45 protein-coding genes and 3 pseudogenes (1 of these 48 running past the window's edge) are annotated in these 57,671 nt (G+C 63.2%); 24 read left to right on the forward strand and 24 right to left on the reverse strand.

The window, feature by feature from the left end; genetic code table 11:
* Nucleotides 1-61 precede the first annotated feature (61 nt).
* Nucleotides 62-286: a helix-turn-helix transcriptional regulator gene (locus RT582_RS18000; protein WP_125859692.1), complete on the forward strand. Its 225-nt coding sequence runs from the start codon at nucleotides 62-64 to the stop codon at nucleotides 284-286.
* A 36-nt stretch (nucleotides 287-322) separates the two neighbouring features.
* A complete protein-coding gene (locus tag RT582_RS18005) occupies nucleotides 323-1,138 on the forward strand; it encodes a hypothetical protein (protein ID WP_313478979.1) in 816 nt (271 codons plus the stop codon).
* Between the two features lie 1,025 nt (nucleotides 1,139-2,163).
* Here the strand turns inward: RT582_RS18005 and RT582_RS18010 are convergent.
* The 6 genes from RT582_RS18010 to RT582_RS18035 form a co-directional block, all read right to left on the reverse strand.
* Nucleotides 2,164-5,265 carry a type I restriction endonuclease subunit R gene (locus tag RT582_RS18010; RefSeq protein ID WP_313478982.1) on the reverse strand — a complete coding sequence of 1,034 codons (3,102 nt, stop codon included), beginning with the start codon at nucleotides 5,263-5,265 and terminating at the stop codon, nucleotides 2,164-2,166.
* A gap of 71 nt (nucleotides 5,266-5,336) precedes the next feature.
* On the reverse strand, nucleotides 5,337-6,338 hold the full coding sequence (locus tag RT582_RS18015; protein ID WP_104099111.1) for a Fic family protein: 1,002 nt from the start codon (nucleotides 6,336-6,338) through the stop codon (nucleotides 5,337-5,339).
* Complete coding sequence (locus RT582_RS18020; protein WP_313285471.1) at nucleotides 6,335-7,651, reverse strand: McrC family protein; 1,317 nt, start codon at nucleotides 7,649-7,651, stop codon at nucleotides 6,335-6,337. The genes RT582_RS18015 and RT582_RS18020 overlap by 4 nt, the downstream gene beginning before the upstream one ends.
* Nucleotides 7,648-10,617 (reverse strand): AAA family ATPase, encoded by a 2,970-nt coding sequence (locus RT582_RS18025; RefSeq protein WP_313478987.1) that lies wholly within the window; start codon nucleotides 10,615-10,617, stop codon nucleotides 7,648-7,650. The genes RT582_RS18020 and RT582_RS18025 overlap by 4 nt, the downstream gene beginning before the upstream one ends.
* Complete coding sequence (locus tag RT582_RS18030; RefSeq protein ID WP_313478988.1) at nucleotides 10,614-11,957, reverse strand: restriction endonuclease subunit S; 1,344 nt, start codon at nucleotides 11,955-11,957, stop codon at nucleotides 10,614-10,616. The genes RT582_RS18025 and RT582_RS18030 overlap by 4 nt, the downstream gene beginning before the upstream one ends.
* Nucleotides 11,947-13,875 carry a class I SAM-dependent DNA methyltransferase gene (locus RT582_RS18035; RefSeq protein ID WP_313478991.1) on the reverse strand — a complete coding sequence of 643 codons (1,929 nt, stop codon included), beginning with the start codon at nucleotides 13,873-13,875 and terminating at the stop codon, nucleotides 11,947-11,949. The genes RT582_RS18030 and RT582_RS18035 overlap by 11 nt, the downstream gene beginning before the upstream one ends.
* A 667-nt stretch (nucleotides 13,876-14,542) precedes the next feature.
* On the opposite strand from RT582_RS18035, the gene RT582_RS18040 reads away from it, so the two are divergent.
* Nucleotides 14,543-14,890, forward strand: a complete 348-nt coding sequence (locus RT582_RS18040; RefSeq protein WP_313478994.1) for a hypothetical protein — start codon at nucleotides 14,543-14,545, stop codon at nucleotides 14,888-14,890.
* 550 nt (nucleotides 14,891-15,440) lie between these two features.
* Here RT582_RS18040 and RT582_RS18045 read toward each other — a convergent pair.
* Entirely contained in the window at nucleotides 15,441-15,896 is a 456-nt protein-coding gene (locus RT582_RS18045; RefSeq protein WP_313478997.1) for a sensor histidine kinase, read from the reverse strand.
* Nucleotides 15,897-16,052: 156 nt separating this feature from the next.
* On the opposite strand from RT582_RS18045, the pseudogene mta (RT582_RS18050) reads away from it, so the two are divergent.
* Nucleotides 16,053-17,009: pseudogene (gene mta, locus RT582_RS18050) on the forward strand (glucan 1,4-alpha-maltotetraohydrolase); the annotation flags it as partial.
* Nucleotides 17,010-17,308: 299 nt separating this feature from the next.
* On the opposite strand, the gene RT582_RS18055 reads toward mta (RT582_RS18050), so the two are convergent.
* Together RT582_RS18055 and RT582_RS18060 are read right to left on the reverse strand one after the other, a co-directional pair.
* Entirely contained in the window at nucleotides 17,309-18,415 is a 1,107-nt protein-coding gene (locus RT582_RS18055) for a hypothetical protein (RefSeq protein ID WP_313479002.1), read from the reverse strand.
* Nucleotides 18,412-20,481: an alpha-amylase gene (locus RT582_RS18060; RefSeq protein ID WP_313479054.1), complete on the reverse strand. Its 2,070-nt coding sequence runs from the start codon at nucleotides 20,479-20,481 to the stop codon at nucleotides 18,412-18,414. The genes RT582_RS18055 and RT582_RS18060 overlap by 4 nt, the downstream gene beginning before the upstream one ends.
* A gap of 252 nt (nucleotides 20,482-20,733) precedes the next feature.
* Here RT582_RS18060 and malE (RT582_RS18065) point away from each other — a divergent pair, with 252 nt between their 5' ends.
* From malE (RT582_RS18065) to RT582_RS18085, 5 genes are all read left to right on the forward strand, one after another.
* Nucleotides 20,734-21,921, forward strand: coding sequence for a maltose/maltodextrin ABC transporter substrate-binding protein MalE (gene malE / locus RT582_RS18065; RefSeq protein WP_313479005.1), 1,188 nt, complete (start codon nucleotides 20,734-20,736; stop codon nucleotides 21,919-21,921).
* 67 nt (nucleotides 21,922-21,988) lie between these two features.
* A complete protein-coding gene (malF, locus tag RT582_RS18070; RefSeq protein ID WP_172602745.1) occupies nucleotides 21,989-23,554 on the forward strand; it encodes a maltose ABC transporter permease MalF in 1,566 nt (521 codons plus the stop codon).
* Between the two features lie 10 nt (nucleotides 23,555-23,564).
* The gene (gene malG / locus RT582_RS18075; RefSeq protein WP_313479009.1) at nucleotides 23,565-24,455 is read left to right on the forward strand and encodes a maltose ABC transporter permease MalG; all 891 of its coding nucleotides are present in this window, start codon (nucleotides 23,565-23,567) and stop codon (nucleotides 24,453-24,455) included.
* A gap of 98 nt (nucleotides 24,456-24,553) precedes the next feature.
* Nucleotides 24,554-27,301 (forward strand): HTH-type transcriptional regulator MalT, encoded by a 2,748-nt coding sequence (gene malT / locus RT582_RS18080; RefSeq protein ID WP_313479011.1) that lies wholly within the window; start codon nucleotides 24,554-24,556, stop codon nucleotides 27,299-27,301.
* 136 nt (nucleotides 27,302-27,437) lie between these two features.
* On the forward strand, nucleotides 27,438-27,866 hold the full coding sequence (locus RT582_RS18085; protein ID WP_278348822.1) for a hypothetical protein: 429 nt from the start codon (nucleotides 27,438-27,440) through the stop codon (nucleotides 27,864-27,866).
* A 38-nt stretch (nucleotides 27,867-27,904) separates the two neighbouring features.
* On the opposite strand, the gene RT582_RS18090 is transcribed toward RT582_RS18085, so the two are convergent.
* Nucleotides 27,905-28,528 carry a glutathione S-transferase family protein gene (locus tag RT582_RS18090; protein WP_313479014.1) on the reverse strand — a complete coding sequence of 208 codons (624 nt, stop codon included), beginning with the start codon at nucleotides 28,526-28,528 and terminating at the stop codon, nucleotides 27,905-27,907.
* Between the two features lie 175 nt (nucleotides 28,529-28,703).
* Here RT582_RS18090 and RT582_RS18095 point away from each other — a divergent pair, with 175 nt between their 5' ends.
* The 5 genes and pseudogenes from RT582_RS18095 to RT582_RS18115 all read left to right on the forward strand — a co-directional run bounded on the left by RT582_RS18095 (nucleotide 28,704) and on the right by RT582_RS18115 (nucleotide 34,429).
* Nucleotides 28,704-29,252 (forward strand): sugar O-acetyltransferase, encoded by a 549-nt coding sequence (locus RT582_RS18095; protein WP_313479017.1) that lies wholly within the window; start codon nucleotides 28,704-28,706, stop codon nucleotides 29,250-29,252.
* Between the two features lie 150 nt (nucleotides 29,253-29,402).
* Nucleotides 29,403-31,031 (forward strand): alpha-glucosidase, encoded by a 1,629-nt coding sequence (locus tag RT582_RS18100; RefSeq protein ID WP_313479020.1) that lies wholly within the window; start codon nucleotides 29,403-29,405, stop codon nucleotides 31,029-31,031.
* Nucleotides 31,032-31,113: 82 nt separating this feature from the next.
* Nucleotides 31,114-32,229, forward strand: a complete 1,116-nt coding sequence (malK, locus tag RT582_RS18105; RefSeq protein ID WP_313479022.1) for a maltose/maltodextrin ABC transporter ATP-binding protein MalK — start codon at nucleotides 31,114-31,116, stop codon at nucleotides 32,227-32,229.
* Between the two features lie 290 nt (nucleotides 32,230-32,519).
* Nucleotides 32,520-32,954: a hypothetical protein gene (locus tag RT582_RS18110; protein ID WP_036991643.1), complete on the forward strand. Its 435-nt coding sequence runs from the start codon at nucleotides 32,520-32,522 to the stop codon at nucleotides 32,952-32,954.
* Nucleotides 32,951-34,429, forward strand: a pseudogene (locus RT582_RS18115) (RAD55 family ATPase). Before RT582_RS18110 ends, RT582_RS18115 begins: the two are co-directional and overlap by 4 nt.
* 420 nt (nucleotides 34,430-34,849) lie before the next feature.
* Here RT582_RS18115 and mta (RT582_RS18120) read toward each other — a convergent pair.
* A pseudogene (gene mta / locus RT582_RS18120) lies at nucleotides 34,850-35,557 on the reverse strand (glucan 1,4-alpha-maltotetraohydrolase); the annotation flags it as partial.
* A gap of 387 nt (nucleotides 35,558-35,944) precedes the next feature.
* On the opposite strand from mta (RT582_RS18120), the gene RT582_RS18125 reads away from it, so the two are divergent.
* The 3 genes from RT582_RS18125 to malE (RT582_RS18135) all read left to right on the forward strand — a co-directional run bounded on the left by RT582_RS18125 (nucleotide 35,945) and on the right by malE (RT582_RS18135) (nucleotide 39,573).
* Nucleotides 35,945-37,237, forward strand: coding sequence for a maltoporin (locus RT582_RS18125; protein ID WP_179485738.1), 1,293 nt, complete (start codon nucleotides 35,945-35,947; stop codon nucleotides 37,235-37,237).
* A 122-nt stretch (nucleotides 37,238-37,359) separates the two neighbouring features.
* Nucleotides 37,360-38,283, forward strand: coding sequence for a MalM family protein (locus RT582_RS18130; RefSeq protein ID WP_313479028.1), 924 nt, complete (start codon nucleotides 37,360-37,362; stop codon nucleotides 38,281-38,283).
* Nucleotides 38,284-38,331: 48 nt separating this feature from the next.
* Nucleotides 38,332-39,573, forward strand: a complete 1,242-nt coding sequence (gene malE, locus RT582_RS18135) for a maltose/maltodextrin ABC transporter substrate-binding protein MalE (RefSeq protein WP_031298088.1) — start codon at nucleotides 38,332-38,334, stop codon at nucleotides 39,571-39,573.
* Between the two features lie 186 nt (nucleotides 39,574-39,759).
* On the opposite strand, the gene RT582_RS18140 is transcribed toward malE (RT582_RS18135), so the two are convergent.
* The 11 genes from RT582_RS18140 to RT582_RS18190 all read right to left on the reverse strand — a co-directional run bounded on the left by RT582_RS18140 (nucleotide 39,760) and on the right by RT582_RS18190 (nucleotide 49,364).
* Entirely contained in the window at nucleotides 39,760-41,601 is a 1,842-nt protein-coding gene (locus RT582_RS18140; protein WP_014819182.1) for a nitric oxide reductase activation protein NorD, read from the reverse strand.
* Between the two features lie 82 nt (nucleotides 41,602-41,683).
* The gene (locus tag RT582_RS18145) at nucleotides 41,684-43,108 is read right to left on the reverse strand and encodes a cbb3-type cytochrome c oxidase subunit I (protein ID WP_015275765.1); all 1,425 of its coding nucleotides are present in this window, start codon (nucleotides 43,106-43,108) and stop codon (nucleotides 41,684-41,686) included.
* 44 nt (nucleotides 43,109-43,152) lie between these two features.
* A complete protein-coding gene (locus tag RT582_RS18150) occupies nucleotides 43,153-43,593 on the reverse strand; it encodes a c-type cytochrome (RefSeq protein ID WP_014819180.1) in 441 nt (146 codons plus the stop codon).
* A 268-nt stretch (nucleotides 43,594-43,861) separates the two neighbouring features.
* A complete protein-coding gene (gene ahbB / locus RT582_RS18155) occupies nucleotides 43,862-44,368 on the reverse strand; it encodes a siroheme decarboxylase subunit beta (protein ID WP_014819179.1) in 507 nt (168 codons plus the stop codon).
* The gene (locus RT582_RS18160) at nucleotides 44,343-44,786 is read right to left on the reverse strand and encodes an Lrp/AsnC family transcriptional regulator (RefSeq protein WP_041016046.1); all 444 of its coding nucleotides are present in this window, start codon (nucleotides 44,784-44,786) and stop codon (nucleotides 44,343-44,345) included. The genes ahbB (RT582_RS18155) and RT582_RS18160 overlap by 26 nt, the downstream gene beginning before the upstream one ends.
* Entirely contained in the window at nucleotides 44,779-45,291 is a 513-nt protein-coding gene (gene ahbB / locus RT582_RS18165; protein WP_014819177.1) for a siroheme decarboxylase subunit beta, read from the reverse strand. Before ahbB (RT582_RS18165) ends, RT582_RS18160 begins: the two co-directional genes overlap by 8 nt.
* A complete protein-coding gene (locus tag RT582_RS18170) occupies nucleotides 45,288-45,746 on the reverse strand; it encodes an Lrp/AsnC family transcriptional regulator (RefSeq protein WP_023446219.1) in 459 nt (152 codons plus the stop codon). The genes ahbB (RT582_RS18165) and RT582_RS18170 overlap by 4 nt, the downstream gene beginning before the upstream one ends.
* 1 nt (nucleotide 45,747) lies before the next feature.
* Nucleotides 45,748-46,923 (reverse strand): cytochrome D1 domain-containing protein, encoded by a 1,176-nt coding sequence (locus tag RT582_RS18175; RefSeq protein WP_014819175.1) that lies wholly within the window; start codon nucleotides 46,921-46,923, stop codon nucleotides 45,748-45,750.
* Nucleotides 46,920-47,261 (reverse strand): c-type cytochrome, encoded by a 342-nt coding sequence (locus RT582_RS18180; protein ID WP_042923947.1) that lies wholly within the window; start codon nucleotides 47,259-47,261, stop codon nucleotides 46,920-46,922. Before RT582_RS18180 ends, RT582_RS18175 begins: the two co-directional genes overlap by 4 nt.
* 16 nt (nucleotides 47,262-47,277) lie before the next feature.
* Entirely contained in the window at nucleotides 47,278-47,592 is a 315-nt protein-coding gene (locus RT582_RS18185) for a c-type cytochrome (RefSeq protein ID WP_041016043.1), read from the reverse strand.
* Between the two features lie 56 nt (nucleotides 47,593-47,648).
* Nucleotides 47,649-49,364, reverse strand: a complete 1,716-nt coding sequence (locus RT582_RS18190; protein ID WP_096780428.1) for a nitrite reductase — start codon at nucleotides 49,362-49,364, stop codon at nucleotides 47,649-47,651.
* 324 nt (nucleotides 49,365-49,688) lie between these two features.
* Between RT582_RS18190 and RT582_RS18195 the strand changes: the two genes are divergently transcribed.
* From RT582_RS18195 to RT582_RS18225, 7 genes are all read left to right on the forward strand, one after another.
* Entirely contained in the window at nucleotides 49,689-50,501 is an 813-nt protein-coding gene (locus RT582_RS18195) for a CbbQ/NirQ/NorQ/GpvN family protein (protein ID WP_014819171.1), read from the forward strand.
* Nucleotides 50,485-51,072, forward strand: a complete 588-nt coding sequence (locus RT582_RS18200) for a cytochrome c oxidase subunit 3 (RefSeq protein WP_101275078.1) — start codon at nucleotides 50,485-50,487, stop codon at nucleotides 51,070-51,072. The genes RT582_RS18195 and RT582_RS18200 overlap by 17 nt, the downstream gene beginning before the upstream one ends.
* Before the next feature lie 3 nt (nucleotides 51,073-51,075).
* Nucleotides 51,076-51,324, forward strand: coding sequence for a cytochrome C oxidase subunit IV family protein (locus RT582_RS18205; RefSeq protein WP_014819169.1), 249 nt, complete (start codon nucleotides 51,076-51,078; stop codon nucleotides 51,322-51,324).
* A 169-nt stretch (nucleotides 51,325-51,493) separates the two neighbouring features.
* Nucleotides 51,494-52,675: a heme d1 biosynthesis radical SAM protein NirJ gene (gene nirJ, locus RT582_RS18210; RefSeq protein WP_313479037.1), complete on the forward strand. Its 1,182-nt coding sequence runs from the start codon at nucleotides 51,494-51,496 to the stop codon at nucleotides 52,673-52,675.
* A 70-nt stretch (nucleotides 52,676-52,745) separates the two neighbouring features.
* Complete coding sequence (cobA, locus tag RT582_RS18215; RefSeq protein ID WP_313479040.1) at nucleotides 52,746-53,582, forward strand: uroporphyrinogen-III C-methyltransferase; 837 nt, start codon at nucleotides 52,746-52,748, stop codon at nucleotides 53,580-53,582.
* A complete protein-coding gene (locus tag RT582_RS18220; RefSeq protein WP_313479043.1) occupies nucleotides 53,573-55,096 on the forward strand; it encodes a nitrite reductase in 1,524 nt (507 codons plus the stop codon). The genes cobA and RT582_RS18220 overlap by 10 nt, the downstream gene beginning before the upstream one ends.
* 102 nt (nucleotides 55,097-55,198) lie before the next feature.
* Entirely contained in the window at nucleotides 55,199-56,059 is an 861-nt protein-coding gene (locus RT582_RS18225) for a LysR family transcriptional regulator (protein ID WP_014819165.1), read from the forward strand.
* Between the two features lie 14 nt (nucleotides 56,060-56,073).
* On the opposite strand, the gene RT582_RS18230 is transcribed toward RT582_RS18225, so the two are convergent.
* Nucleotides 56,074-57,213: an HPP family protein gene (locus tag RT582_RS18230; RefSeq protein ID WP_014819164.1), complete on the reverse strand. Its 1,140-nt coding sequence runs from the start codon at nucleotides 57,211-57,213 to the stop codon at nucleotides 56,074-56,076.
* A gap of 95 nt (nucleotides 57,214-57,308) precedes the next feature.
* Nucleotides 57,309-57,671 carry part of the coding region annotated (locus tag RT582_RS18235) for a cbb3-type cytochrome c oxidase subunit I (RefSeq protein WP_313479048.1) on the reverse strand (this coding region is incomplete at its 5' end). The annotated region continues 124 nt past the right edge of the window, so 363 of the 487 annotated nt are shown.

Below are 57,671 nucleotides of genomic sequence, written 5' to 3' on the forward strand. Positions count from 1 at the left end.
GTTTTCAGTCGGCAGAACAGCCTCTACTGGGTCAGTTTTCGGTCAGCGGCAACACGCTCAGATGCACCCTACCCACCCCACGATTGACCAAGCTCTCATTCCCCAGCCCGAAGTCTGCAAGGTCATCGGCCAGACCCGCTCCGGGCTGGACAAGCTGCGCAAAAAAGACCCGACGTTCCCGAAACCCATCAAATTCAGCGATACCCGTCAGGCTGCCGCCTACTATGTGATCGCCGAGCTGAACGCCTGGCTCGCTGGCAAGATCAAGGAACGTGATGCGGAGTAATCCGCGTTGCGTCTACAGATCAGAGCCTGAATAACTATGACCTCTCGTGTTAGCCGGCTGCTTAGCCGCAAAGCCGAAGTCAGTATCGAGCTCGGCCGGCTCGTTGTGCGCCAGCCCAACGGGGAAGAAGTGAGCCAGGACTTTCTAAAAAAATACTCGCTGATTCTCCGGCGCGAGATTCTGACCGCGCTAGAGATAGATGCATACGAATACCGCAGCTACAAAACAGGTTATTACGGTAGGTTAAAGCATGCAGGGATATCCCTACAATTCACCTCGGTCATAGCGGACGAAAGCACTTACGCTATTTTCAACGTTGGTCTTACTCGCATTCGCACTACCAACAGCGGAAAGGCAGGCGCACCACTACCGAAGGGGCACTTCATTGTTACCGAACGTGGTGAGTTCTATAAGTTTTGGAAATCTACAGCACTCGCCATCCCCAAAAGCCTCACATCGTTTCACGACTACATGGGCAAACTCAAAGGCATGCTGTACACAGCAATTCTGACTGAAGACCGTGATGATGGCCGAATGGTTAAAGGTTCAATAAGACCGTTGTTCGTTTCTGCTGACCTGGTTAGGAAAGCATTTTTGCCGGAAAACTCTCGGATAACAGCCGGATATGAACCGGATAACCGCCGGATAAAAAAACCGGATAGGGATTTGGCTACAGGCCATGCGCTACGCGGCTTTCAGCCGAAATCAACTACGGGCGATCAATACTACGGTAAAGCGGTAATCAGGAAGAGCGATGACACGGGGCCTAGCTCAGCCACCCCATTACCCAAACGACCGCAAGACCAAACTGTTGACGAGTGGACTGACGATTTCTGTAGCAAGGAGATGTAGCAACAAAAGTCACCGTCACTCCTCCGCAAAGTAATCGTTGTCGAGCTGTTTCGCCTCATATAAGTCATCCGTGCCGACGCAGCACCGCTAACTCCCGCCCGCGCCGTTACGATCTCCGCAGCTGTCTACGGGGGCAAAGAAACGACAGGCCCATGCCGACCAAATACTTTCCTTAATGCAAGCCGACCAGTTTCTGTATCGATCCAATGTCAGAGCCGACGTGCCAGCTCACCTGGGACGACGACGCTTGCCAATCGAGCAGCAGGGCATCAGCGAGACGGGGTATCGCTACACCAAAAAAGAGAATGAGGCACGGTACCGGTAGTCAACAATAAACTCCCCGTCCCTCGAGCATGCTTTCAGCCACTACCGCCAGACTGGCGTCCATATGCTCGCACTACAGCGCATTCTTCTGGGGTAAAGCATCCCCCAACTGCAGCGATTAACTTTTGAGGCCTACCAGCAGATTGATGGATTGCCGTGGCCTACAAGACGGTGCGCAACAGAGTGGTGCGCACGGAAACGGACAGTTAATACATCACTCATTTGGTCTTCATTTATTAAGCCACCCTAAACCCAGCAGACCATTGGCCGGCCTCGAGAAGTATCAACCGAAGAGGGGGCGGCACTTGAGCCGTAGCGACTCAACGGTGCTGCGCATCGGCTACCAGGTACGCAAAAGAGTGGTACGCAGCGTGGTACGCACGGAAATGTACCTTTGCGTACTATGCCGCGCGCGCATTGCGTCAGAATAGATTCACCGTCCCGGCAGGCGGGGCATCAGCCAGCACGAGGCGACAGTCGGAGCCAGTGTGCTTCCGGTATCCACGGGCTGGTATCCATGAAAATGAGCGCAGGCGGTACCGATTTGGAGACCAACAACCTGCGCCAACCAGTACGGAGCCACCTAAAAAGCTCACTGGTGTCAGCCAAAGCGGATTATCTGCCCTGACCTTGCTCCGAGAGCAGTCTGCCGCATCCCGGCTTGAAGGGATCTTCGATAGCGAGCTTGTAACCGACCCAACCTACGCCCAACCTGCACATAGGATCTCAGCCTGCTCCAAAATCAGCTGTGCAGCGCCTTCCTGCTGGTCAGGCGGATATTTGTATTTCCGTAGGATGCGCTTGACCATTAGCCGCAGCTTCGCACGTACGCTGTCGCGGTTACTCCAATCCACAGTCACGTTCTGCCGTAAGCCTGCGGTCAGCTCATGTGCGATCTTGGCAAGGATCTCATCGCCCAGTTCACGCACCGAGGCTTCGTTATTGGCTAGGGCATCGTAGAAGGCCAGCTCGTCATCATTGAGCCCAAGCTGCTCGCCACGCTTGCTGGCGGCGGCGAACTTCTTGGCCATCTCGATCAGCTCTTCGATGACCTGAGCGGTTTCGATGGAGCGGTTCTGGTAGCGCTTGATGACGTTGTCGAGCAGCTCGGAGAACTTCTTTTCCTGTGCCAGGTTGCTGGCGAACTTGCTCTTGATCTCGCCTTCCAGCAGCCGTTCCAGCAGCTCCACCGCCAGATTTCTCTCCGGCAGGTTGCGCACCTCGGCGAGGAATTCATCGTCCAGCAGGCCAATGTTCGGCTTGTCCAGCCCCACCGCCTCGAACACATCCACCACCTCGCCGGAAACCACGGCATTGCCGATGATCTGGCGGATAGCCAGTTCGCGTTCCTCGTCGGTCTTCTTCCTGGCGCTGATCTCGCGCTTGGTCAGCAGCACCTTGATGGCCTGCAGAAAGGCCACCTCCTCGCGCACCGCCTTGGCTTCATCCAGCGTGCAGCACAGGGTGAAGGCCTTGCTCATGGCCAGCGCGTTGTCAGCGAAGCGCTTCTTGCCATCCTCAAGCCCCAGCACATGGTTCGCCGCACCGGCCAGCAGCTTGTGGCCACCGGTTAGATAATCGCTGTAATCGAAGCCATGCAGCAGGCCACGCAGCACGTCGAGTTTTTCCTCAAGCACCGCATAGGCTTCGTGGGCATCGACGGTTGGTCGCCCACGCCCCTTGCTGGCGGTGTACTCCTTGAGCGCTGCCTTCAGTTCGTTGGCGATGCCGATGTAGTCGACCACCAGGCCGCCCTGCTTGTCCTTGAACACCCGGTTCACCCGGGCGATGGCCTGCATCAGGTTGTGGCCCTTCATGGGCTTGTCCACATAGAGAGTGTGCACGCAGGGTGCGTCGAAGCCGGTCAGCCACATGTCGCGCACGATGACCAGCTGCAGCGGGTCCTTCGGGTCCTTGAAGCGTTTCTCCAGGCGCTTCTTCACCTGACTTGGATAGATATGCGGGCGCAGCAACGCCTTGTCCGAAGCGCTGCCAGTCATCACCACTTTGATCGCGCCCTGCTCCGGGTCCTCTTCATGCCAGTCGGGACGCAGCGCAACGATCTCGTTGTATAGGTGCACGCAGATCTCGCGACTCATGGCCACGATCATGGCCTTGCCGGTCTGCGCCTGGTTGCGCTCCTCGAAGTGCGCCACTAGATCCGCCGCCACGCTTTTGATGCGCGGCTCCGCCCCCACCACCTTTTCCAGCGCCGCCCAGCGCGACTTCAGACGCGATTGCTGATCCTCTTCCTCATCCTCCGCCAGCTCATCGACTTCATCATCGATATGTGCCAGCTCACTGTCTTTCAGCGACAGCTTGGCCAGCCGCGACTCGTAGTAGATCGCGACCGTGGCGCCGTCATCCTTCGCCTGCTGCATGTCATACACATGGATGTAGTCACCGAACACAGCCCGGGTGTCACGGTCCTCACTGGACACTGGCGTGCCGGTAAAGGCCACGAAGGTGGCGTTCGGCAAGGCATCGCGCAGGTGCTGGGCATAGCCCACCTGATAGCGGGCGCTGGCCTCGGCCACCTTCAGGTCGGGCGCCTTCAGCGAGGCATGGAAACCATATTGGGTGCGATGCGCCTCGTCGGCGATCACCACGATGTTCGAGCGAGTCGAAAGCACCGGGAAGCTGTCTTCATCCTCACCCGGAATAAACTTCTGAATGGTGGCAAACACGATGCCGCCACTCGGACGGTTGCCTAGTTTCTCGCGCAGATCGCCGCGCGTCTCGGCCTGCACCGGCTGTTCGCGCAGCAGATCCTGGGACAGCGAGAACACCCCGAACAACTGGCCGTCCAGGTCGTTGCGGTCGGTGATCACCACGATGGTCGGGTTCTCCATCGCCGCCTCCTGCATCACCCGCGCGGCGAAACAGGTCATGGTGATGCTCTTACCCGAGCCCTGGGTATGCCAGACCACCCCGCCCTTATGCGTGCCGCCCGGGCGCGAAGCGCTGACCACCTGGCGGATCGCCGCCCGCACGGCGTGGAACTGGTGGTAGCCGGCGATCTTTTTCACCAGGCGTCCGTCGTCCTCGAACAGCACGAAGTAACGTAGGTAATCCAGCAGCATCTCCGGCGCCATCACCCCGCGCAGCAGGGTTTCCAGTTCGTTGAATTGACCCAGCGGGTCGAGCTGTTCACCGTCAATGGTGCGCCAGTTCATGAAGCGCTCGGCATCGGCCGACAGCGAACCCATGCGCGCCTCGCTGCCATCGGAAATCACCAGGCTTTCGTTGTAGTGGAACAGATCGGGAATCTGCTCCTTATAGGTCTGCAACTGGTCGAAGGCCTTCCACAGGTCGGCGTTCACATCGGCGGGGTTCTTCAGCTCCAGCAGCACCAGCGGCAGGCCGTTGACGAACAGGATGATGTCGGGGCGCCGGGTGTGCTTCGGCCCCTGAATGCTGAACTGGTTGATCGCCAGCCACTCGTTGCCGCGCACGTTTACCCAGTCGATCAGCCGCACGAAATCACCCCGGGTTTCGCCATCGAGCTGGTACTGCACCGGCACGCCGCCGACCAGCAGCCGATGGAACAGGCGGTTGGCCGACAACTGCGCCGGCACACCCAGATCCACTACCTGCTTGAGCGCATCCTCGCGAGCGGCCAGCGGCACCTGGGGATTGAGCTTTGCGATGGCGGCGCGCAGGCGTTCCGTCAGCACGACCTGGCGATAACTGTCGCGCTGCGGGTCGCCGCCGTCATGGGCGATATCCGGCCCGTAAAGGTGCGTGTAACCCAGTTCGCCCAGCCAGCCGAGGCATTCCTGTTCCAGTTGGTCTTCGGTCATTACTGCTCAATCCTTGATCCGTCGAACGCATCGACATGACGAAAAAACATGACAACCCGGTAATCGACGGGTCACTCGGTCTGACCGGCCGGAATCACCTGCCAGTACCCTCCATTGGCCGGCCCCACGCGGCGCAGGCGGTTTTCAGACTGCAACTTGCGCAGACTTCGCTCAACCGAGCGCTCGGTGACGCCGGTCAGTGCGGCCAGTTCGGGAATGGTGATGTCGGGCCGTGCAGCAATGGCCTGCAGGATTTTCCCCGACGTTTTTACCGACTTTTTCCCCGACGTTATTTCTGTTTCTCGCGCCTGCGCCTCCAATGCTTCGCCGAGCGCCTGCTGCAGCGCCTCCAGCATGAACTCCACGAAAGGCGTCGCCTCGGCGACCTGGTCGGCGGCGGACAGGGCTGCGTAATAAGCATCCTGACGGTCGCGGATTACGCTTTCCACCGGAAGCCAGGCCAGCACCGGTCGCCAGCGGCTGAGAATCAGCGTCTGCCACAACCGGCCCATGCGACCGTTGCCATCGGCGAACGGGTGGATGAATTCAAATTCGTAGTGGAACACGCAACTGGCCAGCAACGGGTGTAAGTCGGTGGCTTCCAGCCAGCCGAGCAGATCGTCGACCAGTTGCGCCACGCGGCTGGCCGGTGGCGCCATGTGCATGAGTTGTTCACCCCGATAAATGCCAACCCCGCCGCGACGAAAGTGGCCGGCATCATCAATCAGGCCATGCAGCAAGCGGCCATGGGCGGCCAGCAAATCGGCCCGGCTGGCAGCATTCCAGCCGGGCATGGCTTCGTAGGCGGCGAAGGCGTTGCGCACTTCCTGGATCTCACGGGGCAGCCCGAGCACACGCTTGCCGTCGAGCACGGCGGTGACCTGCTCGACGCTCAGGGTGTTGTTCTCGATGGCCAGCGAGGCCTGGATGCTGCGGATGCGATTGCCCCGGCGCAATTGCGGGGTCATTGCCGCCTCCTCGCGTGCCGTCAGCCGGCCGACCTGTTCGGCGATCTCGGCGACCAGGGCGAGCATGTGCGGGGTGAGGGTCAGCGGTGGCTGGTAGGTGCTCATGCGGTCAATTCCATCCGGGTGGGGGAAGACGCTGTCTGCCGCAATGGAATACCGGCGCAATCAGCGTTCAGCAAACGCTCATTATCCAAATCGAACGGCAGCACCCATAGCTTCATGCCTTCTCCGTAATCGAATACCGGCAGCGCTTTTTGCAGCCCCGACCAGAACGGATAGATCAGCACCAGGGTAGGTATGCCTGCTCCAACGCGATACTTATGGCCATAGGCAAACAACTGGTAAAAATCACCCTGGTTCAAGTTGTAGTTTTTCTCAGGTTCTCCTGAATCCACACGTTTCCATTTAGTGTCCAGAATCCAGCGTTGCTCAGCGGTATCGATCAGCAGGTCCGGCTTCAAGCGAAACATCTTCCCATGATCATGCCCGCACAAGTGCTCGCGGCTGGCCTGGCTCGTCAAGCGTGCTGTGGAGGGCAACTGCTTACGCAACCAGGCCTCGACATAACACTCGAATAGCTTTTCCATCGGAAACAGCAGGCTCATGCCGCGCCAGTCACCGGCCACGGCAATCGGCATCTGCTGATTGAGGATCAACTCACACCAGGGCTTCACCGCCTGGTAATGCGCCATCAACCGGTCGCGGCTCCATGCCCGAAAGTCCTGACTTACCTGTCGGCTGGCTGGCAACTCCGCGAGCATCGCCCGCAACTCGTTGGCCAGTCGCCAATTGGCTGCATCCTGGGTGGCTTTGGCCACCTGCTCCAGCGCCAGCTTGAGCAAGCGATTCTCGGCCCGATCAGGCAGAAATACATCGTGGCGAATCTGAAAGTGATGCTGGCGGCCCGGCGGCTGGCGCATCTGCGCCACCACATTGAGCTGGCCACGGAGAAAACGCTGTTCCTCCTCGATGCGTTGGTAGTCGAAGCGCACACCACGCTTGACCAACAAATCCAGCTCCGCCAGAAACTGCCCCATCACCCACTCACTGAGCGGCGCATCAAACAATTCGAGGCTCGTCACCGATGCCTCGCGCGGCTTGAGATGCAAGGCGTGCTGAATCAGCTTGCGCAGCAAACGCCGGCTTTTCAGCATGCAATCATCCTGCTCGTGATGCTTGGGCAGAATCTCCAGCCGCGTACCGCAGGGTGTTTCCAGAACGCCCACGTAGGAATCCCACTTCAGCGAGCACCGCCCTTCAACCTGCAGTAACGGCGCGCCGTTACGGTTGAATCCGGCACTCAGCTCACACAGCCACTCGAAGGCACTTTCGGTAATTTGCGCGCAGTCAAGGTTGCCGGGCGCGACAGCGGCCGTTGTCAGGCGAGCATATTCACGAACGGTAACGAACGCGCTCACGCACCCGTCTCCTCGATCTCAGCAGGAATCTCGGCTGGGGACTGCACGCCGATAATTCCCCTGTACGCAGAAATCCGTTTGAACGCCGCATCATTGATCCGCCATACCCCGCCTTGCGCTGGCACGCTGATATTGCCGAACAGCCCTGCCAGATCCTGGTTATCCTGTTGCACGAAGCAATCAATCGCGGGCTTACGGTGATCATTGAGAACCCACTGAATGCGCTGCCAGTCGTCAAAGAAATATTCCTGCAACAGCGGCAGAATCTCATTGCGCAGGATTCTCTCCAGGCGTGCCAGCGAGGCGTCCTTCTCCAGCGGCATGAAGTAGGCGTGACCCAGACAATGTTCTCGATCAAATAGCACCTCAATGCGCTGATTCATCACCCGCAACAGCTGGCCGATGTTAAGCCCCTGCACCTCCACGCTGTCCAGCAATTCTGGCTTTGGCGGCATCTCACGGAATACGAAGCGCCTGCGCAGGGCTATATCCAGCCCTGCCAGCGAACGGTCGGCGGTGTTCATGGTGCCAATGAGATAAACATTATCTGGCACACTGAACCGCTCCTTGGAATACGGCAGCACCACCGACAACGCCTCTTCAGCGCCAGCACGCTTGGACTTCTCGATTAGGGTGATGAGTTCGCCAAAAATGCGCGAGATATTGCCGCGGTTGATCTCATCGATGATGAGCACTCGAGCATCGACAGTTGTGCTCTTAGGCTGTGGCTTCAGCAGTTGTTCGACCATTGCCGCAAACAGGCTTTGGTAGCCATTGACGATGAATTTCTCGAGCTCGGCCTCTGCCACCTTTTGGAAGATGCGGCCCTGGCGGATATCCTCGACGTCCAGCTTGCCGTTCTGCACATAGGTCAATAGCTGCCGCACCAAACTCAGCGGCAATGGCAGGACACCGCCTTTAGGTTTATCTAGCTCAACCACTTCGGGGCTGATCGCACGCACCACATAGCCCTGGCCAAAACGCTGGCCGACGTGAAACAACGCCCCATCTTCAGTCGTTTGCGCCCCCAGCAGCGCCTGTAATTTCTCGCGGTTTAGGGTTGGGCTACGCAACTCATAGAGCGTCATCTGGCTGAACTGGCCGTTCAGTAACTCACTATGGGGCAAAGACGGGCTGTATTGGCGCAGCCATTTCACCGGCCGCATTTGTGAATAATGCGGGTCGTACTCGGGATGGATTTTGAAGGCATAGCCGCCAGCGACTTCGCCAATCGCGCGGAACTTAAAATTGCCATCGCTTACCACCACCAGATCGCCCGGCTTCATCTTGGTGACGAACGCGGTAACGCTGGTCACGCTGTAATCGTTAGGGCCATCGAGGGTTACGCCAGCATCCACGAAACGTTGCTGTACATCGCCACGGTTGCTACAGCCGCTGAAGTCGATACCGCCACCGTAGCCCAGCAGCACATAGCCACCCTGAACGCACTCTTCGTAAACCCCGGCGTCGCTACCAAGGGTATTACCCAGGGACATTTTCCAAATTCTGCGCTTACCGAGTTCTAACGGCGCTTCCGCCTGCTGAGTGACTTTGGCGGCGGCTGCTTCGCAAAGGCTTTTGAAAACACCATCGACCACTTCGTAACGCAACTGCCCGCTATCAGCGTCGCTCTCGGCACGCAGCCCCTCGACGAAATCCTCGTAGCTGAAGCTCTGGTGGAAGGTGACGAAACGGATGCGCTCTTGCTGCACTAGCTCGTCGAAGCGGCTCTTCAGCCTTTTACGACTGTTTTCAACGTCGTCTTTACAAGCGCTCAGCAACTGCGGATCAAGAATGGCTAACGCATGCTCGACCGTGGCGTGCGTTTTACCGGTGCCGGGTGGACCGAAGAGGATTTGATTTAACGGCACCCGCACCTGAGTCATTGCACGTCCCTCACCATCAACGGTACTTGTCATATAGCCAAGCTCCAACAAGCCCTTGTCCTGCGGGTTATCTCCGCTGTCCCGACTATTTGCGAAATGGCGCAGGTCAAAGCGCATGGCGCCCTGCTGACCTTTCTGCCCCCATGTTCTACCAGGGAAGTCCGCTTCTAGGTCAGCGATAGCCGCGACATCGGCGCTATCGACGTGAGACGCAATAAAATCCAGAGATTGTTGGGCCTTTGGCGTATCTGCCTTGCGTCCCGTCAGGCGCACGTGAGTAATCCGGTTCCAGTCCACCCGATCGCCGTGGCTCAATTGAATTGGAACGAATAGGCTGGCCGGCTCTCCATCGTCGCTGGCGGAGAGCTCCTTAACCGGTGCAAGCCCCAATTCACCGCTGTAAAGGCCTCGCATAAATCCGAACGGGCTAAGGCCTGGGACCGATTCTCTGGCCAGCTCGTAGTATTCACGTAGCTTGAGCATACGAGCCACGGGCTTCTTCAAAGGCGGGACATTCTCGTCGGGGCAACCAAGGGCTTTAAGGTAATGACCCAAATGTTCCGACGACGAGATGGGCAAAGTCTGCGCAGGGAGATAGCAGGCTAATAAACGCAGCTTGCGCCCATCACCAACAGTGACTCGCGGCTCCACACCGGCACGGACGTAGATCGCTTTGTCGTCATCAATCCAGAGCAAATCGTCGGGGCTTGCGCCCGCGATAGCACAGTGGATTTTGAGTGTGTAGCGCAGCGCTTCTTCATCGCTCAAACCTTGCAGGCGACGGTTCTTATAAAGCGTGCCGTCACTTAGAAAATAGAGAATGTGGCCTCTGGATGTTCCTGGCATATAACGCCCGAGCGCAGGTATCACGCCCTGTTCGATCCACCAACAGAACGACGCGCCCCCGCCTTTACCCACGCAGTACTGATCTAAAGTCAGGTGCGGTAATCGCGTTAACGGAAAGACCTGGATAAAACTCTGATATTCGGCTGTGTTTTCGCTGCGAGCACAAGCTGCCTCGCCCTGGGCTTTTAAATGGGCGATTAGCCGTTGGAAGTTATCGTTGGTAGCCGGTGTCATACAGCCTCCGCTACGAGAGCTTCAGCTTCTGGCAGGCGCAGCTGACCGGAGATCAGGCGGGGCAAGAGGGTGTCGCGGAGTTGGGTGAGGGTTTGGGCTTGACGTTCATTTTCGATCAAACGCTCGAAAAGTTGCTCAGCGATATCTGCGAAGGCATTCAGTACGTCAACCGCTGGCACCAACGCAGGGATTGGGCGGAAAGCCTTTTTACTGATCTCCATAAAGGTCGAACCATTAGCGCGGCCTTTGATCCCTTCCATATTTTGACGGCACCAGAACAACATGTAGAGCGGCGATAACTCTCCACCGCGCGGGATGGCGATGTAGCCCTGGTTTACTGCGACAGGCATCTGGGCAATAGCTAGATAGCCAATTGGCGCACGGGAAGAAAGCAGCAAAGTACCTGTCGGCAATAATCCCGAGCTGACCTTGGCCAATCCTAACGACGACAGCTGGCGCTCAGTTCGGAGCAACACCGGGGATTGCAGACCCGACAGATCTTTAGGTGTCGTCCAGCAATGCTCGGCTGGCTCCCAATAGCTGGCTTCCTTGGTATCGGGCGTACCGCCTCCCAAACAATCCACAGCATCGCCAACTGGCTTAACCGCCCACCCCTTCGGCACCAAGCCCAGTTCGGACTCTTCGAAGCTATCGGGGAACAGGGCGGCGGTGGTGGCGTCCATGCCTTCCGGCTGGCGGCCTTCGGCCTTGGCGTGCACGGGGTCGAAATCGACGAACCAGGATTTGAACAACGCCTGGGCGATGGCTTCCAGGGTGGCGTTGGTTTCGCGTAGCAGGGTGATGCGGTCATCGAGGCCCCCCAGCAACTCCGAAATGCGAGCTTGCTCTTCAATCGGGGGCAAATGTAGCTGCTCACCGCGAATTTGAGCAGGAGAAAGGTTTGCCTGCCCGCCGGAGCTGGTAGCAATCGATATAAAAAGCTTTTGATAGTCATCTGAGCTCAAGAAATAAGCTGCACACTTCCGATCAATAACAACACCTTCCCGAGGGCGCAGGACGCCAACACGCTGATTTAACATGTAGTGCCCAGAAATATCGAAATACGCGACCTTACCAACCCAAGTGTCTTTCGAACCATCAAATCGATTCCCAGACATTGTGATGAGAATATCGCCACGGCGGATTGCCTTGTCATTTCGTCGCGAAGCGACCTCTACAGACACATACGAAAGATCGTCAAGAACGACATTATTGGGCTTTACATTTTTTATCTTTAGAACCGGAATACCGCTTGAAATGAAATCGCCACTTTTGAATGCGTAGCCATTCACCAGCTCGAAAATCTCGCCAATTTTGTAGCTGGTCCATTCAGACCTCATACCCCAGCCCCCCCAGCTTCTGCCGGATCAACTGATCGAGTTCCGCGCCCTTCTGCATCTGCTCGCCAAGCTGTTGGGTCAGCCGCTGCATCTTCTCGGCAAAGGCTTCGTCATCATCCTCAACTTCTTCAGCACCGACATAGCGCCCAGGCGTCAGCACATGGCCGTGCTCGGCGATTTCCGCCAGTTTGACGCTGCGGCAGAAGCCGGCGATGTCCTGGTATTCAGCAATCTCACCACCCACATCCAGCGGTTCGCCGCGCCAGTCGGCGACGGTTTGCGCGATGCGTTCGATATCGGCGTCGGTCAGCTCGATCTGCACGCGGCTAACGCTGGTGCCGAGTTTGCGCGCGTCGATAAAGAGTACTTCGCCGGGGCGGGCGGTTTTCTGTTTGGTGAGGAACCACAGGCAGGCGGGAATCTGGGTGTTGAAGAACAGCTGGCCGGGCAGCGCCACCATCACTTCCACCACATCGGCCTCGACCATGGCCTTGCGAATCTCGCCTTCGCTGTTCTGGCTGGAGCTCATGGAGCCGTTGGCCAGCACGATGCCGGCGCGGCCGCTGGGTTTGAGGTGATAGAGCATGTGTTGCAGCCAGGCGTAGTTGGCGTTGCCTTGCGGCGGTGTGCCGTAGACCCAGCGCGGGTCGCCGTCCAGGCTGCCGTGCCACCAGTCGCTGATGTTGAACGGCGGGTTGGCCAGTACAAAGTCGGCGCGCAGGTCAGAGTGCTGGTTGCGGATAAAGGTATCCGCCGGCTCCTTGCCCAGGTTGAAGTCGATGCCGCGAATGGCCAGGTTCATCGCCGCCAGGCGCCAGGTGGTGGGGTTGGATTCCTGGCCGTAGATGGACACGTCGCCCAGCTTGCCGCCGTGGGCTTCGATGAATTTCTCCGACTGCACGAACATGCCGCCACTGCCGCAGCAGGGGTCGTAGACCTTCCCAAAGTGCGGGTTGAGCACTGCCACCAGGGTTTTGACGATGCTGGCCGGGGTGTAGAACTGCCCACCCTTCTTGCCCTCGGCGCTGGCGAACTGGCCGAGGAAGTATTCGTAGACCTGACCGAGCAGGTCGCGGGCCTGGTTGGTGTCGTCACCAAAGCCGATGGTCGAGACCAGATCCACCAGCTCACCGAGCTTGCCGTCCGGCAACTGAGCGCGGGCGTAGCGCTTGTCGAGGATGTTCTTGAGCTTGGGGTTTTCCGCCTCGATGGCGGCCAGGGCATCGTCGATGCGCTTGCCGATGTCCACTTGCTTGGCGCTCGCGCGGATCGCTTCCCAGCGCGCCACTTCCGGCACCCAGAAGACGTTGACTTCGCGGTAGTAGTCGCGGTCTTCCAGCTCGGCGTTGAGCGCCTCGCCATCATTTTCAAGAGCATCGTCGCCCAGGTAGTAGTCGTCGTTTCCATCCAGCAGCTTGCGTTCCAGCTCGGCGCGGCGACCAGCGAAGCTGTCGGAGATGTACTTGAGGAAGATCAGCCCGAGCACGATGTGCTTGTACTCGGCGGCGTCCATATTGGCGCGCAGCTTGTCGGCGGTGGCCCAGAGGGTTTTCTCCATTGCTGCCAGGCTGGTGGCGGGTTGTAACTTGGCCGGCTTGGCCTTAGTTGCCGCTTGCACCAGATAGCTGGCCGGCACTTCCGCGACACCAGGCTCGCGACGTTCACGCGCGTTGTTTAAAGCCTGGTCCGCCAGGCTGATACCAGTGACCGAGGCCCGGCATACGGAACCGCCGCGCCCACGACCTTTGAGCAGCGCACCCTGCGCTATCAGCTCATCACGAGCAGCGCGGAACTGTTCGTCAGTCAACTCGGCGAGATGGCTTTGCAGGCGCGAGAGCAGAGTTTGGTTGCCAATGCTGCTGCCATCAGCGGGAACAGCCGCGAGCAGTGCCTGCGACAACGTGGCCAAATCTGTCATGCGTAACTCCTCGTGCGCTTCCATCCGATAGAAGCGCCGGTAAATAAATGGTGATGCGGCTTTAAGCGGAACGACGCGCGGAGACCGAAGAGATGGTGTAAGGCTGTACTGGCTGACGAGTACGAGCGGAGGGCCATCCCTGGAACTACAGGCCTGCCATGCTTTGATGCCGCCACCTTATCCATTGCCTTTGCATGGGTAAAGCTGGCAATCAATCTTTGCCGAGCTTACCTGCTAGGCAAGCTGCACAGGGACCAGAAAATCCACGGCCAGCGCTTCAGGTCCCGATCTAGGCTAGCGACTGTATGGGCTGCGCAAAGCGGTTTCTACGCTGTGTATATGAACAGGTAAACTTTCAGGGCTTAGCTTGAAATGTCGACCAGGCCCTTCCGCAACGCCTTGTTCATGCTCCCAGCAGCGGCTATAGGCTGAGATATGAAACGGCGGTTAACAAGCGCCGGTTAAACAGCCCGGTTAACACGGAATCGCACTCCTGGAGTGAAAAAGGAGACGTTCCTACTGCGCAAACATTCGACGCCGGTTCAGATGCCTCGATGGCAGTCAAACCCGACCTGTTGGTAGAGGTATTTAAGGCCAGCAGGGCTACTATGGCTTGGGGCACACAGTTGCGCTCCTTACCCATCGCATGGAATCGTCGGAAAACATCATGGACACTCTCACGCTCGCAAGCATCATCCTGACTCTCGGCTTCATTTCACTCGGCCTGCTGCTGTATTTCCGGCAGCGCACTAGACAGCGCCGCGCCGCCGCGATAGATCAAGAGCAGCCTCGTAGTGACAAAACAGTTGATGCGGAGGATCGTGCGTATGCTGAGAATTTTTACTGCATCATGCTGACTGACGGAACCTGTCGCCCGGGCTTCATGATGGACCCGCCGAAACAGGCACCCGACGTACGAGCACCGGATGAAATTTTGCCATCCGAATCAAGACTGAACGATGGCTTGCCTCAGCTTGAAGAACGAGTGCATCCAGGCGAGCATCCAAGGTCATAAACGGATGGCCTCTGCAGCCGTCCGGAAACATCGAAACAGCCACAGCGGCCATGGAAATGTATCCCTACATGTATCCCTTAAATTTTATCAACCCGTAAAACCTATAAATATCAGTAGGTTACGCTGCCAGTTAAGGTGACCCCGGCCCAAACACAAAGCCCCGAGAATCTTGAGATTCTCGGGGCTTTTTCTTTGTGCTGGCGAAAAGGTATGAAGCTCTCAGATAACGGGGTGGAGTAGCTGCCAACAAATGCTTGAGGTTCAAGCGCCCATTTTGCGCAAGATGCCTGGCTCGTCCTCCCGACGCCTCTCATTCCATCACCGCAAAGCCAACCCGCACTATGCTGATTCTGCTACGCCTACCGCACGGCGCGGCGTGGAAAATAAAGCTGTCCCCCTTTAGCCCTTTATCTTCGCAGCGTCGAAAAAGTTTCGACTTACGTACGCTCAACGGCAGCTCCAATCTCGGCAACGTAGATTTTCACCGAGCTATTTGGAAACCGGGCGATGGTATTTACTGCCCAGTGGTACTCGATAAACGGCGCCCGGCTTATCCAGCACTCACCAACGGCAACGTCACCACGAATTCGCTGCCCTTTCCACTGCCCTCGCTCATGCCGACGGCCTTGCCGCCGTGCGCTTCGACCAGCTCCCGTACGACAGTCAGGCCGATGCCCAGGCCGGACCCGTTGAAGCCGATGGCGTGTTCGTCTTGCACGTAGGGGTCGAAGATGAAAGGCAGCACTTTGGCGGAAATGCCGATGCCGCTGTCGCTGATGCTGATTCTCATAACGTCAGCCTCGACCGTTGCAGCGAGGGCGATTTTGCCGCCGGCTGGTGTGTACTTGGCGGCATTGGCCAGCAAGTTGCCGAGAATCTGTGTGAGGCGAGCCGGGTCTCCGTTTACGAATAGAACGCCGCTGGGAACGTGGGTTTCGAAGTGCTGCCGTTTCGCCGTCATCACCGGGCTGCACGCACCGATGGCATTGTTCAGAATCTCGATCATATCGACGTGCTGGCGTTCGACTCGCAACTTGCCGGTGCTCACGCGGGAGACATCGAGCAGGTCGTCGACCAGTTTTGAAATATGCCGTACCTGCCCCTCGAGCAACTCGCGCATCCGCGGTAGCTGGTCGCTCGGCAGCCGAACCATACGCTCGGCAACAGCTTCTGCGTCGGCGAACTGTGGAAAGGCCCGTCTGAATACCCGAGCTGGGACTGGCGCAACACCGCCAGCTGGCAGCAGATCATCAAGGACTGGTCCGATCGCGCCAAGTGCCCGGTGTTCGACTTCGCTCTCAAGGAGCGCATGCAGAACGGCTCGATCGCCGACTGGAAGAACGGTCTGAACGGCAACCCAGACCCGCGCTGGCGCGAGGTGGCGGTGACCTTCGTCGACAACCATGACACCGGCTACTCGCCCGGGCAAAACGGTGGCCAGCACCACTGGGCGCTGCAGGACGGGCTGATCCGCCAGGCCTACGCCTACATCCTCACCAGTCCGGGCACTCCGGTGGTCTACTGGTCGCACATGTACGACTGGGGCTACGGCGACTTCATCCGCCAGCTGATTCAGGTACGTCGCGCCGCCGGCGTGCGTGCTGATTCGGCGATCAGCTTCCACAGCGGCTACAGCGGCCTGGTCGCCACCGTCAGCGGCAGCCAGCAGACCCTGGTGGTGGCGCTCAACTCCGATCTGGCCAGTCCCGGTCAGGTCGCCAGCGGCAGCTTCAGCGAAGCAGTCAATACCAGCAATGGCCAGGTGCGGGTCTGGCGCAACGGCACGGGCGATGGCGGCGGGGATGACGGTAGCGAGGGCGGACTGGTCAGTGTGAATTTCCGCTGCGACAACGGCGTGACGCAGATGGGCGACAGCGTCTACGCGGTGGGCAACGTCAGCCAGCTCGGCAACTGGAGCCCGGCCTCCGCGGTGCGCCTGACCGACACCAGTGCCTACCCGACCTGGAAGGGCAGCATCTCTCTGCCAGCCGGCCAAGATGTGGAATGGAAATGCCTGATCCGCAACGAGGCCAACGCGACGCTGGTGCGCCAGTGGCAATCGGGCGGCAACAACCTGGTCAAGGCCGCCGCCGGCGCGAGCACCAGCGGCTCGTTCTGAGGCGGCCGCGCCAGGGTTACGGCGTGAAGCGTGGTGCGGTCCTGGGTGCGAATTGGCTGTTGCAGCCGTTCGCGGTCAGGACCGCTCCCATGGGACGCGCCGGGCTGAAGGGCTCTGGGCACAGGCCGGTCATCTTCGCTGTGCGTGCGACCAGGCAGAAGCTGCAGCATTTCTGTAGGAGCGGTCTTGACCGCGAATGGGTTATTGCGCCCTTTCGCGGGCAAGGCCGACCCCGCAGAACATGGCTGGCTGGCCGGCCCGCTCAGCTATCGTTCCATCTTGTGCAGCGGGGCGCGCAGCTAAGCGTTCGACCCGCCCAACTGCCAGCGGACGGCCTGCACCTCAGCCTGCCGTAGCTCGTGCAGTAGCGCTTCGCGGTCCGGCTGTCGTTCGTTGGCCAGCGCACCGCTGGTGAGCAAATCGGCATGCTGGGCAGTGGCTTTAGCCCGGAGCCAGGCCCGGCGCTGCAGGGTCAGTGGCGTGCAGCTTTGCCCGCTGAGGTCGTCCTTCACGTCCAGCCAGTGCGAGCGCCAGGCTTCCTGCAGGTACAACCCGCCCAGATCGCCAGCCAGCGCGTTGCGCCAGCGACGCATCAGGCCACTCAGCCAGTCCAATACCGTTTCGCTTGCGCCGCGGCAAGTCAGCTCTCGATGCAACCGCTGGTAGGCATCCAGCGCGATGCGTTTCTCCAGCTCGAAATCGGCCAGTGCCCATGTCTCGCTTTGCTGCTCCATACGCAGCAGGCAGGCGAACAGCTGGCGCGTCTCGAAGCGCTCGGCGGGGTGAAAGCCAGGCGAGGCCAGGCCGTCGCTGTTGTACTGACGCAGCGGGTCGAAGGGGTAGAGGTAGCCGAAATCGAACAGGCGGATGCGGCCATCGTCCAGGGTGTTGCCCGGCGCCAGATCCCACTCGAACAGGCCGGCCAGTAGCAGGGCGATCAGCAGGTCGAACAGCTCGACTAGCTGGCGCTCGTCCCAGCGTTCTATGCGCTGGCCCTCGACCCAGGGCGACAACACGATGCCCTGCTGCAGCGAGGCGTACTGCGTTGGCACGATGCCGGCCAGGCGTTCGGCCTGTTGCGGCGTACGCATCAGCCGGGCCAGGTCGCGGCGCCGCTGCAGCTCGTTGAGAAAACTCGTCTGGCCGTCGGGGTTTTGCACCCGGCAAGGCCGGCGGGCGACCTTGAGTGCCCAGTCGTGACCGTCCAGCTGCACGCGGTAGACACGCGCTGTCAGCCCGTCATCGAGGCAGGCACGCACCCAGGGCTCGCCGCCGCGCACCGCCGCCAGTTGTTCCGGCGGCAACGGGCAATCCTCGGCGCGGCCCAGGCGAAACTCGGTGCCGCTGGCAAGAAAGGCCAGTTGGGCCTGACGCCGTGCCGCTGCGGTCAGCGACGCGGCACTCATCGGGCCTGCACCACGATGACCTTGTCCTCGCCCAGTTCGCGGGCGAAGGCATAGGGCTGGCCGGCCGAAAGCAGTCGATGCTCACCCGCGCCGATCGCCGGATGGCGCGCACGGAACTGACCGATCCGCTGCCAGTGTTCGATCAGTGCGGCGACCTCGGGTCGCTCGTGCTCGGCCCAGTTCATCGGGCTGCGGGTGCCCTGATACGGGTCCGAGCCACTGGGCCCGAAGGCGCGGGCGCTTTCGTCACCGTAGTAGACCTGCACTGCGCCGGGCGCCAGCAGCAGGGCGGCGGCCAGGCCACGCTGACGCGTCAGGTCGCCCTTGGCCAGCTGGCTGAACAGCGCGGTGTCGTGGGATGAGGCATAGCTCAAGAGGTTATGTTTGGGCGTCTCGCCGAGGCGCCGGGCATAGTCCGCGTAGCTGGGTTCGGCCGCTGCGAGGCAATCGCTGGCCGCCAGCGACTGCTGCTGAAAGTCGAAGTTGATCAGGGCGTCGAAGCCCTGGTCCAGGTAGTCGCTGGCCTGCGGGCCGTGGCCAAACACCTCGCCGACCATCCAGAACGGCTCGCTGGCCATGGGGTCGTCCGGGTTGGCGCGCGCCCAGTCGGCACGGGCGCGTTCGGCGGCGGCGCGTAGTTCGGCCCAGGTGGCGGGTTCGACATGCTTGACGGTATCGACCCGAAAGCCATCGACACCGAAGTCCCGAACCCAGAGCGTCAGCCATTCGATCAGGTAATCACGGACCCGATAACCCTCGCGCGGGACGGCGCGGGTGTGTGCCTTGCGCGCAAGAAACTCCGGCAGCTCGACGATTGCTTCGGACTCGGTACGGAAATCCGGCAAAAAGGCCAGCGAGCCCTTGAGCGGATCAACCGTGCTACTGGGCGGTGTGTCGTAATCGGCGATGCCGGCGCGCACCCAGTCGCGGCCCCACCAGGCGGACCAGCTCGGGTGCTCGTAATCCACCAGGTTGTGGTACGCGTGCAGGTTCTCGTGGGCTTCCGGCTGCCAGGCGCTCCACTGCTCGGGCAGGTAGTCGGCCATGCCGTCGCGCAGGGCGCCGAAGCCCATCTGCTGCATGTCCTGCAGGGTCGAGTAGCCGGGATGGTTCATCACCACATCGAAGAGCACGCGAATGCCGCGCGCATGGGCCGCGCTGATGAGGGCGCGCAGGTCATCCTCGCTGCCCATGTTGGCGTCGAGCTGGGTGAAATCCAGCGCGTAGTAGCCGTGATAGCCGTAGTGGCGGAAGTCGCCGCTATCGCCGCCGCCGACCCAGCCATGGATCTGCTCGTAGGGTGCGCTGATCCACAGCGCATCGACGCCGAGGCTGGCGATATGGTCGAGCCGCTCGGTCAGCCCCTTGAGATCGCCGCCGTGGAAGGTGCCGACCTCCTCGGCGCCATCCGGCTCGCGGCCATAGCTGCGGTCGTTGCCTGGATCGCCATTGGCGAAGCGGTCGGTGAGCACGAAGTAGACGATCGCGTTGCGCCAGTCGCGCAGTGCCGGTTTGGCCGGCTCGGCGGCTTCGAGCAGCAGGAGGCCATCGCTGCCGGCGGCGGGTTGCAATGTCACCTGGCCGTCGCGCACGTCCGCCGTAGCGCCGGATAGCGCATCGCGCAGGGTCTGGCCATTGCGGAACACGCCGCCAACCGCCACGTTTACCGGTCTGCCATCCCAGGCCTGGCAGACCGGTGCCGCTGCGTTCGGCTCGGCGGCCTTGACTGGTAACAGGCGCAGCGCCGCTGAGGCGCCGGTCTCGACGATCAAACGATAGCGCCCCGCCTCGGGCACTTCGTAGCGGTAGGCGCTGTCTTTGCCAAGCGGCTGCCGACGGAACGGCGCAAGCGCGGTGTTTTCGACGCCTGCTTGCGGCATCACCAGATGCAGCCGACCGGGTTCGAGTTCCAGCTCCGCGTCGTAGCGATCGGCTGCCAGGGCGTTCCAGCTCGGTGACAGCGGCTGGTCGTTCAGGCGAACGCTCAGCTCGGGGGCGGCGAGGCCGGACAAGGGCAGGGCGAGGCCGAACAGCAGCGGCAGGACGGATAACCGGTGGGCACGCATCAAATGTGGCTCCATTATGCTTTTTCGCTACATTTGACCGCGCGTTGGCAGCCGGGTATAGGCGTAAACCCGAGACCGATGGCGTATTTTGTGCCGCTGCGACGGCTGATCTACGCCCCGCTTCTACGCCCTCCGCCCCCTTGGGGAGGAGGATGCACATGGCACAGGACGCGCCGAGGATGGAACGACTGTCAGAGCCTCAGGCCGGCAGCAGGTGGAACAACTAATAAGAAGCCACGAGGAAAGCGAAGCATGAACAAGAAATTCTGGTGTATCGCCACCGTCGGCCTGGCGGCCACCTTCAGCCTGCCGCTACCGGCGCTGGCGGCGATCGAGGAAGGCAAGCTGGTCGTCTGGATCAACGGCGACAAGGGCTATAAAGGCCTGGCCGAAGTCGGCAAGAAGTTCACCGCCGAGACCGGCATCCCCGTCGAAGTGGCTCACCCGGACAGCGCCACCGACAAGTTCCAGCAGGCAGCGGCCACCGGCAACGGCCCGGACATCTTCATCTGGGCCCACGACCGCATCGGCGAATGGGCCAAGAGCGGCCTGCTCACCCCCGTCACCCCCAGCGCCGACACCAAGTCGGGCATCGCCGACTTCTCCTGGCAGGCGGTGACCTACGACAACAAGCTGTGGGGCTACCCGATTTCGGTGGAAACCATCGGCCTGATCTACAACAAGGCGCTGGTGGACACCCCGCCCAAGACCTTCGATGACGTCCTCGCGCTCAACGAAAAGCTCTCCGCGCAAGGCAAGCGCGCCATCCTCTGGGACTACAACAACACCTACTTCACCTGGCCGCTGCTGTCGGCCAAGGGCGGCTACGTGTTCGAGCAGACTGACGGCGGCTACGACGTCAAATCCACCGGGGTGAACAACGCCGGCGCCAAGGCCGGCGCGCAGGTGCTGCGCGATCTGATCGACAAGGGCGTGATGCCCAAGGGCGCGGATTACAGCGTGGCCGAAGCGGCCTTCAACAAGGGTGACTCGGCGATGATGATCAGCGGCCCCTGGGCCTGGTCGAACATCGAGAAAAGCGGCATCGACTTCGGCGTGGCACCGATCCCGGCGGTCGATGGCGAGCCGAGCAAGCCCTTTGTCGGTGTCGCCGCGGCGCTGCTCAATGCGGCCAGCCCGAACAAGGACCTGGCCGTGGAATTCCTCGAGAACTACCTGCTGCAGGTCGAGGGTCTGAAGACGGTGAATGCCGACGTGCCGCTGGGTGCCGTGGCCAATACCGCCTACATGGAAGAGCTGTCTGCCAACCCGCACATCAAGGCGACCTTCGAGAACGCCCAGATGGGCGAGCCGATGCCCAACGTGCCGGAGATGGGGGCGTTCTGGTCGGCCATGGCTGCCGCGCTGACCAACATCTCTTCCGGTCGACAGGATGTCGACGCCGCCCTGGACGATGCCGCCAAGCGCATCACCCGTTGAACCGCTCGCCGGCCGCCTGCACAGGCGCGCCGGCAGACTAAGCTCCGTTCATAAAGGTTCTTCTCCCGTGAATGCCCGTGCCGAGTTGCCCAGCCCTGCCATGACCCGTTCGACTCCCCGGGGCCTGCCCCGCTCCCTGACCACTGGCCTGCGCTGGCTGCTTTGGCTGGCCTTCAACGCGTTCGCGCTGTATCTGGTGGTCGCGCTCTACGTCCAGAAGCAGATGGCCTTCGCTCTGCTCGGGCTGGTGGTCACCGGCATCGCCAGCTATCTGTTCATCAACCGGCGCATGTACGCGCAGCGCTACATCTTCCCGTCGGTGGCGGGCATGCTGGTTTTCGTGATCTTTCCACTGCTCTATACGGTGGGCATTGGCTTCACCAACTACAGTGGCACCAATCTGCTGAGTCAGGCCCAGGTCGAGCAATATCACCTGAGCCAGACCTACCTCGCCGGCGAGCGCTTCCGCTTCAGTCTGCACCCGAGCCCGGAGGGCGAGCGCCTGCGCATCGACAAGGGCGAGCAGGGCGTGTTCGTCAGCCCGCCGTTGACCAGCGAGCCTGACGCCGAATCACCGCTGCTCCTGCAGCCGGCCGAAAGCGTCGAGGGGCTGGGCGATGCGCTGGCGTTGCGCGAGGTGATTCAGCGGCGCAAGGCCCTGGAGCAATGGGTGATGCAGGTGCCGGATGGCAGCCTGCTGCGCCTGTACGGATTGCGTGAAGTCGCCGCCGTGCAACCCGTCTATCGTCAGGATGGCCCCGGCGTACTGGTCGACACCCGCAGCGGCGCGCGGTTGACCGCCGATATGGAGCGCGGCTTCTATGTCGACGAGACGGGCAAGGCGGTGCCACCGGGCTTTACCGTGTTCACCGGCTTCGCCAACTTTTCCCGGGTGCTGACCGAACCGAGCATCCGCGAACCTTTCATGCAGATCTTCGCCTGGACCTTCGCCTTCGCCGGGCTCACGGTGGTCTTCACCCTCGCGGTCGGTCTGGTGCTGGCCAGCCTGCTGCAATGGGAGCTGGTGCGCGGCAAGGCGTTCTACCGGCTGATGCTGATCCTGCCGTATGCGGTGCCGGCATTCATTTCCATTCTGGTGTTCCGCGGCCTGTTCAACCAGAACTTCGGCGAGATCAACCTGCTGCTCGACAGTCTGTTCGGCATGCGCCCGGACTGGTTCAGCGACCCGGCCCTGGCGCGAACGATGATCCTCATCGTCAATACCTGGCTCGGTTACCCCTACATGCTGCTGCTGTGCATGGGTCTCCTGCAGGCCATCCCGCGGGATCAGTACGAGGCTTCGGCCATCGACGGCGCCAGTCCGCTGGACAACCTGCTGCGCATCACCCTGCCGCAACTGATCAAGCCGCTGATGCCGCTGCTGATCGCAAGCTTCGCCTTCAACTTCAACAACTTCGTGCTCATCACCCTGTTGACCCGCGGTGGCCCGGACATCATCGGTGCGACCACGCCGGCCGGCACCACGGACCTGCTGGTGAGCTACACCTACCGCATCGCCTTCCAGGATTCCGGGCAGGACTTTGCCCTGGCCGCGGCGATTGCCACGATGATCTTCCTGCTGGTGGGCGCCATGGCGCTGCTCAACCTCAAACTCTCGAAAGTGAAGGTATAAGGAGACCCACATGGCCATGGTGCAACCCAGATCCGCCCGTTACCGGCTGTGGGCAACCCACGCGGCGCTGCTGGCGTTCGTGGCGGTGATCCTCTTTCCGCTGCTGATGGTGATCTCGATTTCCTTCCGCGAAGGCAACTTCGCCACCGGCAGCCTGTTTCCGGACAATCCGACCCTGGAGCACTGGTCGCTGGCTCTGGGCATCCCCTATACCCACGAGGATGGCAGCGTCACCCTGCCGCCGTTCCCGGTGCTGTTGTGGCTGTGGAACTCGGTGAAGATCGCCCTGGCCAGCTCGGTGCTGATCCTGCTCCTGTCGACCACCAGCGCCTACGCCTTCGCGCGCATGCGTTTCGGCGGTAAGGCGCCGATCCTGAAGAGCATGCTGATCTTCCAGATGTTCCCGCCGGTGCTCTCGCTGGTGGCCATCTACGCGCTGTTCGACCAGCTCGGCCAGCACGTCAGCTGGCTCGGGGTGAACAGTCACGGCGCGGTGATCGTCGCCTCGCTGGGCGGCATGGCACTGCACATCTGGACCATCAAGGGGTATTTCGAGAGCATCGATGCCTCGCTGGAGGAGGCCGCTATCGTCGATGGCGCGACCACCTGGCAGGCATTCTTCCATATCCTGCTGCCGATGAGCGTGCCGATCCTGGCGGTGGTGTTCATCCTCGCCTTCATCACCAGCGTCACCGAGTACCCCATCGCCTCGGTGCTGCTGATGGACGTCGACAAGCTGACCCTCTCGGTGGGCGCCCAGCAGTACCTGTATCCGCAGAACTACCTGTGGGGCGATTTCGCCGCGGCGGCGGTGCTTTCCGGGATACCCATCACCGCGGTGTTCCTCTACTGCCAGAAGTGGATCGTCGGCGGTCTCACCGCAGGCGGCGTGAAGGGTTGAGGACGTATTGAAACAGGGCGCGAGACCGGGGAGCGGGAGCTATGCGAGCCGGTGCGCCAGGCCACGACGAGAACAATAACGAGAACAGGGAGCCGTCCATGAATGCCTCGATGCCAGCCTTGCTGCCGCTGATCCCCACCAAACTGGCGATCCCCATGCTGCCGCCGGGCCTGCTCGAACGCCCGCGACTGGACGAGTGGCAGCTGCGCCTGCCGCACGTACGCCTGGCCGTGCTGCACGCCGCCAGCGGCTTCGGCAAGACCACCCTGGCAGCGCAATGGGCGCGGGCCTTCGATGGACGCGTCGCCTGGCTGCAGCTGCATGCCAGCGACAACCTGGCGCTGCAGTTCGGCCGCTACCTCACCCAGGCGCTGGACCGCCAGCTCGATGCCGGCTGCCCGCTGTCCGCGGCACTCGCCGAGCAGGGCCAGGTCTCGCTGGACGCGCTGTTCACCCAGCTGCTGGCCGAGCTGCCAGGCGAGCACGAGGCGATCCTGATCGTGCTCGACGAGTTCGAGGTGCTGCACGAGCGTGAGCTGATCGCCGGGCTGCGTTTCTTCCTGCGGCATATGCCCAGCTGGATGACCCTGCTGGTGTGCAGCCGCCGGCTGCCGGAGCTGGGCGTGGCCGAGCTGCGGGTCAAGCATCAGCTGCTGCTGCTCGATGCCCGCCAGCTGGCCTTCGAGGACGACGAGGTGCAGGCCCTGCTGGAGCTGGGCGTGCCGGTGAGCATCAACCGCGAGCAGGTCGAGCGGCTCAACCGCCGCATCGGTGGCTGGCCCTGCGCATTGCAGCTGGCGCTGCAGGAAGTGCAGACCAGCCGTGGCATGGACCTGTTCCTGGAAAATCTGCTGCTCGGCCACCCGGATATCCGCGACTACATGCGCGAACAGGTGATCGACGGCCTGCCGCAAGACCTGCGCGGCTTTCTCGAGGCGACCTGCCTGCTCGACCGCTTCGATGCGGCGCTGGCCGACCGCCTGACCGAAGCCTGCCACGGTCGCGAGATGCTCGAACGGCTCGAACGCGGCGGCCTGTTCATCCAGCCGCTGGACAGCCTGCGTCGCTGGTACAGCTATCACCCGTTGTTCGCCGTGTTCCTGCAGGGCGAGCTGCGCACCCACCAGCCGCAGCGGGTCAACCAGCTGCATCTGCGCGCCGCCGAGGCGTTGCTGGCCGAGGGCATGCCCGAGGAAGCCGCGCGGCACGCGGTGCAGGCCGGCGACCCGCAACAGGTCGCCGAAATCCTGCAGCGCCATGGGCGTGCCTTCTATCGTCAGGGGCGTCTCGGGTTGCTGCAGCAGTGCCTGGAAACCCTGCCGGAGCCGGTGATCGCCGGCTCGCCGCTGCTCACGCTCCTGCAGGCCTGGGTGTCACAGAACTCCTACCAGTTCGATCACGTCGAGCGCTGGTTCAAGGCCGCCGAATTGGCTCTGCAGCGCAGCTGCTCGGAGCAGGACTGGGCGCGCATCGTCTGCGAGTTCAACGCGGTGCGCGCGCAGGTGGCGATGAACCAGGGCGACGAGCAGCGCGCGATCGCCCTGGCCCAGGAGGCGCTGACCTGCGAGCCGCTGATCATGCGCACCTCGCGGGTGGCGGCGATGTCCGGCCTGGCCGAGGTGCATTTCGTCCAGGGTGCACTGCCGCAGGCGCAGAAGCAGTACGAGGAAGCCGAACGCCGAGCCCGCGAGATCAACGCCTCGCATCTGGTGGTCTGGAGCCTCGGCCAGCTATCGGAGATCGCCATCGCCCAGGGCCACCTGCAGAAGGCCTATACCCTGCAGGAACGGGCCATCCAGTACATCGAGCAGCAGAACCTGCAGGCCACGCCGATCGTCGAGTTCATCTACCGGGTGCGCGGCCAGGTGCTGCTGGAATGGCACCAGCTGGATGCTGCCGAGCAGTGCGCGCTGCAGGGCATCCAGATTCTCGACGAACTTGGTGACCAGCGCTGGCGCCTGCAGAGCCACGCACTGCTGGCCGGCGTCGCCTACGCCCGCGGCCAGCAGAACGCCTGTGCCGACTACATCAGCCAGATGCAGACGATGCTTGCCGACGACCGCTACCACATCGACTGGTTGGCCAATGCCCATGCGGTGATGCTCGCCTACTGGGATTCCAGCCAGGATCGTGAGGCGATTCGCCAATGGCTGATCAGCGCGCCGCCGGTCAGCGCCGGCGCCAACCACTTCTCCCAGCTCAACGCGCGCAACCATGCCCGTGCCCACGTGGCGCTGGGGCAGCTGGACAGCGCGTTGCCGATCCTGCGCCAGTTGCTGACCGACGCCGAGCGCCACGGCCTGGTGATGGATCGCAACCGCAACCACATCCTTCTGGCGCAGCTGCACTGGCTGCGTGAAGAACGCCAGCAGGCGCTGGATCACCTGCAACGGGCCATGACCCTGGCCAGTGGCAGCGGCGCCGTTGGCAGCTTCCTGCGGGTCGGCAAGCCGATCATCGGCATGCTCAAGTGCCTGCTGCACGAGCGCACCCTCGACGAACCGGAAGCCCAGCGCGCCACGCGGCTGATCCAGCTGGCGCAGCAGCAGCGCGACTTCAGCCGCGCCATCCGCATCACCCTCGACGAGGCGGTGATCCAGGACATCATCAATCGCCCCGACGTGCCGGAGCTGATCCGCCGCTCACCGCTGACCCGGCGCGAATGGCAGGTGCTGAGCCTGATCCACGCCGGGCAGTCCAACGAGCAGATCGCCGATCACCTCAACGTTGCGCCCACCACCATCAAGACGCACATCCGCAGCCTCTACCAGAAGCTCAACATCACCCACCGCAGCGAAGCGGTGCAGCTGGCGCGCGACCTGCTGAGCAAGATTCAGGGCGACTAGCGCCGCTCGCCGCCGCCGAGGCGACCGGCTATGCTCGCGGGCCGTACAGCACAACAGGGATGTGGCGGATGATGACGACAGCTCATCGAACCGCCCGGCGCGCGCCGGGCGCAGTACAGCACGACGGAGGCCGCCCATGAGCCTGACCCGCGTGCTGTTTATCGCCGCCGTCCTGGGCCTCGGCTACAAGCTGTGGAGCGGCCATCAGCAGGAGATGCTGCTCCAGGCAGGCACGACAAGTAGCCCCTCGGGGTTCATCTCGGTGGCGATGCCCGGTGGCGCGCGCCCGGGTGTGGTGATGGTCTTCGCACCGGTCAATTGCCCTTCCGACGCAGCGCGGCGCGCCGACGAGCTGGCGGCCGGGCTGTCGCGCCTGGGCATCGCAGTGCAGCGTTCCAGTCATTTCACTACCGAGACCACCAACCCCGACGCCGAACAGCAGGCCCAGCTCCAGCGCACCGTCGCGGTGCTAAACGGTGGCATTCCGGCGGTGTTCTTCAATGGCATGGGCAAGGCCAACCCGACCCTGGACGAGGTGGTGGCCCAGGTACGCGCGCCGCGCTGAGCGGGTGGCGACCGGGCTGTGCTGCGTCAGGACTCCGCTCAGCCCTTCCACTGCGTCTGGGCGAAGGCGGGCAGGGCGTTGGCGCGCTGCGAGGCTGAGGCCAGATGCGGAAAGGCGCCGTCCGGCGCCAGCGTGTCGGGCAGGGTGAGGCGGGCGAAGTCGTAGGCGACCACCGCGCTGATATCCACCTGACTCATGCGCTCGCCTAGCAAGGGTCGCTCGCCGCGCTCGGCCTGGCGTGCGTCCAGCAACGCCAGCGCGCCGCGCGCCTGATCCTCGCAATGGCGGTACCAGTCGTCCCAGACCAGCCCTTCCGGCCGCCGATCGCGTTCGTAGTACGCCGCCACGGTTTTCTCGCAGGCACCGACGGCGAAGGCCAGCAGGTTCATCGCCTCGCTGCGCTGGGGGCCGGACAGCGGCAGCAGTGCGCGCTCGGCGCCCGCCTGCTGATCGAAATAATCGAGGATAGCGTTGCTGTCGATGAGCACCTGGCCATCGTCCAGCACCAGCGCCGGCAAGCGACCCAGCGGCGAGTATCCGCGAATCTTCAGACTATCCGTCAGGACGCTGAGCGGTTCGTTGGTGAATGGTATGTCCAACAGATGCAGGCTGACGCCGACGCGGCGGACGAAAGGCGACATGTAGCGACCGATCAGTTTCACAGGCAGTGCTCCAGAGGCGATTGGGCAGTGCATCAACCCTAGTCGAGCCCGCCGGTGGATGCGAAGGCGCCGGGCCGAACCGTCTATCGCCTCGCCCGCTCGCCGCCGGGCGGGGGAGGAGGAGCGCAGCGCCAGGCTGTGGCACCCTCGGGCCTTCAGAGATGGAGGCGTTGCCATGGCGATGAGCGAGAAACAGAAGATGCTGGCCGGCGAGCTGTACTACCCCGGTGACCCGGAGATCCTTGCCGATCAGGCCGCGGCCAAGGCCTGGATGGTGCGCTACAACGCAGCGCTGGCGGCCTCGCCGGACGAGCGTCGGGCGCTGCTGGCCGAGCGGCTGGCTGCGGTCGGTGCCGGCGCGGTGATCCGCCCGCCGTTCCATTGCGACTACGGCTACAACATCCACCTGGGCGAGGGCGCCTTCCTCAACTTCAACTGCGTGATTCTCGATGTGGTCGCGGTGCATATCGGTGCCGGTGCGCAGATTGGTCCTGCGGTGCAGCTCTACACCGCCGATCACCCGCGTGACCCTGAAGCACGCCGCTCGGGCGTCGAGTTCGGCCGGTCGATCCGTATTGGCAAGAATGTCTGGATTGGCGGCGGAGCGATCATCCTCCCCGGCGTGACGGTCGGTGACGATGCGGTGATCGGCGCCGGCAGTGTGGTGACCCGTGACGTGCCGGCCGGTGCCACGGTAGTCGGCAATCCGGCGCGAATGCGCTGACCGGCTCGCTGTCGCCGTCTACGCCCTCGGCCAGCGCGCCGTCTACGCCCGACCCTTACGCCTGCAAGACCCCGCCGCCGGAGGATGTTGCGACCGGATGCCGCACCTAGAGTGGCCACATCTTCACTGGTCACTCATAGGTAACGTTGTATGTCCGAGCAACTTCAGAATTGGTGGCGCGGCGGGGTGATCTATCAGGTCTACCCACGTAGTTTCTTCGACAGCAACGGCGATGGCGTGGGCGACCTGCCCGGCGTGCTGCACAAGCTGGACTACATCGCCAGCCTCAACGTCGACGCCATCTGGCTGTCGCCCTTCTTCACCTCGCCGATGAAGGATTTCGGCTACGACGTCGCCGACTACCGCGGCGTCGATCCGCTGTTCGGCACCCTCGACGACTTCGTCCGGTTGGTCGAGGCCTGCCACGAACGTGGCATGCGTGTGCTGATCGACCAGGTGCTCAACCATTCTTCCGACCAGCATCAGTGGTTCGTCGAAAGCCGTTCCAGCCGCGACAACGACAAGGCCGACTGGTACGTCTGGGCCGATCCCAAGCCGGACGGCACCGTGCCGAACAACTGGCTGTCGGTGTTCGGCGGTCCGGCCTGGAGTTGGGACAGTCGGCGCCGGCAGTACTACCTGCACAACTTCCTCTCCAGCCAGCCGGACCTGAATTTCCACTGTCCGGCCGTGCAGGATCAGGTGCTCGAAGACATGGAGTTCTGGCTCAAGCTGGGCGTGGACGGTTTCCGCCTGGATGCAGCGAACTTCTACTTCCACGACGCCGAGCTGCGCGACAACCCGGCGAATACCGAGATTCGCGAAGGCAGCATCGGCGTGCGCGTCGACAACCCCTACGCCTACCAGCGCCATATCTACGACAAGACGCGGCCGGAAAACATGGACTTCCTGCGCCGTCTGCGTGCCCTGCTGCAACGCTATCCCGGCGCCTCCTCGGTGGCCGAGATCGGCTGCGACGAATCCTTGCGCACCATGGCCGCCTACACCAGCGGCGGCGACACCCTGCACATGGCCTACTCCTTCGACCTGCTGACCGAACAGTGCAGCCCGGCCTATATCCGGCATACCGTCGAGGGCATCGAGCGCGAACTGGCTGACGGCTGGTCGTGCTGGTCCATGGGCAACCACGATGTGGTGCGGGTGATGACGCGCTGGGCCCTCAACGGCCGGCCCGACCCGGAGCGCGGCCGGCTGCTGATGGCACTGCTGTTGTCCCTGCGCGGCAGTGTCTGCCTCTATCAGGGCGAGGAACTGGGCCTGCCGGAAGCGGAACTGCGCTACGAGGATCTGGTCGATCCGTACGGCATTACCTTCTGGCCGGAATTCAAGGGCCGCGACGGCTGCCGCACGCCGATGCCCTGGCAGAGCGAGGCGCATCATGCCGGCTTCACCGGCAGCCAGCCGTGGTTGCCGGTGGATGACTCGCACCGCTCGCTGTCGGTGGCCGCGCAGGATGCCGACCCGCACTCGATGCTCAACTGCTACCGGCGCTTTCTTGGCTGGCGGCGCGAGCAGCGCCTGCTGATCGAGGGCGACATCCGCATGGTCTACCATGACGACGCCTTGCTGGTGTTCGAGCGGCGCCACGGCGAGCAAGTCTGGCTATGCCTGTTCAACCTCGGCGACGTGCCACGCAGCTACGAGCTGCCGGCGCAGGCAGTGCCGCTGGTGGACGTACCGGCGAGCTTCGCCGAATACGATGGGCACTGGGCGCGGCTGCCGGCCCACGGCTTCGGCTATGTGCGGCTCGCGGGTTGAGGGAGAGTCGGCAGCGGTGGGGTTGACCCGCCGCTGCACCAGATAACGAGAGATTGGCGACATCCAACGGAGAACAACCACGATGGCCAGTGTCACGCTGCGCGACATCTGCAAGAGTTACGACGGTACGCCCATTACCCGGCATATCGACCTGGATATCGAGGACGGTGAGTTCGTCGTCTTCGTCGGCCCATCCGGTTGCGGCAAATCCACCCTGCTGCGGTTGATCGCCGGGCTGGAGGACATCACCTCGGGCGATCTGCTGATCGGCGACCAGCGCGTCAACGACCTGCCGCCCAAGGATCGTTCGGTGGGCATGGTGTTCCAGTCCTACGCGCTCTATCCGCACATGACCGTGGCTGAGAACATGGCCTTCGGCCTCAAGCTCGCCAGTGTCGACAAGCGTGAAATCAAGCGCCGGGTGGAAGCGGTCGCGGAAATCCTCCAGCTGGACAAGCTGCTCGAACGCAAACCCAAGGACCTCTCCGGCGGTCAGCGCCAGCGCGTCGCCATCGGCCGCACCATGGTCCGCGAGCCGAAGGTCTTCCTCTTCGACGAACCGTTGTCGAACCTCGATGCTTTCCTCCGCGTGCAGATGCGCATCGAGATCGCCCGCCTGCACCAGCGCATCCGCTCCACCATGATCTACGTGACCCACGATCAGGTCGAAGCCATGACCCTGGCCGATAAGATCGTCGTGCTCAATGCCGGCGAAATTGCCCAGGTCGGCCAACCGCTGCATCTGTACCACTACCCGAAGAACCGTTTCGTGGCTGGCTTTCTTGGCTCGCCGCAAATGAACTTCGTCGAGGTGCGGGCCATTTCCGCCAGCCCTGAAGCCGTCACCATCGAGCTGCCCAGCGGTTACCCACTGACCCTGCCGGTGGACGGCAGCGCGGTGAGCCCCGGCGACTCGCTCACCCTCGGCATCCGCCCCGAACACTTCGTCATGCCGGAAGAGGCCGACTTCACCTTCCACGGCCAGATCACCGTGGCCGAACGGCTGGGCCAGTACAACCTGCTGTACCTCACGCTGGAACGCCTGCAGGACGTGATCACCCTTTGCGTCGACGGCAACCTGCGCGTCACCGAAGGCGAAACCTTCGCCGCCGGCCTCAAGGCCGACAAATGCCACCTGTTCCGCGAGAACGGCGAGGCGTGCACCCGGCACTATCGGGAGCCGGCGATTTACGGATGATTGGTTCATGCGCTGCGCCTGCCAGGGCAGGGCTGCGATAGGGCAGCTCAGTCGCTGCGGGCGGCAACCACGCAGCCGCGCCAATCAGGGAGTAGGGCAGGCTTCGCGCTGCACTTGCTGCAGGCGTCTGAACCCAGGGGCGCAACGCTAGGGGCGGTGCCTGCCGGCGTTGTCCTTCGCCCCAACCCACCCTCCGCAAACACCGCGTTTGCAATGCTGCGCCCGATGGAGACTCGATAGCGCGCTATAGGGTGTACCATCGGGCTCTGCTCATCAGATAGTAGTCAGCCATGTCCACGCTAAGCGAAGAGAGCCGCCAGATCGTAGCTTCTCTGGCGCACCGTGCTGGTCCCGATGCTGACACTGCACGAATTGCCGAAGCGATCGTCGCGATACTGCAGGATATAAGCGCAGCCCTTACGCCCATCATTGGTCAGCAAGGCGTGATCGCGCTTTATCGCCGCAGCCTGCATCTGTGTGCATCCACCCATCCTCGTTTGGCCTGCACATATGACAACTTGCAGACGCCGATGGATCTGATTGAACTCAAAACCGTACTCGTCGAGCAGGACGAAACCGACGCGCAGTTTTTCGGTGAGATGTTGCTGACTACTCTCTACGAGCTGCTGACCACGCTGATCGGGCCCTCGCTTACCGCACGTCTGCTTCGTGGCGTGTGGCAGCCTTCTTTGAGTGAAACCCCTTCGCAGGAAAATTCGCCATGAGCACCAAAGTAGCTATCAACCGTCTGGCCACCGGCGTGCCAGGACTGGACGAGGTGCTGGGCGGAGGCCTTCCGGAGTTTTCGTTCAACCTCATTGCCGGTCCGCCTGGCTGCGGCAAAACCACCCTCGCGCACCAGATGATGTTTTCCCTGGCGACGCCTGAACGCCCGGCGCTGTTCTTCACCGTGCTCGGCGAGCCGCCGCTGAAGATGCTGCGTTATCAGCAGCAGTTCCACTTCTTCGACAGTGAAGCGATAAACCGGTCGATTCGCTAAATCAACCTGGCCGACGACACCCTGGCTGGCGATCTGGACGAAGTGCTGCGGCGCATCGTCAGTGAAGTCGAGGCGCACTCCCCGTCGCTGGTGTTCGTCGACTCATTCCGCTCCGTGGTGCTGGCCAGCCAGACTCAGGACAATCCGAACAACAACCTGCCGCAGTTCATCCAACAACTGGGCATGTTGATGACCACCTGGCAGGCAACGACCTTTTTGATCGGTGAGTACTTCACCGAAACCGACACCAATCCGATTTTCACCGTGGCCGATGGATTGATCTGGCTGCGCCAGAGCGTCGAACGCAATTCCATGGTGCGCAAGATGGAGATCATGAAGATGCGCGGCCAGCCGACAGTGCCTGGGCTGCACACCTTCCGCATCAGCACCTCGGGGGTCAAAGTCTTCGCCCCGGCAATCCCCAATTTCTCGGTGGAGGCACCACCGGAGCACCCAATCAAGCGCTTGAAAATGGGCGTGCCCAAGCTGGACGAAATGCTCGGCGGGGGCCTGCCTCGGGGCTACTCGTTGCTGGTGGCAGGGCCGTCGGGATCGGGTAAGAGCATTTTGGCCGCGACCTTTCTCGCCGAAGGTGCGCGCAATGGCGAAACCGGCGTGATCGCCGTATTCGAGCAGCGGCCCAGCTACTCGCAGAATCCCAAGTTGGCCAACCTGATCATGAGCGGGCAGGTAGGTTTGGTGGACAGCCGTGCCCCGGATCTTTCCATCGACGAAGTCGTCCAGTTGCTCCTGAGCGAGATCAGCCGGCTGAACGCCACCCGGGTGGTGATCGATTCGCTGTCGGGCTTCGAACTGGCGCTGGCGCCGACCTTCCGGGAGGACTTCCGTGAGTCGTTGTCGCGCATGGTCACGGCGCTGACGGGGGCCGGGGTCAGCGTGTTGATGACCTCTGAGCTGGAGGATCGCTACACCGACTTGCGCTTCAGCCCCTACGGTACGGCGTTCATGACCGACGCGATCATCGTGCAGCGCTATATTGAAGTGGAAAGCCGCTTGCTGCGCATCATGGCGGTGGTCAAGGTACGCGCCAGCGCGCACTGCAATGAGTTGCGCCAATACCACATCGACGAAAACGGCCTGCAGATTCGCGACATGCTGCCGGATCAAGAAGGGCTGCTCGGTGGCCGACCGACGAACAGAGTGCAGGATCGCCACACGCAGGACATAAAAAATGTTTGAGCCCGACTCGTGAGCGAAAACGACGGCAAGGAGGAGCGCGAGGTGGCCAATGCCGCTCACGAGCTCTTCCTGCTTGGGCAAAAGACCGTCGAGGCGCGGGCCGTGTTGGCCGCGCTGCAAAATCAGTTGAGCGACGCCAGCAATCGACTGGCGGATACCCAGCAGGTCGAGCAACTGATAGAGGCCAATCAGCAGTTGGTCCTGGCAATACTGCTGGCGCAATCAGACGCTGCAACCCTCCCGCGCCTGGAGGATCAGTGTTTGTACCAAGAGTTGCGTGAAGCGAACGCGCAACTGGTCCTCGCCGCCCTCAGCGCGCAAGACCTGCATGCCACCGCAGAGCGCGCACTGAGTCAGCAGAAGAACATCCTCGCAATGGTGGCCCATGAACTGCGCAACCCACTAACGCCCATCAGCCTGATTGTCGGCGCTGTCGGCCATCCAGCTGTCGACCCGCTCCGGCGCGTAGCCGCGGACGAAGTCGAAACGGAAACCGCCGGCACCGTACCCGCTGCGCAGGTTGGCGAATTCGTCGCGGAACATGCCATAGACCTGCGGATGGCCGGTATTGAGGTCCGCATCGCCGCCGATGAAACGATCACCGTCGTCGCAGTCATTGGGGTAGTTGCCCGGGTCGGCGCAGTCGTTGCGCCAGAAGCCCTGGCCGGCCGGCAGGTTGATTTCCTTGTCCGGGTAGCCGCGGTTCATGTGATTGGGCACCACGTCGTAGAGCACCTTCACCCCGGCACCGCCCAGCGCGCCGGCGGCCTGGCGCAGCTGGGCGTCGCTGCCGTAGCGGCCATTCTTGTTGAAGTCGTGCCAGAAATAGCCCTCACCGCCGCCGGACTTGCTGCCGTCGCTCCAGCTGGAGAAGTCACGCCAGGGCACCGGCATCCAGATTGCCGAGAAGCCGTCGGCGGCGATGGTCGAGGCCTGCTGACGGAGGGTGTTGTACCAGTCGTTCGGCGCTTCGCGGACGACGTTCCAATGAAAGCCCTGGAGGATGATTTCGTCGCCGCCGTGGTAGCGCACGGCGTTGGGGCTCTTGCCGGCCTGGTCGGCCATTGACTGCAGCGGCAACGGCAGCAGGATCGCCGCCAATACGGCGGCACGCAGGATGTGGCTCATCGCAATACTCCGGTTCTTGTGCTTGTTCGGGTATCCGACGGCAGGGCCGCCAGACGAGGATGAACGCCGGCCGGGTCTTCGACCGGCACCCGCAGGCTGCCCCTGCGCGCCCCCGTCACCAACCTCCCCCGCCCCGTTGCAGGCGGCGTAGTGGCCAGGCCGAAGGCCCCTGGCAATCATCTGCGCCCCTCTCGTCTCATCCCCGCCCCGGGGATTACGCCGTTCTCATCCCTGGTACGCCCTCACCCTGCGCCAACGAAATCCGCTGCCGGGAGGATGCCGCTCCCTGCCCTTTCCCCGAGGCTTCTGCCACCGAGCTGCGCCGCCCCTGGCTGGCAGCGACGGCGTGATCGATTCGGCATTAACAAGAAAAACAAGGACCTCGTCATGAAGCACACCACGCACCCTCTGTTCGTCCTCAAACCCGCCTGCCTGCTTGCCGCCCTGCTGGTCGGCGGCCCGGCCCTGGCGGTCGATTTCCACGGCTATCTGCGTTCGGGCGTCGGCGCCACGGCCGGCGGCGGCGACCAGGCCTGCTTCCAGGCCGCCGGCGCTCCGGCGAAATATCGTCTGGGCAACGAATGCGAAACGTACGCCGAGATCGGCCTCGGCCAGGAGGTGTGGAGCGAAGGCAACCGCAGCTTCTACGTCGACAGCATGATCGCCTACCGCTCCGACCAGGGTAACGACTGGGAAGCCGGCGGCACCGATACCGACGGCGGCGAGAACAACCCCTTCGACGAGGCCGGCACCACCTCCATTCGCCAGTTCAACGTGGTCGGCAAGAACCTCATCCCGAGCCTGCCGGGCGCGGCGATCTGGGCCGGCAAGCGCTACTACAAGCGCCACGACGTGCACATCAACGACTACTACTACTGGGACGTCTCCGGCCCCGGCGCCGGTATCGAGGACATCGACCTGGGCTTCGCCAAGGCCAGCGTGGCGTGGATCCGCAACACTGACGGCGACTGGGTTTATCAGGGCTCGGGCACCGGCACCAACCTGGCCAACGACACCCTCGACTTCCGCCTCGCTGAGATCGACGTCAACCCGGGCGGCAAGCTGGAAATCGGCTACGACTACGGCAAGGCCAACCTCACCGACGAGCAAGAACGCGACCCCGGCTACGAGGACCAGAAGGGTCATCTGGTCACCCTCGAGCACACCCAGAGCGACTGGTTCGGCGGCTACAACAAGCTCGCCCTGCAATACGGCACCGACGGCATCATCGGCAGCAGCGGGCGCAACAGCACCGGTAACAGCGACGGCAAGATGTTCCGCCTGGTCAACCAGGGCGTGGTGGGCCTGAGCGACAACATCGAGATGATGTACGTGCAGATCTACGAGGACCGCGACTTCGACAACGACTCCGGGCAGACCTGGGCCAGCTTCGGCGTGCGCCCGGTGTACAAGTGGAGCGACGTGATGAGCACCGCGCTGGAGTTCGGTTACGACCGCGTCGATCCGCAGGCCGACGGCGAACGCAGCCGCGACCTGAAGAAGCTCACCCTCGCCCAGCAGTGGTCGGCCGGCAACAGCTTCTGGGCGCGCCCGCAGATCCGCGTGTTCGCCACCTACGCCAAATGGGACGGCGGCCGTTACCAGGCGGCCAGCGAGTCCATTGATGCCGGCGACGACGACGGCCTGACCTTCGGCGTGCAGGCCGAAGCCTGGTGGTAAGCCGCAACGTTTAAGTGCCGTCGCGGACCGACCGCGACGGCTCCCCTTCCGCTCCCACCGTCCAGACGGTGCCTTTGCCCCGACGCTGGCAGGTCGGGGCATTTTTTGTTCGGAGAACCACCATGCATCGGATGTTATTTCTTGCCGCCGGGCTAGCCGCCCTGACGGTTGCCGGCTGCAGCAGCGAGCCGTTGCGCCGGGTCGACGCCCTCACTGCCACCCCGGCGCCGCTGCAACATTCGGTCGAGCAGGCGCGTGATGCGCTGGCCGCCGCACCGACCTGCTGCAGCAGTATCGACCAGCTGCCCTTCCAGCCACTCGAGGCCGGTTTCACCGGCGACGTGCTGATCAACACACAGGCGCCGGCCTACAACTTCGAAACCGGCAAGAGCTTCTTGCGCGCCTTCACGCTGCCAGCTGGCGGTCCATCATTCGAGATCCGCCTCTACAGCCAGGCCGGCAGCAGCGTGCTGGCGCCCAACGCCATGCTGCTCGACAGCCGCATGCGTCCGACCCGCCTGCTGGATGGTGACGACTTCGCCTATGTACCGCCGACCGGGCTCAAGGGCGACAGCCTCGACGCGCACCTGCGCATCGATCGCTCGCAGCCCGATCATCCGGGCAACGAGCGCTACCTGATCCTCTACACCAGCGACGCGCAGATGGCCGGCCAGACCGTGCTGCAGCACCCGGCCAAGGCCTACGCCAAGGCGCTGGGCAACGAGCCGCCGAGCATCCCCGACCCGGTGGCGAAGCACTCGCCAGTAGGCATGATCCGGCTGGTGATGATCCCCGACAGCGCCGCCGGCTCGACCGCCAAGGGCTACGTACCGGGCTACAGCATCGGCCAGGAGATGGGCAACGAACTGCCCGCCGCGCCGGCGACGACGGTGCTGCCGGAGACCTCGGCGTACTACCGCCAGGCGATCGATGCGGCGCTGGCGCAGAAGGACCTCGAACGCGCGCTGCGTCTGGCCGACGAAGCGACGCGAGTGGGTGACAGCGGCGCCAAGGGGTATCTGCTGGAGCGCATCCAGATTAAGTGACCGCACACGGGGCGGCTCGGACGCCCCGACACAACGCAGGATGCAGCGATGACAACTATAAGATCTGCCTTGATCCTCCTGACCATACTTCTCAACACTCCCGCATTGGCGCTAGAGCGCGATGCCCTGACGATCTGGATCAACCAGGACAAGGGCTACAACGCCTTGGGCGAAATCGGCCAGAACTTCAGCAAAGCCAGCGGCATTCCAGTCACCGTCGCCACCCCCGAGGATCTCGCCGTCCAGTTCGACCGGCTGGCGACGACCAGCAAGGGGCCGGACATCGTCATCTTTGCCCATGATCGTTTTGGTTCTTGGATCAACAATGGCCTGCTCGCGCCGGTCACCCCCAGTCCGGAAGCCCTGGCGCGTGCACCAGCCTTCGCCTGGGAAGCGATGACCGTCGGCAATCATTACTACGGTTATCCGCTGGCGACCGAGGTGGTCGGCCTGATCTATAACCGCGACCTTGTGCCCGAGCCACCCAGCAGCCTGGCGGAGGTCGAGGCGCTGGACCGGAGACTACGTGCCGAGGGCAAGCGCGCCATCGAATGGGACTACCGCAACCTCTACTTCTCCTGGCCGATCATCGCCGGCAGCGGCGGCTACAGCCTGAAGAAAACGAACGGCATCTACGACCTTTCTGACATCGGCCTGAACACCCCCGGCGCCATCGAGGGCATGGAGTCGATCAAGCGCTTGCTCGACAACCAGACCCTGGACTCCGGCGCTACTTACCAGAGCATGATGGAGGGCTTCAAGGCGGGACGTACGGCGATGATCATCAACGGCCCCTGGGCCTGGAACGAAGTACGTCAGGCCGATATCCGCTTCGGCATCGCCGACATTCCCACCGCCGACCCAGCACGCAAAGGCAAGCCGTTTGTTGGCGTACTCGCTGCTGCGATCAACAGCAACAGCCCGAACAAGGCCGCGGCACATCGCTTCATTGAGGACTACCTGACCAGCCCTGATGGCCTGGCGCGGATCCACGCGGAAAAGCCTCTGGGCGCAGTGGCCAACCTGGCGCTGATGGAGCGTCTGCGTCACGACCCGCTGATAGCGCACACCTATGCCTCGGCACAGGCGGGCGAAATCATGCCGGACATCCCAGAGATGAAGCGCTTTTGGGCGCTGGTCACGCCGCGGATGGAGCCGATGCTCAACGGTCAAAAACCCATTGCGGAAACCCTTACCCATATTGCTGAACGACTGGCAAAGGGAGCGCAGATGCAGTCATGGCGCCGCCGCCACTACCCCTTGAGCCCTGATGTGGCCGAGCAGAAATAACGCATGGCCATGGTTTGCGCACGGGGCGGGGCTCGATCAGCCGCCCCAAGTTCGCCCAACCCCATCAGCCCTCGCTGCAGTAGGGCTGCAGACCGGCCGGGCGGCGATACGCTTCGCGACGGCGATGATCACCCGCTACGGCGCCAGCGTTCCGATACGACGCACATCGTGCATTTCTCTTTGCGATCACGACTGGGTCAGCTGCTTGTACAGCTGCGGCAGGCGGAACGGCAGCTGTTGCGGCTCCTTGATCAGGGTGTAGCCGTTGGCGCCGAACATGTACGGCAGGTAGTCACCGGCCTCGCGGTCGATGGTGATGCAGAACGGCAGCAGACCCTGCTTGCGCGCTTCCATGACGGCCTGGCGGGTATCTTCGACGCCGTAGCGGCCTTCATAGAGGTCCAGATCGTTCGGCTTGCCGTCGGTGACCAGCAGCAACAGCTTGCGCCGCTGCTTGCAGTTGCCGAGCAGCTCGGTGGCCTGGCGGATGGCCGCACCCATGCGGGTGTAATAGCCGGGCTTGAGCGCCTGGATACGGCCGCGGGTTTCATCGCCATAGGGCTGGCGGAAGCTCTTCAGCTCCTGCATGCGCACCTGCTGGCGACGCAGCGAGGAGAAGCCGTACAGCGCGAAAGGGTCGCCAACCGCCGACAGTGCTTCGCCGAACAGCAGCAGGCTGTCGATGACCACATCGATCACTCGGTGCTCGTTGTCCAGGTGCGCGTCGGTGGACATGGACAGGTCGGCCAGCAGCAGGCAGGCCAGGTCGCGGCGATTCTGCCGTTGCTCCATGAACAGGCCACGTTCGGCGCACTGACCGTTCTGCCGCTCGACGTGAAAATCGAGCCAGGCCTGCATGTCCAGCTCCGAGCCCTGGGGTTGCTGGCGCAGCCACTGGCGGTCGTTGCGCAGGTGCTCGAACTGCCGACGCAAACGTCGCGCCAGCGGCGACAGGTGCAGCGGCAACGGCTTGGCCTCGGCGCCGCGCGGCAGCATCAGCTGCAGGTTGACGAAATCCTTCTGCAGGCACTGCTTGCGATAGTCCCACTCGGGCAGCTTGATGCCTTCGCCCAGCGGCACATCGTCGAAATCCGCGGCCGGCAGGTCCAGGTCCAGCTTGAGCCCGCCGCCCTGGCGCATGCGCTGACGCGACAGGGCCAGCTCGTCGAGATCCTCGGCGACACGGGCCGCGTCGAGGTCCTCGGTGTCGTCGCCGCAGCGGTCCAGTTCGATGTGCTCGGACCAGCTGAACAGGTTCTCCAGACGGAACAGCAGCAGACCGCCCTTGCTGGAGCTCTCGTCCACCCGCCGGGCGCGCTTGCGCTGACGGGACTCACCGCCGGGCGGGGTTTCCAGATTGCCCTCGCCTTCCTCGGCGCGCTGGGCAGCCTGGGGTTCACCGAGGTTGTCCGCCGGATACAGCCACAGCGGCAGCGGCCAGGGCGCGCGCTCGCTGCGTGGAAACTGGCTGACGCTGCCCGGCTCGCGCAGGGCCTGGCATAGCGCCGCTTCCAGCGCGGCCTCGGCCTTGGGCAGCTGGCTCGGGTCCGGGCGCAGCTGCAGATGGGCTTCGACCAGACGCTGATAGCGCGGGCGCATGGCCGGAAAATGTTCAAGGATTGCCTGCGTCCAGCGCTGGTTGTCGCGCGCCCAGTGGCGCATCGGCCCGGCCTGCGCGGCGAGCAGCGCCAGCCAGCGATACAGATCCTGGTTCAGCGAGACTTCCGGATAGACTGCCAGGCTCTGCGGCAGCCGCAGGTTGCTGGCGTCGCACCAGGCCACCGGCAGTTGCTTGCAGGTCCCGGCGACCTGTTGCAGCAGGTTGCGCCTGAGCAGCAGATCGCGCGCGCTGGCGGCTTCGACGCCGACCCCGCTGGCGCCACCCATGGCGCGGAACAGCAGCGACAGCGGCCGCTGCATGCTCTCGAGCTCGACCCGTGCTTCCGGAAAATCCGGGTTGGCGCGACGGGTGATGAAGCGGTGCCAGACACTACCGACCCACTCTTCCACTTCGATGGTAAAGGCCATGGCGGTTACTCCGTGCAGGCACTGAAAAAGCAAAACGGCCCGCTGTTACCAGTCGGGCCGTCGATCCTCATTGCGACTCGTCTCAGGCCGCGGCGGCAGCTGCTGCTACGACCGGTACCCGACCGCGCTGGCGGAAGCTGTACAGGTAGCAGACCAGGCCGATCAGGAAGAACACCCCGGCGATCAGACGCAGCCAGAAGAAGATGGCCAGCTGGTCAGCAGTGTTCATGAACGACATGGCAGCGCCATCGGCAGGGATCCGCTGCAGCCACACCTGCACCACGCCGGCTGCGGTGAGGAACAGGGTGATCGCGACCATGGAGATGGTCATCAGCCAGAAGCCCCAGACTTCGATGCGCTGAGCACGTGCATCCGGTGCTTCGCCCAGGCCACGCAGACGCGGCATGGCGTAGCTGATCATGGTCATCACGATCATCGCGTAGGCACCGTAGAAGGCCAGGTGGCCGTGTGCAGCAGTCAGCTGCGAACCGTGGGTGTAGTAGTTCACCGGAGCCAGGGTGTGCAGGAAGCCCCACACGCCGGCACCGAGGAAGGCAGTCACGGTGGTGCCGATGGCCCACAGCGAAGCGGCCTTGTTCGGATGCTCGCGGCGACGACGGTTAACCATGTTCAGCGAGAACAGCACCATGGCGAAGAACGGCAGCGGTTCCAGGGCGGAGAAGATCGAACCCAGCCACAGCCACACGGTCGGTGCGCCGATCCAGAAGAAGTGGTGACCCGTACCGATGATGCCGGTGATCAGAGCCATGGCGATGATCACGTACAGCCACTTCTCGACCACTTCGCGGTCCACGCCGGTGATCTTGATCAGGACGAAGGCCAGCATCGAACCCATGATCAGTTCCCACACGCCTTCCACCCAAAGGTGCACGACGAACCACCAGTAGTACTTGTCGCGTGCCAGGTTCTCGGGGTTGTAGAAGGAGAACAGGAAGAACACCGCGAGGCCGATCAGACCGGTCATCATCACCGTGCTGACCACGGTCTTGCGACCCTTGAGCATGGTCATGCCGACGTTGTAGAGGAAGCCCAGGGCCACCACCACGATGCCGATCTTGGTGATCGTCGGCTGCTCTAGGAACTCGCGTCCCATGGTCGGCAGCAGTTCGTTCTTGGTCATTTCCGCCAGCCCTGCATAGGGCACGAAGAGATAACCGAGAATGGTCAGCACGCCGGCCGCGGCGAACACCCAGAACAGGATGATGGCCAGTTTCGGACTGTGCAGTTCGCGGTCCGCTTCCTCGGGAATGAGGTAGTAGGCCGCACCCATGAAGCCGAACAGCAACCAGACGATCAGCAGGTTGGTGTGAACCATCCGCGCCACGTTGAATGGCAGCAGCGGGAACAGGAAGTCACCGATGACGTACTGCAACCCCATGATCAGACCGAACAGGATCTGGCCGACGAACAGGATCAGTGCAAACACGAAGTAGGGTTTGGCAACGGCCTGCGATTGGAATTTGAGATGCGGATTGATGATGCTCATCTCGTGGCCCCTCCAGTGAAATCGGAAACAAAGACGTCCATCAATCAACCCTCCCTGTTTGGCGGCCAGTTGTTGGTATCGATCTTCGAAGTCCACTTGAGGAACTCCGCCATATCGTCAACTTGCTGTTCGGTCAGATTGAACTGGGGCATCGCACGACGACCGGGGGCGCCGAGTGGCTGGGCCTTCATCCAGGCGTGCAGGAAGGGCTTGAAGGCCTCTTCACCACCACGACGGACGAACACGTTGCCCAACTCCGGCGCGAAGTAGGCGCCTTCACCGAGCAGGCTGTGGCAGCCGATGCAGTTGTTGTTTTCCCAGACTGCCTTGCCGCGTACTACCGCTTCGGTCATTTCCGATTCGTTCGTGCGTTCGGGGAAAGTCTGCTCTGTGTGGTAGGTAAGACCGAGGAACACCAGGAAGAAGAACACGCTTCCTCCGAAGTAGATATTCCTGGCCATTCCTTTGGTGAAGGTCTCGGACATGGTCGCCTCCTCATGGCTTGGCGTGGCCAGTTTAAGAAGGGCGCTATCGAAACCTGCTTGATGGCAATCAAGAAAAACCTGAACGTGGCAGTAGGGCTTTCTGGAGACCCTGCAGGAGGAGCGCGAAGCCAGACGCCACGGGGGCTGCAGCGCGTTGCGGGTCACTGGCCTGCATTTTCGGCGGCGTGACCGTGGCTATATGAGTGGCCCGCGCGGCGATCGCTCGCGGACACTGCCGACACCCTGATGGGCGCCGGCAGGCCGAGAATCAGGCGCGGCGTTGAGTCGCCAGGCGCAGGCCGGTCTTCTTCAGAATGCGGCTGGACACCAGCATCTCGTTGGCCCGGCAGGCGTTGCCCAGCAGCGCACGAATCTGGTTGCGGTAGGCCTCGATGTCACTGGCATCACGCCCATGCACCATGGCGAACAGGTTGTATGGCCAGCCCTCCTGCCGTGGTCGGCGATAGCAGTGACTGACGAAAGGCTGGGCACCGATCAGCGCACCCAGTCGCGCGATCTCGGCGTCGTCGACGTCCCACACGGTCATGCCGTTGTGCCGATAGCCGAGGCGGTAGTGGTTGGGTATCGCCGCGATACGCCGGATCGCGCCGTCCGCCTGCAGCCGCTGCAGCAGCGCCAGGGTGGCGTCGACGTCGATGCCCAGCTCCCCGGCGAGCCAGGCCCAGGGATCGGCCACCAGCGGCAGCCCGGCCTCGGTCAGCTCGATCAGGCGGCGGGTCAGCCCATCGTCAGACGGGGAAGTGCAAACCGACATGGAAGGTTTCCTCTTTCGGCAGATTCAGCACCGCCAGGCCGGTCTTGGCCTCGATGCGCGCGATGCTCTCGGCGATGCCCTGCGGGGTCTCGCAGCCGAGCACGAACCACATGTTCCAGCGGTGTTCGCGGCGGTAGTTGTGTGCCACTTCGGGCATCGCCTCCAGCTGAGCGGCAACCTCGTCGAAGCGCGCCTCCGGCACCGACAACGCAGCCAGGGTGAAGGCACCGCCAAGCCGGTCGATGTCGAACATCGGCCCGAAGCGGGTCAGCGTGCCGTCGTCGAGCAATGCCTGGACCCGCTCGCGCAGGGCCACGGACGTGCTGCCCAGCTCCTCGGCCAGCGCCTCCCAGGGGTGGCGCACCAGCGGCAGGCCATGCTGCAAACGATTGATCAACAGCCGGTCGAATTCATCCATTGGCGACCTCGAGCAGCGGCGGTGCAAAACGGCCACCGCACTGCTTGAAGGCCCGCGTGCTGAACAGCAGCTGATGCGGTACATCGCTCAGACCGTTGTCCGCCAGCAGGCGCTCGATCAGCTGGCAGACCTGCTCGCGCTCGCGGCCATGGACCATGCAGAACAGGTTGTAGGGCCACTGCGGCAGACGCCGCGGGCGCTGGTAACAGAGATTGACTCCGGCAGCCTGGCCAAGACGTCGCCCGACTTCGTCGACCTGCGCGTCGGGGATGTCCATCACCAGCATGGCGTTGGCGCGAAAGCCCAGCGCGCGGTGCTTGAGCACCAGGCCGAAGCGGCGGAACAGCCCTTCTTCCTGCCAGCGTTGAATCTGCTCCAGCACCCGCTCCTCGACGCTGCCGATCTGTTCTGCGAGCCGCTGGTAAGGCCGCGCGGCCAGCGGCAGCCCGCCCTCGAGCAGGCGGCGCAGCTGCAGCGCCTGCAGGTCATTGAGACAACCGGTCATGATGGATCTCCCAGCGGGAAGCCGAGGTCGATGCGAAAGGCCTGCTGCATCGGCAGGTCGAGCGGTGTCAGCCCGGTATCGGCTTCGATCTCGGCCAGCAGCCGGTCGATGTGTGGCCGATCCGGCCCGGTCAGCACGAACCAGAGGTTGTAGCGATGCTCGCGCAGGTAGTTGTGGTTGACCTCGGGAAACGCATTGATGCGCGCCGCGACCTGCTCCAGCCGCGCCGCGGGCACGGCCAGCGCGACCAGGGTGCTGGCGCCGGCACGGCTGTGCTCGAAGACCGGGCCGATACGCGACAGGCCACCGCCCTCGTGCAGTTGTTCGAGACAGGCGAGCACCTCCTCCTCGCTGCAGCCAAGCTCGTCGGCCATGGCGCGGTAGGGCTCGGCGCACAGCGGCATGCCGTGCTGGTAGCGGTCGATCAGGCGGCGACTGAGGGCGTCGATGTGCATGTCACAACCCCGTCTCGTGGGCGCGGCTGCTGAAGAAGATGCCGCTCGGACTTTGCGCCGGCAGTCGCTTGAGCAGCTTCAGGGTGTAGGGGTCCCAGACCTGGATTTCCTCGCCATCGCGCACCGACAGCCAGAGCTGATCGCCGCGGGCGGTGAACTCCATGTGCAGCACGGCCGGGCCCGGTTCCAGATCGGCGATGACCTCGTGGGTCTCGCTGTCGATGACCTGGACCTTGCCGTTGTCGGGGTGGGCGAAGTTGACCCAGATCTGCCGCGCGTCAGGTCGTGCCATGACGAAGATCGGCTGACCGGCAACGTCGATGGCGTCGGTCTGCTGCCACTTCTCGGAATCCATCACCAGCACACGATGCTGGCCGACGGCGGGGACAAAGGTCTGGTTGCCGGCCACGGTCCAGCCTTCCAGGTGCGGCATCTTGTAGACCGGCAGTTTCTGCTGGCCGCGGCCATAACCATCGAGAATGCGCTCGACGCCACGCTCGGGATGCCAGAGGTCGATCTTGGCCATGCCGTCCTCGCCGAACAGGCCGGCGATGTAATAGCGCCCTTCAGGAGTCAGCAGCGCATCGTAGGGTTGGCGGCCGATACCCTCGAAACGGGTGATCTGCGGCTCGTTGCCCTGGCTGAAATCCAACAGCCAGGTTTCATCGGTATCGAACAGGCTGTAGATGAAGCGCCGACCGGGCACGTCGATCACGCCGACCACCCGCGAATTGCGGCTGCCGTCGGCCAGCGGCGTCGCCGGTATGTCGGCGACCAGCTCCAAGGTCTTGGCATCGAATACCTTCACCCCACCCGGCTCGTAGTTGCCGACTGCGATCAGCGTGCCGTCCTGGCTGATGGCGCCACCGATGCTGTTGCCACCCTGGATGACGCGACGATCGATGCGCTGGCGCAGCAGGTCGACCTTGGTCAGCCCGCCGTCGCGGCCGAATACGTAGGCGTAACGCTGATCGCGGGAAAACACCACCGAGGCATGGGACAGGTCGCCCAGCCCCTCGATGCGGGCGAGCTGGCTCTGGTTGCTGCTCTCGATGATCTGCAGACTACCGGTGGCGCGCTCCACCACCACCCCGAGGTCACCGGTGCCGCGCAGCGGTTGCTGTGCACAGGCCGCGAGCAGACCGGCCGCAGCCAGCAGCAGAAAAGGACGAATCATGGCTTGGGATATCCTTCGAGCAGGCGGTCGACCAGGTAGGCGATGTCCTGCTCGTCGAGCAGGGCATTCCAGCCGGGCATGGCCGTACCGGGGCGGCCGTGGGTAACGGTGGCGATCAGACTGTCACGGGGTTTGCCGGCTAGCGCCTCGCGGGTGAGCGCGGGGCCGAGACCGCCGGTCATGCGCAGGCCATGGCAGGAGCCACAGTCCTGAAGCAGCAGATGGTCGAGCTTCGCCTGGCGTTCGGCAGTGGGGGCCGCGGCCAGGGCGGTGGGAATCAGGAGGAAGGACGCCAGGGCCAGCCCCAGACGTGAAACGGCGTGTCGGGCAACTGTCATGGCGTCCTCCAAGGTGTTACTTCTGGCTAAGAACCCACTCGGCGAGGATCTTGGCTTCTTCTTCGGTGACCGGGTTTGGCGGCATCGGGATCGGACCCCATACGCCCTGGCTGCCGTTCTTGATGTGGCCGGCCAGCAGATCGGCAGCGCCGTCCTGCCCCGCGTACTTGGCGGCGACTTCCTTGAAGGCCGGGCCGACCAGCTTGGCGTCGATGCTATGGCACGCGGCGCAAGGCTTGCTCTTGAACAGCGCTTCGCCGTCCTGTGCGAACGCCGGCTGCAGGGCCAGCGCGCCGCCAAGGGCGAGCAATGGGAGCAGAATTTTTTTCATGAGTACTTCCTCAAGGCTAATCGGGGGCGGATCTTGAGGCCCGCCCCCAGGTGGACTCAGTAAACGTCGTACTGAGTGTTGTGGACGTTAAATTTACCGGTTGGGGTAATCAACCTTTTGTCCTTGATCACTGTTTTGAGTTCTAGCGTCTTGTCATCTACGACAACAATCGCGGACTCCTCTTCCTGACCATTCCAGACCGAGAACCAGACTTCGTCGCCCGCCTCGTTGTACTCCGGCTGCACCACGCGCTGGGCCCCGCCTTTCAGGCCGGACCACTCGCCGATGGGCAGCACCTTGTAGCCTCCCTCCAGATTGCTGATGTCGAAGACTGCAGCGGACTGGCTGATCTTGGCGTCCGGGTGGAAGGTGGTATCCAGGTACAGGTGCTTGGACTTCGGATGGGTCTTGATGAACAGCGAACCGCCACCTTGGCCCTTCAGAGTCTCGACCACTTTCCAGGCGTTCTTCGGATGCTTGTCCGGGTCGGTGCCAATCAGCGAGATGGTCTCGTCGCCCAGGTGGCTGGTTGCCCATACCGGTCCGAATTTCGGATGCACGAAGTTGGCGCCACGGCCTGGGTGCGGAATCTTGCCGACATCGACCAGCGCGGCCATCTTGCGCTCTTTCGAGTCGATCACCGCAACTTTGTTGGAGTTGTTCGCTGCCGTCATGAAGTAGCGGTGGCTCACGTCCCAGCCGCCGTCATGCAGGAACGGTGCGGTGCCGATCATTGTGGTGGTCAGGTTGTTGATGTCTTCGTAGTTGACCAGCAGGACCTTGCCGGTCTCCTTGACGTTGACGATGAACTCGGGATGTTCGTGGGAGGCGATGATCGCCGCGACGCGCGGTTCCGGGTGGTATTCCTGGGTACCGACGGTCATGCCGCGGGTGGAGACGATCTGCAGCGGCTCGAGGGTCTCGCCATCCATGATGGTGAACTGTGGCGGCCAGTAGTCGCCGGCGATCACGTACTTGTCCTCGTAGCCCTTGTACTTCGAAGTTTCAACCGAGCGGGCCTCGATGCCGACCTTGATTTCAGCGACCTTGACCGGCTCCTTGCCCCACAGGTCGATCATGTCGATTTTGGCATCGCGACCGATGACCAGCAGGTAACGACCCGAAGCGGACATGCGCGAGATATGCACTGCATAACCGGTGTCGATGGTCTTGACGATCTTCTTGCTGTCACCGTCGACGAGGGCGATCTTGCCGTCGTCACGCAGGGTGACGGAGAACAGGTTCGGCAAGTTCAGCTTGTTCATCTGCTTTTTCGGCCGATCTTCCGGCTTGACCAGCACGTTCCAGGAATTCTTCATCTCCTTCATCCCCCACTCGGGCGGGGTCGGCGGAGTGTGCTGGATGTACTTGGCCATCAGCGTGATCTGGTCCTTGGTCAGCGCGTTGGACGTCCCCCAGTTCGGCATACCGGCAGGCGAACCATAGGTGATCAGCGCTTCCAGATAGGCCTGGCCACGCTCCTGGGTGATGTCAGGCGTCAGCGGCTTGCCGGTCGCGCCCTTGCGCAGCACACCGTGACAGCCGGCGCAGCGCTGGAAGTAGATTTCCTTGGCCTGCTCGAACTCGGCGCTCGTCAGATCTGGCGCACCCGGCGAATGCACAACCTGAGCGCTAGCCGGATCGACCGCCGACGCCTGCCCCTTGTAGGCCGCCTCAGCGGTCTCGGGGTTCGCTGCGGCCTGGGCAACGGCCAGACCGAGCATCGAAAAGCCGGCGATGAAGCCTGCCAGTAGTGGTTTGCTCATACTGATATCTCCTCTGAATCGCTTCATGCGATTCCTGCTAGTGACGGCGGTGCGGCAGTTCCCGGGGACTTATTTGGTGCGATTGCATCCTAGGAGAGGGGAAGTGGCTAAGCGCTTGACGACAATCAAGAGAGCCCCCGGCACCCCCTCAGCGTGACGCCTTGTCGCGGGCGTAACGGGTCGAAACGTCTGGAATCGGCTTCGATTGGTCGGCATCAGGTGCGGGACTTGATCGCAATCAAGCTTTGCCGGCGGATGGCTTGAGAGGGGTCGGTGGGGCCGGTAGCTTGGCGATGGAAATAACCAACTGCTGCCGTGAGGTACTTGCCTGTGAATGCGATTGAAATCCCGACTGCCGCCGGCACGCCTGACGCGCCCTTCTACCAACCGCTGGGCAACGAGGAGCAGCTGTTCCAGCAGGCCTGGCAGCACGGCATGCCGGTGCTGATCAAGGGCCCGACCGGCTGCGGCAAGACCCGCTTCGTGCAGCACATGGCGCATCGGCTGAACCTGCCGCTGTACACCGTGGCCTGCCATGACGACCTCTCCGCCGCCGACCTGGTCGGTCGTCACCTGATCGGCGCCCAGGGCACCTGGTGGCAGGACGGCCCGCTGACCCGCGCGGTACGCGAAGGCGGCATCTGCTACCTGGACGAAGTGGTCGAGGCGCGGCAGGACACCGCCGTGGTACTGCACCCGCTGGCCGACGACCGCCGCGAGCTGTTCATCGAGCGCACCGGCGAGGCGCTCAAGGCGCCGCCGGGCTTCATGCTGGTGGTGTCCTACAACCCCGGTTACCAGAACCTGCTCAAGGGCATGAAGCCAAGTACGCGCCAACGCTTCGTGGCGATGCGCTTCGATTACCCGCCGGCCGCCGAGGAGGTGCGCATCGTCGCCAACGAGGCGCAGGTGGATGACGAACTCGCCGCTCAGGTAGTCAAGCTCGGCCAGGCGCTGCGCCGGTTGGAGCAGCATGATCTGGAGGAAGTCGCCTCGACCCGCCTGCTGATCTTCACCGCGCGGATGATTCGCTCCGGCATGACGCCGCGTCAGGCCTGCCTGGCCTGCCTCGCCGAGCCGCTGTCGGATGACCCGCAGACGGTCGCCGCGCTGATGGATGTGGTCGATGTCCACTTCGCCTGAAGCCAGCAGCCAACTGTCCCGGCGCCTGCCGGGCGATCTGGCGATGTGGTTCTTCATCCTCGCCGAGCTGACCGTCTTCGCCATCCTGATCCTGGCGTTCGCCGCCACGCAGATGCTCAATCCGCAGCTGTTCAGCGAGAGCCGCGCGGCGCTGGACAGCTCCATCGGCCTGGCGCTGACCCTGAGCCTGCTGACCTCAGGCCTGTTCGCCGCCCTGGCGGTGGAACAGGTGCGCGAGGCCCAGTCCGGGCGCGCGACGCTGTTGCTGCTCGCCGCGCTGGGCTCGTCCTGCGTCTATGTGGTGCTCAAGCTCAACGAGTACAGCCACCTGGCCGGGCTCGGCCTGGGCATGGAACACAACACCTTCTTCACCCTGTACTGGATTCTGACCGGCTTTCATTTCCTGCATGTGCTGCTGGGCATGGTGATCCTAGGCTGGCTGGCCATGCGCTGCCGCCGCGGTGCCTACGGGCCGGACGAGCACAGCGGCCTGGAGTCCGGAGTGCTCTACTGGCACATGGTGGATATGGTCTGGGTGCTGCTGTTCCCGCTGGTCTACGTGCTGAGGTAAGTCATGTCTGCTTCGAAGATTCTGGTGGCCTGCTGGCTCGGTCTGGCACTGCTGTCGGTTTCCACCGTGCTGCTGGGTAATGCCGGCGCCACGCTGGCATTGGCTGGTGCCGTTCTGCTCACGGCGTTCGGCAAGGCCTGGCTGATCACCGACGGTTTCATGGAGCTGCGCCACGCTCCGCGGGCGTGGCGTCTGCTGCTGCTCGCCTGGCCGCTGGTACTGGTGCTGGGCGTGCTGCTGACCCTGCTCTGACCAACGGTACACCGCCGCAAGAAGCTGACGATGCGGTCAGCCACGCCCCGCGACTTTTATTGTTTCCGATCAAGGCCAGCCCTACCCCGCTCGTTGATCCTGCTGCTCAAGGAACGGGCGCCCGAGACGGCGCGCCCGGTGAGATACGCTGCCGAAGCGGAGCCGCCCCATGTTGAGAATCAGCCATTACCTGCGCGCCCTGGCCCAACCGGCCACCAAGGTGCTCGGTGCCCGCAGCGCCAGCGGCAAGCGCCCACCCGTGGTGATCTGGAACCTGCTCAGGCGCTGCAACCTGACCTGCAAGCACTGTTACGCGACCTCCGCCGACAGCGAGTTCCGCGACGAACTGGATACCGCCGAGGCGCTGAAGGTGATCGACGATCTGCACGAGGCCGGTGTGCGCGTGCTGATCCTCTCCGGCGGCGAACCGCTGCTGCGGGCCGACATCTTCCAGCTGGCCGATTACGCCCGTGACAAGGGTTTCTTCGTTGCGCTGTCCACCAACGGCACGCTGATCGACGAGAGCAACATCGAGCGTATCGCCGCGGCGCAGTTCGACTACGTCGGCATCAGCATCGACGGCCTGGAGGCAGTGCATGACGAATGGCGCCAGCTCAAGGGCAGCTTCGCCGCGTCCATGCATGCCATCGACCTGTGCCGCCAGCGCGATATCCGCGTCGGCCTGCGCACTACCCTGACGCAGAACAACTACCCGCAGCTGCCGGCACTGCTGGCGCTGATGCGCGAGCACGACGTGCAGAAGTTCTATCTCTCGCACCTCAACTACAGCGGCCGCGGCAAGCGCAGCAGCAAGGCCGACGCCCATCACCAGATGACCCGCGACGCCATGCGTCAGCTCTTCGAGCAGGCCTGGGACGACGTCCAGCACGGCCGCGAGACCGATTTCGTCAGCGGCAACAACGACGCCGACGCGGTCCTGCTGCTGCAGTGGGTCGAGGAGCGCCTGCCTGAGCATCGCGACCGCCTGGAAGGCATGCTGCGCGCCTGGGGCGGCAACGCCTCCGGCAGCGGCATCGCCAACATCGACAACATCGGCGACGTGCACCCGGACACCTACTGGTGGCAGCACACCGTCGGCAACGTGCGCCGCCAGCGCTTCAGCGATATCTGGCTGAACGAGCCGGCGCCGCTGCTGCAGGAGCTGCGCCAGCATCCGCGCGCGGTCGGCGGTCGCTGTGCCGACTGCCGCTGGCTGGCGATCTGCAACGGCAACACGCGTACCCGCGCCTGGGCGCAGGGCGATCTGTGGGCCGAAGACCCGGGCTGCTACCTCTCCGACGAGGAGATCGGCCTACACGCCGCCAAGCGCATTCCCAGCATCGCCATCTGACCGATCGAGCGGCCGACCAAGCGCCGCTGCAACGCACTCCGTAAGCCCGATGAGAATTCAGGAGCACCGCATGGACCAGCCACTCACATTTCCCGCTTCGCTGAGCGCCGCGTTCGCCCCAGGCGAAGTCGCTCTGGTCGGCGCCGGGCCGGGCGACCCCGGCCTGCTTACCCTGCGTGCCTGGAGCCTGTTGCAACAGGCCGACGCAGTGGTCTACGACCGCCTGGTCAGCGACGGGTTGATGGCGTTGCTGCCGGCCGACTGCAGCCGCCATTACGTCGGCAAGACCAGTGGCTACCACAGCCTGCCGCAGCCGGAGATCAACCAGCTACTGGCCGACCTGGCCCAGCAGAACAAGCGCGTGGTGCGACTCAAGGGCGGCGACCCGTTCATCTTCGGCCGCGGTGCCGAGGAACTGGAATTTCTTCTGCAGCGCGGCATCGACTGCCAGGTAGTACCGGGCATCACCGCTGCGGCCGGCTGCAGCGCCTATGCCGGCATTCCGCTGACTCACCGCGATCTGGCGCATTCCTGCCAGTTCATCACCGGCCACCTGCAGACCAACGGCGAACTGCACCTGCCCTGGGACGCCCTAGCGCAGGGCGGCCAGACCCTGGTGTTCTACATGGGCCTGGCCAGCCTCGGCGAGATCTCGCGCAACCTGATCGCCGCCGGCCTGCCGGTGGACACGCCCGCCGCACTGATCGGCAACGGCACCCGGGAGAACCAGCAGGTGGTGCGCTGCACGCTGCGCCAGCTGCCAAGCATGGCCGACGAGCAGCACCTCACGCCGCCGACCCTGACCGTGATCGGCCGGGTGGTCGGCCTGTTCGCCGAGCGCCAGGTCCAGCACCCGGCGCGGCTGCAGGGTGATCCAGCCCCGCAAACGGAGGCCTTATGCAACTGATACCCGCCCTGCTGCTGGCCGCCGCGCTGCCGGCGGCCACCTTCGTTGCCCTCGACCTGGCCATTCCGCGGGCTGCCGCGGCGACCCAGCCAGCCGACAGTCAGGCGCTGTACGAACAGCACTGTCAGAGCTGCCACGGCGTCAATCGTCTCGGCGGCGCCGGCCCGGCGCTGTTGCCGGAAAGCCTCAGCCGCATCAAGCCGGCCGAAGCCCAGGCGGTGATCCGCGACGGTCGCCCGGCGAGCCAGATGGGCGCCTACTCCCAGGTGCTGAACGACGCGCAGATCGCCGGGCTGGTCGACTATCTGTACCAGCCCTCAGCCGTGCCGCCGACCTGGAGCGACGCCGACATCCGTGCCAGCCACCGCATTCTCAAGGACGTCGCCACGCTGCCGACGACCCCGCAGCACGGCGCCGATCCGCTCAACCTGTTTGTCGTGGTGGAAGCCGGCAATCACCATGTGCGGGTGCTGGATGGTGACCGTTTCGAGGAACTGGCCAACTTCCAGTCGCACTTCGCCCTGCACGGCGGGCCGAAGTTCTCGCCGGATGGCCGCTTCGTCTACTTCGCCTCCCGCGACGGCTGGGTCAGCGTCTACGACCTGCACAACCTGAGCATGATCGCCGAGGTTCGCGCCGGGCTGAACACGCGCAACCTGGCGGTCAGCAACGATGGCCGCTGGGTGCTGGTGGGCAACTACCTGCCGGGCAATCTGGTGCTGCTCGATGCCCGCGACCTGTCGCTGGTCAAGCACATCCCCACCGTCGGCCAGGATGGCACGCCGTCACGGGTCAGCGCCGTATACACCGCTCCGCCGCGCGACAGCTTCGTGGTCGCGCTGAAGGACGTGAAAGAGGCCTGGGAGCTCTCCTACGCCGGCGAGCCGACCTTCGAACCCCGGCGCATCGAGGCCGCCGACTTCCTCGACGACTTCTCCTTCACCCCCGACTACCGCCACCTGCTGGCCACCTCGCGCAAGGCCCACGGCGGCCAGGTGATCGACCTGGATACCGGCAAGGCGGTCACCGATATCCCGCTGCCAGGCATGCCGCACCTGGGCTCGGGTATCTACTGGAAGCGCGACGGCAAGTGGGTGTTCGCCACGCCCAACGTCAGCAAGGGGCTGATCTCGGTCCTGGACCTGGAAACCTGGAAGCTGATCAAGGAGATTCCCACCGAAGGCCCGGGCTTCTTCATGCGCAGCCAACAAAACTCGCCCTACGCCTGGACCGACGTGTTCTTCGGCCCGAACAACGACGCCGTGCACCTGATCGACAAGCAGACCCTGGAAGTCGCCCACACCCTGCGCCCGATGCCGGGCAAGAACGCCGCCCACGTCGAGTTCACCAATGACGGTCGCTACGCCCTGCTCAGCGTCTGGGACACCGACGGCGCCCTGCTCGTCTACGACGCCAAGACGCTGGAGGAGGTCAAACGCATCCCGATGAACAAGCCCTCTGGCAAGTACAACGTCGGCAACAAGATCGAGTTCGCCGAAGGCACTTCGCACTGATCGTGAGCGGATCGCCCACCGATTCAAGGTGGGCGCCCCCACGACGGTCACAACCCCCTACAATCATCGGTTCCGTCACGTTCACTGCATTTAAGGTCGACCATGGATATTGATCTCGCCCGCACCTTTCTCGAGATCATTCGCAGCGGCAGCTTCATCGCCACGGCCGAGCGCCTGCACATCACCCAGACGGCCGTCACCGCGCGCATACAGAACCTGGAAAACCAGCTGAGCTGCCGGCTGTTCGTGCGCAATCGCGCCGGCGCGCGGCTGACGGCCGATGGCGAGCGCTTTGCCGCCTATGCCCGCCAGCTGGTGCAGACCTGGGAGGCCGCGCGGCGCGACCTGCCGCTGCCACGCGGTTATGGCGAACTGCTCACGCTCGGCGCCGAGGTGAGCCTGTGCAACCCGCTGATGCTGGCCTGGGTCCAGCGGCTGCGGCAAGCGCTGCCGGGCCACGCCGTGCGACTGGAAGTGGGCAGCGGCGAAGAGCTGCAGAAGAAGCTCGACCTCGGCGTGCTCGACGCCGCGCTGGTACACCAGCCGGAGTACCTGCCCGGGCTGCAGGTCGAACAGCTGCTGGAGGAAAAGCTGATCCAGGTGGTGCAGGCGCAGAATCCAACGCCGTATCTGTACGTGGATTGGGGGCCGGCATTTCGCAAGCAGCATAACCAGGCGCTGCCGGAATACACCCGCGCCGCGCTGTCATTCAGCCTCGGGCCGCTGGCCTTGCAGTATCTGGTGCAATGCGGCGGCCGCGGCTACTTTCGCACCCGCGTGGTCCAGCGCTATCTGGAAGAAGGGGTTCTCAAGCGAGTGGAGCAGGCGCCGGAGTTCAGCTATCCGGTCTACCTGGTGCATGCACGCGCCAGCGAATCGCCCGCGTTGCTCAAGGCCGTCGAGCTGCTGCGCGAAGTAGCCCTCGACGATTACGACTGGTCACGCTGGTACTACGATATCTGAGCGTCGCGCCGGACTCAGTCCGGCAGCTGCTTGAGCCAGTTGCGGTACAGCGCGGCGATCAGATCCGTCTGGGTAATCATGCCGACCAGCCGCTGTTGCGCATCGACCACCGGCAGGCAGTGCAGGCCGCGATCCGAGAGTAGATAAACCAGTTCGACCATGTGCGTATCGGCGGTCACCGAGACTACTGGCGAACTCATGATCGCGCGTAGCTTGGTGCCGCGCAGGAAGTTCAGCTGACCGAAACTGAGCCGCCCCGGCCGCGGGTGGAAGTGCTTGAGCAGGTCCACCTGGGTGACGATGCCAACCAGCCGATGGTCGTCGCCCTGCACCACCGGCAGCGAGCGCAGCCGGTGCACCTGCAGGGTCTGCCAGGCCTGCTCGATGAAGGTATCCGGCGTGTGCCAGTACAGATCGCGTGACATCACGTGCGCCGCGGTGATCTCGCCCATGCTGCGCCGCAGGGCGTGCTTTTCGGTCTGCTTGATCAGCCGTTCGAGGTCGTCACGGGTGACGTCGACATACTCGCCGAATTCCTGCAGCGCGCGATCCACGTCGTCATGGGTGAAGCTCATGCGCTCGCCCGGCGGCAGGTCGCGGGTGTGATGACTGTTCTCGCGGCTCAGCCGCGGCTTCGGATAGGGATGCCCGGTCAGGTTGTTGTAGACCAGCGCGACCGTCACCAGGAGCGCCGAATAGAACAGCACTGGCCCGACCAGCGCGTAACCCAGCTGATGCAGCTCCGGGCTGCCCACCGCCGCCACCAGCGCCAGCGCGATGCTCGGCGGATGCAGGCAGCGCAGATAGAACAGACAGAGCAGCGACAGGCAAGCCGCCAGCGCCAGCGAGGCGATACTGGGCAAGCCGCTCATGCCCAGACTGATGCCGATCAGCGCCGCCAGCAGATTGCCAACCAGAACCGCCCATGGCTGGGCGAACGGGCTGGACGAGGCGACGAACACCAGCACCGCTGAGGCGCCGGCTGGCCCCATGATCTGCAGGGTCAGCGAACTGCCGACCAGCATGTAGCCGCTGCAGAACACCAGCGGCATGACGATGGCAACGCCGAGGGCGGCGCGTAACCACTCCTTCGGCGAAGCATTCAGCGGGGCTGGAAGGAACGAGCGAATCCAGAGGGCGAAAGAGTCGTGCATTGGTCCTGCTTGTGTCGAAATCGGAGAGGCCGCCCGACGGGCGGTGGAGCGGTCCGTCCCTGGACCTGTTTTGAGCGAGATAGCTGCCCGGGCGTTCAGCTGGCCAGCAGCGGCGCTGCCTGCGGCACGCGCTCGTCGCGGCGGGTGCGCACGGTCAGCCAGGTGTTCAGCGCCATCAGCAGCATGCCGCTGGCGAAGATGGCGCCGCCGGCCATGCGCACGATGTAGCCGGGATGGCTGGCTTCCAGCGCCTCGACGAAGGAATAGGTCAGCGTGCCGTCTTCGTTGATCGCCCGCCACATCAGGCCCTGAGTGATGCCGTTGACCCACATCGAGGCGATGTAGAGCACCGTGCCGATGGTCGCCAGCCAGAAGTGCGCATTGATCAGGCCGATGCTGTGCATCTGCTCGCGCCCCCATAGCCGCGGAATCAGGTGGTACAGCGAGCCGATGGAGAT

Source organism: Stutzerimonas kunmingensis, assembly GCF_032106285.1.
Classification (GTDB): domain Bacteria; phylum Pseudomonadota; class Gammaproteobacteria; order Pseudomonadales; family Pseudomonadaceae; genus Stutzerimonas; species Stutzerimonas kunmingensis_B.

Coding starts and splice junctions, on each gene's coding strand:
- RT582_RS18000 (WP_125859692.1), top strand. CDS start 62: ATGCACCCTACCCACCCCACGATTGACCAAGCTCTCATTCCCCAGCCC.
- RT582_RS18005 (WP_313478979.1), top strand. CDS start 323: ATGACCTCTCGTGTTAGCCGGCTGCTTAGCCGCAAAGCCGAAGTCAGT.
- RT582_RS18010 (WP_313478982.1), bottom strand. CDS start 5,265: ATGACCGAAGACCAACTGGAACAGGAATGCCTCGGCTGGCTGGGCGAA.
- RT582_RS18015 (WP_104099111.1), bottom strand. CDS start 6,338: ATGAGCACCTACCAGCCACCGCTGACCCTCACCCCGCACATGCTCGCC.
- RT582_RS18025 (WP_313478987.1), bottom strand. CDS start 10,617: ATGACACCGGCTACCAACGATAACTTCCAACGGCTAATCGCCCATTTA.
- RT582_RS18030 (WP_313478988.1), bottom strand. CDS start 11,957: ATGAGGTCTGAATGGACCAGCTACAAAATTGGCGAGATTTTCGAGCTG.
- RT582_RS18035 (WP_313478991.1), bottom strand. CDS start 13,875: ATGACAGATTTGGCCACGTTGTCGCAGGCACTGCTCGCGGCTGTTCCC.
- RT582_RS18040 (WP_313478994.1), top strand. CDS start 14,543: ATGGACACTCTCACGCTCGCAAGCATCATCCTGACTCTCGGCTTCATT.
- RT582_RS18045 (WP_313478997.1), bottom strand. CDS start 15,896: ATGATCGAGATTCTGAACAATGCCATCGGTGCGTGCAGCCCGGTGATG.
- RT582_RS18055 (WP_313479002.1), bottom strand. CDS start 18,415: ATGAGTGCCGCGTCGCTGACCGCAGCGGCACGGCGTCAGGCCCAACTG.
- RT582_RS18060 (WP_313479054.1), bottom strand. CDS start 20,481: ATGCGTGCCCACCGGTTATCCGTCCTGCCGCTGCTGTTCGGCCTCGCC.
- malE (WP_313479005.1), top strand. CDS start 20,734: ATGAACAAGAAATTCTGGTGTATCGCCACCGTCGGCCTGGCGGCCACC.
- malG (WP_313479009.1), top strand. CDS start 23,565: ATGGCCATGGTGCAACCCAGATCCGCCCGTTACCGGCTGTGGGCAACC.
- malT (WP_313479011.1), top strand. CDS start 24,554: ATGAATGCCTCGATGCCAGCCTTGCTGCCGCTGATCCCCACCAAACTG.
- RT582_RS18085 (WP_278348822.1), top strand. CDS start 27,438: ATGAGCCTGACCCGCGTGCTGTTTATCGCCGCCGTCCTGGGCCTCGGC.
- RT582_RS18095 (WP_313479017.1), top strand. CDS start 28,704: ATGGCGATGAGCGAGAAACAGAAGATGCTGGCCGGCGAGCTGTACTAC.
- RT582_RS18100 (WP_313479020.1), top strand. CDS start 29,403: ATGTCCGAGCAACTTCAGAATTGGTGGCGCGGCGGGGTGATCTATCAG.
- malK (WP_313479022.1), top strand. CDS start 31,114: ATGGCCAGTGTCACGCTGCGCGACATCTGCAAGAGTTACGACGGTACG.
- RT582_RS18110 (WP_036991643.1), top strand. CDS start 32,520: ATGTCCACGCTAAGCGAAGAGAGCCGCCAGATCGTAGCTTCTCTGGCG.
- RT582_RS18125 (WP_179485738.1), top strand. CDS start 35,945: ATGAAGCACACCACGCACCCTCTGTTCGTCCTCAAACCCGCCTGCCTG.
- RT582_RS18130 (WP_313479028.1), top strand. CDS start 37,360: ATGCATCGGATGTTATTTCTTGCCGCCGGGCTAGCCGCCCTGACGGTT.
- malE (WP_031298088.1), top strand. CDS start 38,332: ATGACAACTATAAGATCTGCCTTGATCCTCCTGACCATACTTCTCAAC.
- RT582_RS18140 (WP_014819182.1), bottom strand. CDS start 41,601: ATGGCCTTTACCATCGAAGTGGAAGAGTGGGTCGGTAGTGTCTGGCAC.
- RT582_RS18145 (WP_015275765.1), bottom strand. CDS start 43,108: ATGAGCATCATCAATCCGCATCTCAAATTCCAATCGCAGGCCGTTGCC.
- RT582_RS18150 (WP_014819180.1), bottom strand. CDS start 43,593: ATGTCCGAGACCTTCACCAAAGGAATGGCCAGGAATATCTACTTCGGA.
- ahbB (WP_014819179.1), bottom strand. CDS start 44,368: ATGTCGGTTTGCACTTCCCCGTCTGACGATGGGCTGACCCGCCGCCTG.
- RT582_RS18160 (WP_041016046.1), bottom strand. CDS start 44,786: ATGGATGAATTCGACCGGCTGTTGATCAATCGTTTGCAGCATGGCCTG.
- ahbB (WP_014819177.1), bottom strand. CDS start 45,291: ATGACCGGTTGTCTCAATGACCTGCAGGCGCTGCAGCTGCGCCGCCTG.
- RT582_RS18170 (WP_023446219.1), bottom strand. CDS start 45,746: ATGCACATCGACGCCCTCAGTCGCCGCCTGATCGACCGCTACCAGCAC.
- RT582_RS18175 (WP_014819175.1), bottom strand. CDS start 46,923: ATGATTCGTCCTTTTCTGCTGCTGGCTGCGGCCGGTCTGCTCGCGGCC.
- RT582_RS18180 (WP_042923947.1), bottom strand. CDS start 47,261: ATGACAGTTGCCCGACACGCCGTTTCACGTCTGGGGCTGGCCCTGGCG.
- RT582_RS18185 (WP_041016043.1), bottom strand. CDS start 47,592: ATGAAAAAAATTCTGCTCCCATTGCTCGCCCTTGGCGGCGCGCTGGCC.
- RT582_RS18200 (WP_101275078.1), top strand. CDS start 50,485: ATGTCCACTTCGCCTGAAGCCAGCAGCCAACTGTCCCGGCGCCTGCCG.
- RT582_RS18205 (WP_014819169.1), top strand. CDS start 51,076: ATGTCTGCTTCGAAGATTCTGGTGGCCTGCTGGCTCGGTCTGGCACTG.
- nirJ (WP_313479037.1), top strand. CDS start 51,494: ATGTTGAGAATCAGCCATTACCTGCGCGCCCTGGCCCAACCGGCCACC.
- cobA (WP_313479040.1), top strand. CDS start 52,746: ATGGACCAGCCACTCACATTTCCCGCTTCGCTGAGCGCCGCGTTCGCC.
- RT582_RS18220 (WP_313479043.1), top strand. CDS start 53,573: ATGCAACTGATACCCGCCCTGCTGCTGGCCGCCGCGCTGCCGGCGGCC.
- RT582_RS18225 (WP_014819165.1), top strand. CDS start 55,199: ATGGATATTGATCTCGCCCGCACCTTTCTCGAGATCATTCGCAGCGGC.
- RT582_RS18230 (WP_014819164.1), bottom strand. CDS start 57,213: ATGCACGACTCTTTCGCCCTCTGGATTCGCTCGTTCCTTCCAGCCCCG.